This window comes from Streptomyces sp. NPDC001406, from assembly GCF_042895285.1.
Classification (GTDB): domain Bacteria; phylum Actinomycetota; class Actinomycetes; order Streptomycetales; family Streptomycetaceae; genus Streptomyces.
The window spans coordinates 341,671-399,341 of the sequence record NZ_JBIAWG010000004.1 but is presented as its reverse complement, the minus strand read 5'-3'; the positions used below and the strand labels follow the sequence as shown (position 1 = coordinate 399,341).

Below are 57,671 nucleotides of genomic sequence, written 5' to 3'. Positions count from 1 at the left end.
CCGGTGTTCTGGGCCGTATCCGCCGAGCTGAGCGGGAGGGCGGACGTACCGGGATTCTCGCTCGCCATGGCCGTGGTGACCATCGCGCCTCCCAGAAGGAGTCCGCCGACCGCCGCCAGTTGCGTCACCCGCCGGACGACCCGTCGTCGTGCGTGCCTCATGCATGGCTCCCGAACCGTGAACGCGCGGTGTCAACACCGCGGGGCCCTCCGGTCGTTGAGCGCCCTTCCATGCATACGTGGCCCGGCGCGACGGCGTTCACCCCGTGGGTGATCTTCTCAGGCCTTGCGGGCCACCCCGCTGAACATGGCCACTTCCTCCGGCTCGGTGCCGTCCGTGTTCTCAGGCCGCCAGCGCGAGCAGGACACCACGCCGGGCTCCAGCAGTTCGAGGCCGTCGAAGAACCGGGCGACGTCCTCGGGGGTGCGCTGGGTGAGCTTGGGCGTGCCGTGCTCGTTCCAGAACTTGACCGCCTCGTCCACGTCCGGCATCGACGGGCTGGTGATGGTGTGCGACAGCACGAGGTGGCTGCCGGACGGCAGCCGGTCCACCAGCCGGCGCACCAGGCCGTACGGGTCCTCGTCGTCGCCGACGAAGATGACCACGCCGAGCAGCATCAGCGCGACGGGCTTGCTGAAGTCCAGCGTGCCGGCCGCGTGCTCCAGGATCGCGTCGACATTGCGGAGGTCCTCGTCCAGGTAGTCGGTACGGCCCTCGGGCGTGCTGGTGAGCAGGGCACGCGCGTGGGCGAGGACGAGCGGGTCGTTGTCGACGTACACGATCCGGGAGTCCGGGGCGACGCTCTGGGCGACCTCGTGGGTGTTGTCGGCGGTGGGCAGCCCGGTGCCGATGTCGAGGAACTGGCGTATGCCGACGTCGCCGACCAGATGCCGCACGGCACGCCCGAGGAAGAGCCGGTCCGCGCGGGCGTACTCGCCGATGCCGGGGTGCAGCTGACGGATCTGGTCGCCGGCCGCGCGGTCGACCTCGTAGTTGTCCTTGCCGCCGAGCCAGTAGTTCCAGATCCGGGCGGTGTGCGGCTGGTCGGTGTGGATGCGGGCGCGCAGCGAGGCGGCGACTTCGTTCGTGGCTGCCGGGTTGTCGGTCACGGGGTCAGCTCCTGGGGCCTGGTGCGAGTACAGCGTCAACACGCAATCTAGACGCCCGAGTTGATCTCCGTCGCACGTCCGGGGTTTTCCACCCCCGGCGGGGGCCGCGCGGAGCGGCGCCGCGGCCGGCCGCGCCGGGATGTGCGCCCGATTCCGGCTCACCCCGCAGCCCCCTATCTTGAGCCCCATGACCAGCATCCCGCACGAGACGACAGGTGAACCGAATCCCCTGCGCGCACTGACCCTCGACCGCCTCCGACGTCGTACGAGCATGAAATGGCGCACCTACCCCGAGGACGTGCTGCCGCTGTGGGTGGCCGAGATGGACGTGCCGCTCGCCGCGCCCGTCGTCCGTGCGCTCACCGAAGCGCTGGAACTCGGGGACACCGGCTACCCGGCGGGCACCGCCTACGCCGAGGCGCTGGCCGCCTTCGCCGCCAAACGGTGGGGCTGGGACGGTCTGGCCGTGGAGCGCACCGCGATCGTGCCGGACGTGATGCTGGGCGTCGTCGAGATGCTCAGGCTGGTCACCGGGCCCGGCGACCCGGTGGTCGTCAACTCGCCGGTCTATCCGCCGTTCTTCCAGTTCGTCGAGCACATGGACCGGCAAGTGCTTCAGGCCCCGCTCGGCGCCGGCCTGCGCATCGACCTCGACGTGCTGGAGGAGGCGTTCCGGCGGGCCGTCGCCGGGGGCGGGCGGGCCGCGTATCTGCTGTGCAGCCCGCACAACCCGACCGGAACCGTGCACACCGCCGATGAGCTGGCCGCCGTCGCCGCCCTCGCCGAACGCCACGGTGTGCGCGTCGTGGCGGACGAGATCCACGCCCCGCTGACCGCCGTGGGCGCAGCCTTCGTGCCGTATCTGAGCGTGCCGGGCGGCGAGAGCGGTCTGTCACTGATGTCGGCGTCGAAGGCCTGGAACCTGGCCGGCCTGAAGGCCGCGCTCGCGATCGCCGGGCCCCGGGCCGCCGCCGATCTGGCCCGGCTGCCCGAGGAGGTGAGCCACGGCCCCAGTCACCTCGGCATCATCGCCCACACCGCCGCACTGGCCGACGGCGGCGCCTGGCTGGACGCGCTGCTGGCCGGCCTCGACGACAACCGGCGGCTGCTCGCCGAGCTGCTGGCCGAGCACCTGCCCGCCGTCCGCCACCGCCCGGCGGAGGCCACCTACCTCGCCTGGCTCGACTGCCGGGCACTCGGTCTGGGCGACGATCCGGCCGAGGCCTTCCTGGAGCGCGGCCGGGTCGCCCTCACCTCCGGGATCCCGTTCGGCACCGGCGGCGCCGGACACGTACGCCTGAATCTGGCCACATCGCCGGAGCTGATCACGGACGGCGTGCGCAGGATGGCGGCCGCTCTCCGGTGAGACCGACCGGCGTGTCGTGGACACCTGGCCCGCCTGCCATCATGGGCCCATGCGCGTGCTGATGCCGGTCCCCGACCGGGACTTCGACGTGACCGAGGTGGCCGTGCCCTGGCGGCTGCTCACGGAGGCGGGACACGAGGTGGTCCTCGCCACCGAACGCGCGGGGACCCGGCCCGCCGCCGATCCCCGGCTGCTCACCGGAGTCCTCTTCGGACAGCTCGGAGCGGCCGACGAGCCCAAGCGCTGGTACGAACAGCTCACCGCAGCACCGGAGTTCACGGCCACGGCCGCCTGGGCCGAGGTGAGGGTGGACGACTTCGACGGGCTGCTGCTGCCGGGCGGACACGCGCCCGGTATGCGGCAGTACCTCGGTTCGCCCGAACTCCAGCGGCAGGTGGCCCGGTTCTGGGCGCTCGGCAGGCCCGTCGGCGCCATCTGCCACGGGGTGCTGGTCCTGGCCCGGGCCCAGGACCAGGCGACCGGCCGCAGCGTGCTGGCCGGGCGCCGTACGACCTGTCTGCCCAAGTACATGGAACGCAGCGCCTATCTGACCACCGCCTGGCGCCTCGGCCGCTACTACCGCACCTACCCGGCGTACGTCGAGGACGAGGTGCGCTTCGCGCTCGCCGACCCGGGCACCCAGTTCGAGCGGGGGCCGAAAGTGCTCACCCGACGGGGAACCGCCGCCGACGACACGCACGCCTTCGTCGTCCAGGACGGCACCTATCTGTCGGCACGCTGGCCGGGAGACGCCTATCTCTTCGCCCGGCGCTATCTCGAACTCCTCGGCCGGCGGGCCTCCGCCTAGACTGCCGCGCATGGACGACACGTCGCTGGACCGGCTCGCATCGGGCAAGTACCTGCTGGTCACCAGTTACCGCAAGGACGGAACACCGGTCGCCACCCCGGTCTGGGTGGTGCGGGACGGGGACGCGCTCGGCGTGTGGACGGCGGCCGGTTCCTGGAAGGTCAAGCGGATCCGCCGCCGCGCGGACGTCCTCGTCGGGGCCTGCGACGTGCGCGGGAACCCGACCGGGGACCAGGTCCCCGCGACCGCCGAGATCGGCGACGCGGCCACGACCGGCCGCTATCGCGACCTCATCGCCCGCAAGTACGGCATCCTCGGCCGCCTCACCCTGCTGGGCAGCCGGCTGCGCAACGGGCGGGAAGGCACCGTCGGGATCCGGGTGACCCTGACGCCCTGAGGGAGCCTCGGCTCCCCCAGGGCGGTGGCTGCCAGGACTGCTAGGACGCGTTCAGCACCGTGCCGTTCAGCGTCACCCCGTCGGGCAGCGGCGTGCCGTTGTCGTCCATCTGCTTCAGGCTCACGGACTCATCGGGCTCGGTGACCCGGTCCTTGATCGTGGGCAGGTCGACCTCGGTGCCGGTCCGGCCTGCCGGGATGTTCACCCACAGAAAGACGGACGCCTTGGACAGCGGACGTTCCGGGTCGGGCTCCGCGACGGAGGCCTCCGCGAGCCAGTGCGGGTCCACGTCCTTGGTGGACAGCTCCGTTCCGGTGACCGGGACCGCGGTGAACACCGTCGAGAGGTCGATGTCGGCGGCCTCGGACAGCGACAGCCGCCACTTCAGGGTCTTGCCCTCCTTCACCTTGTCGGCGACCGGGGTCACGGCGACCTTGGGGGCGGGGTCGTCGTTGCGCACGGTGATCCCGCCCCGATAGGAGCCGACGACCGCACTGTGGATCGCCTTCACCACGATGTCGTGCTGGACGTCCGCGCCGTAGCGCGTGTCGCCCTTCACCTCGACCGGTACGTCGATGTCGTGGCCACCGGGCCGCACGGTCACGACCCGGTTCTTGGCGGTGCCGGTCGCCGGGTCGAAGACATACACCCGGACCTGGCCGCTGCCCTGCCCGGACACCTGGACCGGCACCCGGTAGGTACGGACGCCCGAGTCACCCTCGTCCACCGTCGCACGGCCCACGTCGACGCGCGGCAGCGCGGCCGCCCGTACCGCGGGAGTGCCGGGGCGCCAGCCCCAGGCGTCCATCAGCCAGGCCTGTCCCTTGCGTGAACGCGCCGTCAGCTCCATCGACTTGATGTGCCGCAGATCGAGCCCGGCCCGGGTGGCCGCCGCCAGCGGCATCCGCACCTCGCGGGCCCAGTACGACGCGGTCCTGTCGCTGCCCGGCAGGCCGTCCACATGGGCGCGGCCGAGGGTCGCCCTGCGGCCGTGGGTGTCGGTGACGGACACGTCCAACTGCGTCCCGGTGGAGTTCGGCGGCACGAACAGCCGCAGCGCCAGTGCCTTGGATCCGGTGAGGGACAGCGGCTCGGCCGTCTTCACCCGCACGGCGGAACCGGCGGACGTCCAGCGCAGCGCGATCGCGTGCCGCCCGGCCTCCTTGTCCGTCTCCCACATCGCGAAGTGCGGTGAGGCACCCTTGGCGCCCCGGCCCAGGCAGGCCACGGCCGGGCTGGGATCCACCGCGGAACACAGCTTGCCGCCGGTCACGGACACCTTGCCGTCCGGGAGGAACCCGGCACCGCGGTCGGCGCCGACCGCGTGGCTGAGGACCCGCGCGGGATCCGCGGACGGGGCCCGCCGTCCCGAGCCGTCGAGCAGCGGACGCACCCGGTCGTCACCGGCGACGAACAGCCGGGCCGCGGCCGCGATGTACGTGGCACCGGCCTTGTGCTGCTGGTCGGGGGTCAGCCGGGTGGCGGCGCGCTTCGAGCACACCGGGTCCCGGTGGTCCGGGTCGTCCCAGAAGTCGTCCTCCGCGGGGGCCTGTGCCTTGCCCGGAGTCCACTCGGTGTTGAAGTAGTTGTGGTTGGCGCCGATGACATAGACCGCGCTGTGCAGGGCGGTGCCGTTGCTGACCGCGCGGGTGCCGTCGACGTACACCTCGCCCTGAAGGTCGGAGACGTCGCCGTCACAGCCCGGCAGGATCGTCGTCGACGGCACGTCGGGCACCGGATTCTGGCCGAAGACGGTGGGGCCGATGAGAACGGTGCCGCTGATGTGCCAGCGCACCTTGCCGTGGTAGCCGTCCTGGTCGGCGGGCGGCGGGTACAGGCTGTCCAGCGCGGCCCGGTTCACGCCCTCGCCGCCGCGGGAGTGCCCGATCAGCAGCACCCGGGACAGGTCGGCGCGCGGCGCGTTCCGTACGACCGCCGGTGCCGATTCGGGATGGTCGGCCCAGTCGGCCCACTGGGCCAGGTGCAGCCGCACCAGCGACGAACGGGCCTGCGCTCCGCCGTCCTCGGCGGCGAAGTCCTGGCCGTTGATGCCGTTGGCCGCGATCGACACCGTCACATAGCCCTGCGAGGCCAGCAGCTTCTGGTCCCTCAGATAGCCGCGGTGGCTGGGCACCGGCTTGCTGCCTCGCGGGCAGGGCCACTCGCCGGTGACCTCGCCGTGCGGGACGTAGCAGGTGGAGTGGCGGCCGTGCAGGAACAGCGCGAGCGGGCGGTGGCCGGTGGCACCGGTCGGCGCCACCACCACGGCACGCATCTCGACCGGGGCCGAAAACCCGGGCAGACGCACGGACTTGAGGCTGTACTCACCGGTTGCCGTACGGTACGGACCCGGCTTGCCGGGGTCCACGGCGCCCGCGGGCAGCGGGGCCGGAGGCCTCGCCGCCGACCGGACATTACTTGCTCCGCCGGCTCCCGCGGCGTCCAGCCGCCGTCCGCCGGACCAGACTTCGAGGCTCTTCAGATCGGCCGGCCGGACGCCGTCGATGCCGAGCCGGAACGTGTGCTCGTCCTTCCCGGGTGCCGGGACTCCCAACAACCGGCCCCCGGACCGGAATTCGACCCGGGCGTCGCCCATCGGCACCGGAGCCGAGGACCGCCACACCAACTGGGGTGCCGTGGGCTTCCCGGCGATACGCCAGCCGGGTGGCAGACTCCCGTCGGTCACGGCCGCCAAGGGCTTGCTCTCAGGCGGCTGTTGAGCCTGCGCCGACCATCCCGAGGATCCTCCCGTCACCGCGAGCACCGCGGCGGCGGTGACCCATATTCGCCGGGCACGGACCACTGTTTCCCCTCCTCGCACGGCGAGTTCGGACGCCCCGGCCGTCCCGGGGGTCCCTCGCGCCCCGGAGGACGGAGAGGAGAGGCTGTGGGTTGCCTGTGCGGAGAGGGTGATCGCGACAATGGCCGAGACTGGTGGGGAGCCGGTGTGCAGGCCGGGGCGAGAGCCGTCGGGAAGCGGCCCTCACGCGCCTCGCATGCCCGGCGTCGCCCGCCCGGCCGTCAGGTCCAGGCGCGGTACGGCTCGTCGAGGAGCTGGAAGACCGGCTCGCCGCGGACGGGATCCTTGGCCGTGGACAGCCGGACGCGGTCCCCGCTGTGGATGCCCACCGGATGACCCATGACCCGGCCCCGAACGACGAACCCCTCGGCCATCTCGATCAGCGACACATTGCGCGCGGCGGGCGTGTTGCGGTGCACCACCGTGGAGTGCCTGACCGTGCCCGTGCCCTCGCTGCGCTCCGTGCGCAGTTCGCTGCCCTGGCACACCGGACACAGCAGCCGTTGGTACATCGCGGTGCCGCACCACGTGCAGCGCTGGTAGACGAGGGCGTCCCTGGTGTCGGCGGACGCGGACACGGGGTCGAGGACGCTCGTCGCGGAGCCGGCCGCCGGATGAACGACGCTTCCTGAGTGGTGGTACACGCTGGTCAACTCCCTGCGCTCGGCCGGAATCCCGCGTGCCGGCGCGGACCGTGCACGCATGTGCGCGGCTCACCGTGCCACCGTGCACGCCCACAGGGTATGGCACTGAGTGCCACTCGTAAAGGCACTCGGTACCCAGAATTTCAGTCGCGGCCCAGGGTCGACTCGATTTCCTGCACCATGCGCCACAGCGGGGCCCCGCGCCGGGAGACGAGCACGACCACGTCCTCGGGACTCCCGGACCGCTCCGCCTGTACGGAAGTGATGGGGCGTTCCGGACGTACCGGGAGCTTCTCGGTGGGTTCCGCCGCCCCCGGCCGACTGAAGGCGGACTGCACATAGCCGAGCGCGTGATCCACCGTGGCGCCGGCGTCGCCCTGGCCGTCCGAACGCAGCCAGGAGCGCAGCGCGTTGTTGTGCGCGGCGACCACCGCGGCCGCGATCACGTCGGCCTGGAGGGTCCCGTCGGGCCGCCCGGCGAAGCGCCCGCGGAGGTACTCCGCGAGCGCCCGCTCGTAGCGCCACACCACCGACAGTTCGTAGGCCCGCAGTCCCGGCACCTTCTTGGTGAGCCGGTAGCGCTGCACGGAGAAGGTGGGGTTCTCGGCGTACATCCGCAGTACCAGCCGGGCCGCGTCGCAGACCCGCCGCACCGGCTCCGTGTCCGCCTCGCTCCCGGCGAGAAACGCGGTCATGTCGGCCAGGCAGCGCTCGTGGTCGGGGAAGACCACGTCCTCCTTGGAGGGGAAGTAGCGGAAGAACGAGCGCCGGCCCACTCCGGCGAGTGCCACGATGTCGTCGACGGTGGTCTGCTCGTACCCGCGTTCCAGGAACAGCTGGAAGGCCGCCGCGACCAGGGCGTCCCGCATGGGCGGCTTCGCGGTCGCTGCCGCGCTGCTGGAGCTCATGGACGCGAACGTAGCACTCGATCGCAGCATATGGCACTCAGTGCAGGCTTGAGGGGGAACTGAGTGTCGGCCGACTCAGGCCAGGGTCACCTCCACCGGCAGCTTCTTGATGCCGTTCACGAAGTTCGAGCGGACCCGCGGCACTTCACCGGTGAGACGGATGCCCGCGAGCCGGGGGATGAGCTCTTCGAACATGATGCGGATCTCGGTGCGGGCGAGCAGATTGCCCAGGCACAGATGGGGGCTGCCCTTGCCGAAGGTGACGTGGTCGTTGTGCTGCCGGGCGACGTCGAAGTCGTACGGATTGCCGAACACCTCCTCGTCCCGGTTGCCGGAGGCGTACCACATGACGACCTTGTCGCCCTCCTTGATCCGCTTGCCGCCGAGCTCGACGTCGCGGGTCGCGGTGCGGCGGAAGTGGTACACGGGGGAGGCCCAGCGCAGGAACTCCTCCACTGCGGTGGGGATCAGGGAGGGGTCCTCCTGGAGGCGGGCGAGCTGCTCGGGGTGCCGGAGGAGGGCGAGCATGGAGTGGGTGATGGTGTGCCGGGTGGTTTCGTTGCCGGCGACCACCAGCAGCAGGAAGTAGTTGTCGAAGTCCCGCGGGGAGAGCGGGACACCGTCACGCGGGGTGGTGTTGACCAGCTTCGACACCAGGTCCGCGCCGTCCTTGCCGCGCCGCTGCCGGGCCAGCTCCCGCCCGTAGGCGAACACCTCCAGCGAGGCGGGGGAGCGGAACGGCAGGTCGCGGTACTGCTCGCTCTCCGCGCTGTGCAGCAGTACGTCCGCGTAGTCCGGGTCGGTGTTGCCGATGATCCGGTTGCCCCAGTCGATGAGCTGCTGGTTGTCCTCCGGCGGCACGTCCAGCAACCGCGCCAGCACATTGATGGGGAAATCGGCCGAGATCTCCTTGACGAAGTCGAAGCCGCCCTTGGCGAGCGCGGCGTCCAGCGTGGTCGCGGTCAGACCGCGCAGGAAGTCCGTGTAGCTGCTGATCACGCTCGCGCCGAACTGGCGCTGGATCACGCTGCGCAGCGCCCGGTGGCGGACGCCGTCGAGCTCCAGGATGGAGGCGCGCTTCTTGATCTGGTCGTCGTCGAGCTCCTCCAGGTTGACGAACCGGGACGAGGTGAACGTCTCGGAGTCCCGGTCGACCCGGGCGATGTCCGCGTGCCGGGTGACCGCCCAGAAGCCGGAGCCGGGCGCCTCCTCCGGCTGCCAGTGCACCGGGTCCTCGTGGCGCAGCGTATGGAACATCCGCCAGGGGGTGACCCCGTCGGTGAAGTTGTCCAGGTCGGCGAGATCGACGTCCGACAGGGGCATCGGGTCGCTCGCGGCGGCGGTCGGGATCTCGATGGTCATGAAATGGCTCCTCGGCGTCGGGGACGGCGTCACGGGCGGCGTCACGGGCGGTGTCACAGGTGGTAGGCGTACTCGGTGAACTCCCAGTCGGTGACGTGCCGTTGGAAGCGTTCGACCTCGTCGCGCTTGTAGGAGAGGAAGGACGTGGTGAAGTCCTTGCCGAGGACGTCGGCCAGGGCGGTGTCCGCCTCCAGCGCGTCCAGGGCGGCGGACAGGGTCGTCGGCAGCATGGCCGACCTGGCGGTGTCGTAGCCGTATCCCTCCAGCGGGGCCGGGGGCTCCTCGCCCGCCAGCACGCCGAGCAGAGTGGCGGCCGCGGTCCCGGCGATGGCGAGGTACGGATTGGCGCTCGCGTCGCCCAGCCGCAGCTCGAACCGGGCCCCGGAACCGCGCTCCGGCGGGATGCGGACCATGGCGCTGCGGTTGTCCAGGCCCCAGTCGATCAGCCAGGGGGCGAGGGTGTCGGGCCCGAAGCGCTTGTACGAGTTCACCGTCGGGTTGAGCAGCGCGGCCAGCGCCGGAGCGTGCGCGAGGACACCGGCGACCGCGTGGCGCGCGGTGCGCGAGAGGCCGTACGCCCCCGTCTGGTCGTCGAACGCGTTGCGGTCGTCGGGGCCGTCGCAGGACAGGTGCAGATGGAAGCCGGAGCCACCGGAGTCGTTGAACGGCTTGGCCATGAAGGTGGCGAGCCTGCCCTCGCGGCGGGCCAGCTCCTTGATCGCGGCCTTGAAACGGAAGGAGCGGTCGGCGGCCGACAGCGCGTCGGAGTGATCGAGGTTGATCTCGAACTGCCCGCCGTCGAACTCGTGGTTGCCGCTGATCACGCCGATGCCGAGGTCGCGTGCCTGGCGCAGGGTGCGCAGCAGGTGGTTGTCGGGGTCGGCGCGCAGTCCGGCGGTGTACACGACCCCGGGATTCCGGGCGTACCGGCGCCAGCCGCCGGCCGGGTCCGGTTCGCACAGGTAGTACTCCAGCTCCGGCCCGACGACCGGGTGCAGCCCGTGCTCGGCACAGCGGCCGAGGACCGTGCGCAGCAGGTCGCGGGGGGATTCGGGCGCCGGTGACCCGGTGGCAGGGTCGACGACCTCGGCGAGACAGGAGGCGACTCCGGGCTCCCAGGGCAGCGCGACCAGCGTGTCGAGGTCGGGTCGTACGGCGATGTCGGGCAGCCCGGCGTCCAGGCCGCCGCTGACCGGGACCACATCGCCCTGGGGGCTGGTGTGGTACACGGCCCGGCAGAAGGCGAGGCCGTGCTCCATGGCCCGGGGGAGCTCCTCGACCAGGAGGTCGCGCGCACGGTCGGTGCCGAGCAGGTCGGGATAGGTCACCCGGACCACGTCGGTGCCGTCGGCGGCGAGCCGTTCCATGTGGCGGCGGACTTCCTGGATGTCGTGAGCGCTCACCGTTGTCTCCTGGGGCGGACGTCGGGCACCTCCGGGACATGCGGTCCGGGAGGTGGGTGGCGTGTGGCGGCAGGGTCGGGGCGCGGTGGGGGAGAGATGGCTCCCAAGCGGCTCCCGGCATGCTGTTTGAAGCCAAACGGTATGGAGGGGTGGTCCGTGCCGCAAGGGGTTCGGGCCAAGAATTTATCCATCCGGATAGGTATTGACCAGGGGGTGACGGCTCCCTACCTTGTTTGAAGCCAAACGAGTTCGGGGCGCGGTCACCGCACCCCGTTGGCCGGGGCCCCTCCTGAGCCGGAGGGGCCCCACCCCCTTACTTCGCTTTTCCTTCGCCCCGCTCCGACGCCCTCACCCTCAGGAGGACCGGCCATGAAGGTCGTCGTCGACATGAACAAGTGCCAGGACCACGGCCAGTGCGTCTTCGCGGCGCCCGACGTCTTCCGGCTCGAAGCCGACGGACGCCTCGCCTACGTCGCCGACCCCCACGACGCCCTGCGCGACGAGGTCGAAGAGGCCGCCGACGTCTGCCCGCTGCAGGCCATCCGGATCGAGGACTGACCCATGAACGGTCGCATCGTCGTCGCCGGCGCCTCCATGGCCGGCCTGCGTGCCGCCGAACAGCTGCGTGCGGCGGGCTGGACCGGGGCCGTCACCGTCATCGGGGACGAGCCCCACATGCCGTACAACCGCCCTCCGCTCTCCAAGGAGGTCCTCGCCGGAAAGGCGCCCTTCGCGTCACTGGCCCTCCGCCCCCGCGCGAGCGTCGCCGACGTGGAGTGGCGCCTCGGCCGCAGGGTCGTCGCGGCCCGGTTCGCCGAACACACCGTCGAACTCGACGGCGGCGAGGTGCTCCCGTACGACGGTCTCGTCGTCGCCACCGGCATGCGGCCCCGGCGGCTGCGCTGCCCCGGTCCGCTCGCGGGCCGGCACACGGTCCGCACCCTCGCCGACGCCCAGGGCCTGCGCGAGGCGCTGACCCGGCCCGGCGCACGGGTGGTCGTGGTCGGCGCCGGCTTCATCGGCTGCGAGGTCGCCGCCACCGCCGTGGGACTCGGCGCCGCCGAGGTGACCGTCGTGGATCCGCTGCCCCTGCCGATGGTGGGCCCGCTCGGCGACCTCCTCGCCCGCGCGCTGCTCGCGCGCCACGAGGAGCGCGGGGTGCGCTTCGCGCTCGGCACGGGCGTCGCGGGCTTCGAGGGCGACGACCGGGTCACCGGTGTCGTGCTGAGCGACGGCTCGGTCCGGCCGGCCGACGTGGTGGTCGAATCGGTCGGTTCGGTCGCCAACACCGAGTGGCTGGACGGCAACGGCCTCGACCTGACCGACGGCGTCCTCACCGACGAGCTGCTGCGGGTCGGCGGCCGCCCGGAGGTCGTCGCGGTCGGCGACGTCGCCCGCTTCCCCAACGCCCGCTACGACGGCGTGCCCCGCCGGGTGGAGCACTGGTCCATCCCCACCGACACCGCGAAGCAGGCCGCGAAGGCCCTCGTCGCCCATCTCGTCGACGGTGAGCCGGAGCCGGCGCCGTTCGCGCCGCTGCCCACCTTCTGGAGCGACCAGCACGACTTCCGGCTGCAGTCCTTCGGCGCCCCCGCGCTCGGCCTCGCCGACGTCCGGGTCCTCGACGGCGACACCGACGGCGACCTTCTCGCCGGCTACCACCGCGACGGCCGCCTGGTCGGCGTCGTCGCGCTCGGCGGCCCCGGCGTCGCGTCCGCCGCCGCCCGCTACCGCGCCGAACTGCTGAAGCAGCCCGCCCTCACCGCGTAAGGAGCCTCAAGTGACCAGTGTCCGCGGTTACTTCCACCCCAAGACGGCGACGGGTGCCTCCTCGCTGATCCCCTCGCCGCCCTGGCACTACTCCGGCGACCTACTCACCGTCGAATACCGCACGGATCCCTCGCGGGTGCGTGAACTGCTCCCCGAACCACTGGAGTTGACCGACGAGGACCCCGGTGCGGTGGCCCTGATCTGGGCCGACTGGCAGTCCTGCTCCCAGTCGGGCCCGGAGCTGCTCGATCCGGTGCTGTCGCAGTACAAGGAGGCCTTCGCGGTCGTCCGGTGCAAGTACCGGGGGCAGACGTACTCGCGGTGCGTGTACATCTGGGTGGACAAGGACTTCGCGATCGCGCGGGGGCTGCACCAGGGGTATCCGAAGAAGCTCGGGTCCATTCACCAGACACGGCCGCATCCGTACGGGCCCGCTCCGCGGATCGAGGCGGGGGCGCGGTTCGGGGCGACGCTCGCGGCTGCCGACCGGCGGTTGGCCCAGGTGGTTGTGACCCTGAGGGAGCCTGCCGACACCAACGGGTTCGTCAACGGGCACTCCATGGCCCACCATCGCTGGCTGCCCTCGATCGCGAAGGGCAAGGGACTTGCGCTGGATGAGCTGATCGAGTCGGGGGCCGCTTCCTTCGAAGGTGGGCAACCGTGGGTCGGGGATGCGGAGTTGGAGTTGTTCGAGGCGCCCACGGAGGAGTTGGCGCAGCTGGAGATTCGTGAACCGATCGCTGCGTACTACCGGCAGGTCGGGGTGGTTTGGGACGGCGGTCGGCTGCTCGAAGCCGGTACGTCGGGGGCGTCTGCCGAGTGAGGTCGTGGGCGGCTGCGGGCCCGATGCGGCTGGTCGCGCCCGCGCGGCGGAGCCGCACATCGACACAGCCCCGCGCCCTGGGTTGGCTGCACATCCCCTCTCTTGAATGGAGCCCTTCTCTCATGACTGACAAGACCGTCGTTGCCGGAGTCACCGTCGACACCCGGCACTGGATCGGCGGCCGGCGCGTCGCATCCGATGACACCTTTACGGATCATTCGCCCATCGACGGGAGCGCCCTCGGCCAGATCGCCCGGGGCGGTCCCGCCGAGGCCGAAGCCGCCGTCGCCGCCGCCAAGGCCGCCTTCCCCGCCTGGGCCGCCACCCCCCGTGCCGAGCGGGCCCGCGTCCTGCACGCCATCGCCGACGGTGTCGAGAAGCGGATCGAGGACCTCGCGATCGTCGAGACCACGGACAACGGAGCCCTGCTCCGCTCGCACCGGCGCGGTGTGATGCCCCGCGTCGCCCACAACTTCCGCTTCTTCGCAAACTGGCTGCTCCAGCTCGACCACGAGGACTTCGAGACGCGCGGCCACACCAACCACGTCAGCTGGGACCCGGCCGGGCCGTGCGTGCTGATCACCCCGTGGAACGCCCCGCTGATGCTGGCCACCTGGAAGGTCGCCCCGGCCCTCGCCGCGGGGAACACCGTGGTCCTCAAGCCCGCCGAATGGTCCCCGCTGACCGCCTCGCTGCTGGCAGACATCGCCGCCGAGGCCGGACTGCCCGCCGGTGTCCTGAACGTCGTGCAGGGGTACGGTGCCGAGATCGGCAACGCCCTCACCGCGCACCCGGACGTCCGCCGCATCAGCTTCACCGGCTCGGTGCCGACCGCCCGGCGCATCGCCGCCTCGGCCGCCGCCCGCCTCACCCCGTTGAGCCTCGAACTGGGCGGCAAGTCACCGCTGCTGGTCTTCGCCGACGCCGACCTGGACCTGGCCGTCGACCTCGCGGTGGAGCAGTACGACAACGCCGGGCAGGTGTGTCTGGCGGCCACCCGCATCCTGGTCGAGGAGTCGGTCGCCGGCGAGTTCACCCGGCGCTTCACCGAGAAGGCCGCGCGGCTGAGGCAGGGCGACCCGCGCGACGAGGCCACCGACATCGGCCCGAACATCCACCCCCGCCAGCTGGAGAAGATCGACGGGTTCGTGCGGCGCGCGATCGAGGCGGGCGCCCGTGCCGTCATCGGCGGCCACCCCAAGGACGGCCAGTACTACGCGCCGACGCTCCTCACCGATGTCGCCCAGGACTCGGAGATCGTCCAGGAGGAGGTCTTCGGCCCGGTCCTCACCCTGCAGACCTTCGCCACCGAGGAGGAGGCCGTCCGCCTCGCCGACGACACCCGCTTCGGACTGGCCGCCACCGTCGCCACCGGCGACCGCGCACGCGCCGAACGCGTCACCGCGAGGCTGGTCGCGGGCACCGTCTGGGTCAACTGCTTCTTCGTACGCGACCTCCGGGCACCCTTCGGCGGCTCCCGCCTCTCCGGCGTCGGCCGCGAGGGCGGCACCTGGAGCTTCGACTTCTACTGCGACCTGAAGAACACCGTCACCGCCCCGAAGGGATGGAAGGACCATGGGTGAGATCGTCGGGGCGGGACTGCTCGCCCACGTCCCCACCATCGTGCTGCCCGAGGCCGACCGGCTGGAGCTCAACGGGGGCAAGGAGATCACCCTCGTCACCGGCCTCGAGCAGCTGCGCCGGGACGTCTTCGAGCGGGATGCCGCCCATGAGTACGACACCGTCGTCGTCCTCGACTCCCACTGGGCGACCACCGTCGAGTTCGTCGTCACCGCCCAGCACCGCCGCGCGGGCCTGTTCACCTCCGAGGAACTGCCGCGCGGCATGTGCCGGATGCCGTACGACTTCCCCGGCGACCCCGAACTCGCGCACAACGTGGCGCAGTTCGCCGACAGGCACGGCACCTGGATCACCCCGATCGACGACGACTACCTGCCGATCTACTACGCCACCATCAACCTCTGGAAGTTCCTCGGCGAGGGCCTTGCGGACAAGCGGTGGGTGACCGTCGGCGTCTGCCAGACCGGCGACATGGAGGACCATCTGCGTCTCGGCCGGGCGCTTGCGGACGGCATCGCCGCCACCCCGGGGCGCCGGGTGCTGCTGATCGCCTCGGGTGCGCTCTCGCACACCTTCTGGCCCCTGCGGGAGTTGCGCGACCACGAGGCCAGCGACCCCGTCCACATCTTCACGCCCGAGGCGCGCGCGGCGGACGAGGAGCGGATCGCCTGGTTCAAGGAGGGCCGCCACGACAAGGTCCTCGACAGCATGGACGAGTTCTGGAGGTTCAGGCCGGAGGCGAAGTTCTTCCACTACCTGATGATGGCGGGCGCACTCGGCGAGCAGGCCTGCGTGGCCAGGGCCCGTCAGTACGGCGCGTACGAGAACTCCGTCGGCACCGGCCAGGTGCACCTCTGGTTCGACCGCCCCGCCGAGGGCTGGACCGGCACCGGTCCGTCCGTGCCGTCCTCCCCCCGCACCCCGCACAGCCGCGTCTGAGGAGCCCCGACCATGCCCGAATACCGCCGCATCCTCCTCGACGGCGCCGCCGTCCAGGTCACCGTCGACGGCGAGGAACTCGTCGCCGGGGACGGCCGCCGCGTCAAGACCGGGGACGCCCGGCACCTTCCCCCGGTCGTTCCGTCCAAGGTGATCGCCGTCCACCTCAACCACCGCAGCCGGGTTGAGGAGTTCCGGATCGACCTCCCGGACACCCCGACCTACTTCCACAAGCCGACCTCGTCCCTCAACTCCCACCGGGGCGCGATCGTCCGGCCCGAGGGCTGCAAGTGGCTGAACTACGAGGGAGAGGTCGCCATCGTCATCGGGCGGACCGCGCGCAACGTCTCCCCGGCCGAGGCGGGCGAGTACATCGCCGGCTACACCGTCGCCAACGACTACGGACTGCACGACTTCCGCGACACCGACGCCGGCTCGATGCTCCGGGTCAAGGGCTCCGACACCCTGTGCCCGCTCGGGCCCGGCCTGGTCACCGACTGGGACTTCCACGGCAAGCGGCTGCGCACCTACGTCAACGGCGAGGTGGTGCAGGACGGTTCCACCGACGAGATGAAGTGGGACATGCACTATCTCGTCGCCGACATCGCCCGGACGATCACCCTGTACCCCGGTGACGTCCTGCTGTCCGGCACCCCGGCCAACTCCCGCCCCGTCCGGCCGGGCGACGTGGTGGAGGTGGAGGTCGAGGGCCTGGGCAGGCTCACCAACCATGTCGTCACCGGGCCCACCTCGGTCCGCTCCGACGTCGGCGCCCAGCCCACCGAGTCCGAGGAAGTGCTGTCCACGGCGCTCGGCGGGGACTGGGAGTTCCGCGGCATCCGGCCGCCGCGGCGATGAGGTGAACGGCGCGGGTAGGGTCACGTCCATGAGCGAGCCCGCCGGTGAGCAGCGCCCCCGCAAGCGCGTGAAGAACTACGGAGCCGGCCGGGAGGCCCTGCTCGACGCCGCCGTGCGCGTGGTGGCCCGCGGCGGGCTGCGCAGGCTGACGTACCGGGCCGTCGCGGAGGAGGCCGGGGTCACCCACGGGCTCGTCGTGCACCACTTCGGCTCCCGGGACGCGCTGATCGAGGAGGCGCTCGCACACGCCGTGCGCTCCTCCCTGAGCAGCAGCGCCCTCGAACCCGGCACGGGTGAGATCGCCGATTTCTCCGTCGGCCTGGCGGACATGGTGGAGTCCGGTCCCGACCTCCAGGCGTTCCAGTACGAGCTGCTGCTGGAGGCGCGCCGCCGCCCGGAGCTGCTGCCGCATCTGCGGGGCCTGTACGAGGAGTACTTCGAAGCCACCCGGCGCGAGCTGTCCCAGATGCTGTCCCGGCCGGTCGACCGGGGTCTGTCCCGGCTGGTCTTCGCCGCGCTGGAGGGCCTGGTGCTGCACCAGCTCGTCTTCGGCGAGCGGGACGTCACCGAGGAGGCCCTGGCCGAGCTGCGCGCCCTGCTGCGTGACCTGGGCGAACGGTCGTCCGGGGCCGACGTCTGAGGGTGGTCCGGCACGGCACCCCCGTCGCGCCCGCGGCGGGGGTTTCCGCTGCGTAAATTCCTCCCTCGACCCCTTGCCATATGGATAGTTCCAGCCCAACATGAGGCAACTCGTTTGGCTCAAAACGAAACCTCCCTCCCCTCCTCAGCAGGTGATCCGAGTGGACAGTCAGACGGTCGACGCAGCACCCCGGGCCAAAGAGGCCCCCCAGGCAACGGGCACCCTCAAGCGCAACGCCCTGGGAGTCCTGGGCATCCTCTTCTTCGTCCTCTCCGCACAGGCGCCGCTCACCGGCATCGCGGGCGCCGTCCCGATCGCCGTCGCGGTCGGCAACGGCCCCGGGGCCCCGGCCGCCTACGCCGTCGCCGGCGCGGTGATCCTGCTGTTCTCCGTGGGCTTCGTGGCCATGGGCCGGCACGTGGTGAACGCGGGTGCCTTCTACACCTACATCGGCAAGGGCCTCGGCCGGACCACGGGCAGCGGCAGCGCCGCCGTGGCCCTGTTCGCCTACTGCACGGTCCAGGCCGCGATGTACGGCCTGTACGGCTTCACGGTCGGCGGCCTGGTCCAGCACTACGGCGGGGTGCAGATCTCCTGGTGGGTGTGGGCCCTCGTGACCATGGTCGTCGTGCAGGCGCTGGGCGCCGCGGGCATCGAGATCGGCGCCAAGGTGCTCGCCGTGTTCGTCCTGGCCGAGTTCAGCATCCTGCTCGCCTTCGCCGTGGTCACCCTCGTCAAGGGCGGCGGCCCCGAGGGCCTCGGCGTCGCCCACACCTTCTCGCCGGGTGCCGTACTGCAGGGCGCCCCGGGCGTGGCGCTGATGTTCGCCGTCGCGTCGATGTTCGGCTTCGAGGCCACCGCCATCTACGGCGAGGAGGCACGCGAACCGCACCGGACCGTGCCCCGGGCCACCTATCTCTCGGTCGCCGTGGTCACCGGCTTCTTCGCCTTCACCTCCTGGATGCTCGTCTCCTCCTACGGCCCCTCCAAGGTCACCGAGGCCGCGGGCAAGGCGCTGGCGGGCGGCGACTCCACGGTGTTCGTCTTCGCACCCATCGCGAACCAGTTCGGCGGCTGGGTCAACGACGTGCTGCCCGTCCTGCTGGGCACCTCGCTGTTCGCCGGCATCCTCGCCTTCCACAACTCCGCCAACCGCTATCTGTTCTCCCTCAGCCGCGAGGGCCTGCTGCCCGGCCGGCTGCGCTCCCTCAACCGGCGCCACTCGCCAGGGGCCGCGGGCGCGGTACAGACCGCGATCGCCGTGCTGCTGGTCATGCCGTTCGCCGTCGCGGGCAAGGACCCGGTCCTCACCCTCTTCTCCTGGTTCAGCGGAGTCGGGGTCCTCGCCTGCATGCTCCTGTACTTCCTGACCTCGGTCTCCGTGATCGTCTTCTTCCGCCGTGAGCGGCTCGACACCCGGCGCTGGAACACCCTGATCGCCCCCGCCCTCGGCGCTCTCGGCATCGCCGCCGTGATCTGGGTGGTCCTGGCGAACTTCACCACCCTCATCGGCGGCGACGCCACCACGGCCACCTGGCTCGTCCTCGCCGTCCCCGCGGTGCTGCTCCTGGGCGCCGCCGCCGCGCGCGTCGTCCACGCCCGGACCGCCGGCCACTGACGCACCCCCGCCGGACCCGGCTCCCCCGGGAGCCGGGCCCCATATCCTCGAACGGAACACCATGCTGGACGTCACCCATGACGAACTGCTGCGCCGGGCCAAGGCACTCGACCTGCCCGCGCGGCACCACATCGACGGGAGGGACGAAGCCGGGGGAGGGGCGACGTTCGCGGTCGTCTCGCCCCGCGACGGGCAGATCCTCACCCACGTCCCCGACGCGGGGACGGCCGAGGTCGACCACGCCGTCGCCGCCGCCCGCCGGGCCTTCGACTCCGGCCCCTGGCCGCACCTCGCCCCCGCCGAGCGCGGCCGGGTGCTCCTCCGGATCGCCGAACTCCTCGAAGAGCAGCGGGAGAGGCTCGCCCTCACCGTCAGCCTGGAGATGGGCAAGCCGATCACCGACGCCTACGACATCGAACTGCGCGCCGCCATCACCACCTTCCGCTGGTACGGCCAGCTCGCCGACAAGCTCACCGACGAGTCCCCGCACACCTCCCCCGACGCCCTCGCCCTCGTCACCCGCGAGCCCGCCGGAGTCGTCGGCGCCGTCGTCCCCTGGAACTTCCCCCTCACCCTGGCGAGCTGGAAGGTCGCCCCGGCCCTCGCCGCCGGCTGCACCGTCGTACTGAAGCCGTCCGAGTCCTCCCCGCTGTCCGCCCTGCTGCTCGGCCGGATCGGCACGAAGGCCGGTCTGCCGCCGGGTGTGCTCAACGTCGTCACCGGCGACGGCCCCACCGCGGGCCGGGCGATCGGCCTGCACCCCGACGTGGACGTCCTCGCCTTCACCGGCTCCACCGCCGTCGGCCGCCACTTCCTGCGCTACTCCGCCGACTCCAACCTCAAGCGCGTCTGGCTCGAACTCGGCGGCAAGTCACCGAACATCGTCCTGCCCGACGCCCCCGACCTGGACCGGGCCGCCGCCACCGCCGCCTGGGGCATCTTCTTCAACCAGGGCGAGATGTGCACGGCACCCTCCCGGCTCCTCGTCCACTCCTCGATCGCCGAACGCGTCACCGAGACCGTCGTACGAAGGGCCCGGGAACTGCGCGTCGGCGACCCGCTCGACCCGGCCACCGAGATGGGAGCCCTGGTCGGCGAGGCCCACCTGGGCCGCGTCCTCGACCACATCGCCACCGCCGGGGCCGAGGGCGCCCGGCTGCGCACCGGCGGCGAGCGCACCCTGACCGCGACCGGCGGCAGCTACCTCGGCCCCACCGTCTTCGACGCGGTCACCCCCGGGATGCGCCTGGCCCGCGAGGAGGTCTTCGGCCCGGTGCTGTCGGTCCTCGCCTTCGACGAACTCGACGAGGCGGTACGGCTCGCCAACGCGACCGAGTACGGACTCGCGGCCGGGCTGTGGACCTCCGACCTGTCCACCGCGCACCGGGTCTCGCGGCAGCTGAAGGCGGGCACGGTCTGGGTCAACTGCTACGAGGAGGGCGACCTGACCGTCCCCTTCGGCGGCATGAAGCAGTCCGGCAACGGCCGGGACAAGTCCGTCCACGCCCTGGAGAAGTACACCGAGCTCAAGACGACCTGGATCCAGCTGTGACCCGCCCCCTGATCGCCATCCCCGCCCGCTTCAGCGCGACCACCTCCGCCCTGCGGTACGCGGCCGAGGTCAACGCCCGCGCCCTGATCGAGGCCGTGTGGCGGGCCGGCGGCGAACCCGTAAGCCTCCACCCCGCGGACACCGGCGTGGCCGACCGGCTCGCCCGCTTCGACGGCGTCCTGCTCCCCGGCGGCGGCGACCTCGCCCCGCACCGCTACGGCGCGACCGACACCCACGACACCGTCTACGACGTCGACGACCTCCAGGACGCCTTCGACCTCCGGCTCGCCCGCCACGCGCTGGAGTCGGGCCTGCCCCTGCTCGCCGTCTGCCGCGGCCTGCAGGCGGTCAATGTGGCCCTCGGCGGCAGCCTGGAGCAGGACATGGGCGGCCCGGAGCGGGAGCACCGCCACCTCGCCCACCCGGTACGGATAGGGCGCGGCACCCTGCTGGAGCAGGCCACCGGCGCGGAGAAGGCGGACGCCTCCTGCTACCACCACCAGCGCGTCGACCGGCTCGGCAGCGGACTGACGGTCACGGCGACCGCCGAGGACGGGACCGTCGAGGGCCTCGAACTCGCGGCTGCCCCGGGCTGGTTCACGGCCGTGCAGTGGCACCCGGAGGACACGGCGCACCGGGACCCGGCCCAGCAGGCACTCTTCGACGCCCTGGTACGAGCCGCCCGGAGCCGGGCCTGAGCACGGCCCCCGAGTTCACGCCTTGGGCCGCCGCCCGCTGCGCCGGGGGGCGGGCTCGGCGCCGTCCAGCAGCTGCCGGCGCCGCTCCTCGCCGTGCTCCTCCACCTGGAGGACGACCTGCCGCAGCCCCTCCGCGAGGCTGCGGCACCCGTCGTCGTCCAGCCGCGCGGTGACGAACGCCTCCTCCTCGTTGAACTCCGGGAACACCCGCCGCATCAGGTCCTCGCCCTTGTCGGTCAGGCTCAGCAGGACCAGCCGGCCGTCCTGCGGATGCCCGGCCCGGCGCAGCAGCCCGCGCGACTCCAGGGTGCGCGCCACGCCCGTGAGCGTGCCCTTGGAGATCCCGGCCTCCTCCGCCACGTGCCGGGTCTCCGACTCGCCCCACACCCACACCACCCACAGGACCACGAACGCCGTCCAGGTCAGGTCCGAGCCGCGCAGCACGGAGTTCTCCAGGTGCTGGCGCACCGCCGAGGCGGCCCGGTAGATGTTGGCCACGGCCGCCATCTGTTCCCGGCGGATCGGGATGCCGCCGAGCTTCTCCGAGACGAGCCTCTCGGCTTCGGTGATGGATCGCTGGCCGGGCACGGGCGCTCCTTCGGGTCGCTGAGCGGACACCGCACGGCCGGGGCCGGCCGTGGATGATCGTTCGGACTCAAAGTGTACGGACGTCTCCCGCGTGGCCGATGCCCCTGGGGCTGGGGCTGGGGCTGGGGCCGGGGTGCGGGGGCCGGGGGTCGGAGCCGCCCGCGCGGCAACATAACCTTTCCGCACCTGCCCGCCCGATGCCCGAGGAGCCCCCATGCCCGCCGCCGGCCCCCGTGTCCTCTACGTCACCGACCTGGCGTACCCGGCCCGCGGGCGGCGCTACTGCGACGAGGACATCTTCCTGACCTCCCGGCTGCGCGAGCACTTCGACCTGGCGCTCTGCCATCCGCCGGCCGCGACGGCGCTGATGGACGGCTTCGACGCCGTGGTGATCCGCAACAGCGGTCCGGTCCTCGGGTACCAGGAGGCGTACGACGCCTTCCGCGCGCGGGCGCTGAGCGACGGGACACGGGTCTACAACCCGCTCACCGGCCGGGCGGACATGGCCGGAAAGCAGTATCTGCTCGATCTCACCGCGGCCGGCTTCCCTGTCATCCCCACCGTGGACCGGGCCGAGGACCTGCACCTGCTGCCGGCCGCCGAACGCTATGTGGTCAAGCCCAGGCTCGGCGCGGACTCGATAGGCCTGGAGATCGTCCCCGCCGACCGGCTGCGCGACCTGGCCGACGGGACCGTGCTCGTCCAGCCGTGCGTGGACTTCGCCTACGAGGTGTCGTTCTACTTCGTCGACCACGACTTCCAGTACGCCCTGTACGCGCCGGACGCCGCGCAGCGCTGGCGGCTGGAACCCTACGAACCCACGCCCGAGGACCTGGAGTTCGCCCGGCGCTTCATCGACTGGAACGGCCTCGAACACGGCATCCAGCGCGTCGACGCCTGCCGAGCCCCGGACGGCGGTCTCCTGCTGGTCGAGCTGGAGGACCTCAACCCGTATCTGTCCCTGGACGCCCTCACGGACGACACCAGGGAGGCCTTCGTCGCCGCGATGACGAAGTCCCTGCGCCGCTTCGTCGGGAGCGGGCCCGGCCCTGTCCGACGCTGAACCGGCGCGACGCCCCTTCCGTATCTCCTCACGGGGATCGCGGAAGGAGAGCAGTGTGTCGACACCGCCCGACCCTGAACAGCCGTCCCACGGCCCGGCCCTGGAACCCGTCCGCGTCCTGCGCCTGCGGCGCTTCGACGCCCTCGCGGAGCTGATGCGGGAGATGCGGCAGGACGCCGAGGACGCCGAGGGCGCGGAGGGCGCGGAGGATGCCGAGAGCTACGAAGCCGTCGCGAACCCGCGGTGGCGCAACGTCGCCGAGGACGAGACCCAGGAACTGCCGCCCCTCGGCCACGCCCGGCACACGACACCGGTCGGCGGCCGTTTCGGCTTCGGCACCGGTCTGCGCCGGGCCGGCGTCGTGGTCGCGGTGTCCGCGGCCGCACTGGTCGGCTTCGGCTGCGCGCTGCTGCTGCCCGGCCGAGGAGACGCCGCCACCGCCGCCCCGCCCGCCGCTCCGCCCACGACCGCCCCCGCCACCCCCAGCACCACCGCCACGGCCACCTCGGCCACCGACCCGGACGGTCCGGGCACACTGCGCCAGGGCGACAGCGGCCCCGAGGTCACCGAACTCCAGCAGCGCCTGCTGGCCGTCCCGGACGTCTACCGCGGCGGCTCCACCGACGGCCACTACGACACCGTCCTCACCGAGGCCGTCGCCCGCTTCCAGCTCTGGTACGGCATCTCCGGGGACGAGACCGGGGTCTACGGCAACGACACCCGCCGGGCACTGGAGTCCCGCACGAGCCTCGACGGCGGCTGACGGGCGCACGGAGGCGTCGTACCTGGTCACCCGCTGGAATGACATCACCGCCGGATACTCGAACGCCCGGCAACGACTGCGGAAAAGCGCGGTGACCGAAATCCCCCTGTACGTCACCATGGTGCACCTGACGTACGGCTTTCTGCCGCCCTGATCCGAAGGCGTCCCCGATGAGCGGCTCCCGCATCCCGGGCCTCGTGCTGCCCGCCGTTTTCCTGATCGCCCTCGTCGTGGGCCTGTGCTGGTACTGGTGGCACCGCGACGAGGACTGACGGCCGCGCCCTACGTCTCCGCCGGAGGCACCCGGATGTCCAGGACGCACACGTCGTCCCGGCGCTCGCCCTCCAGCATCGAGCCGAGCAGCGTGTCCAGGGAGCCGGCCCCCTTGTCGTCATGGGCGAGGGCGGCCTCGGCGAGACGGGCCAGGCCCGTGTCGAGATGCTCGCCCGGCCGCTCTACCAGACCGTCGGTGAACAGCAGCAGCCGGTCCCCGGGTTCCAGCCGGCACTCCGCGGCATCGAACTTCGGGGACGTGCTCGCCCCGAGCAGGATGCCGTCGGGACGGTCCAGATAGCGCGCCTCGCCGCGGCGCACGAGCAGCGGTGGCAGGTGACCCGCCTGGGCCCACTTGAGCCGGTGCTCCTTCGGCGCGTACCGGGCGAGGACCATGGTGGCGGTCGTGTTGCTGTCCCTGGAGTGCAGCAGCAGGGTGTTCAGCCGGGCGAGCGCCCCGGTCAGCGAGGAGCCCGTGCTGACCATGCCTTTCGCGGTGAAGCGGAGCTGGGCCATGGTGGCCACGGCGTCGATGCCGTGGCCCGCCACGTCGCCGATCACGAACAGCGCGTCCTCGTCGGGCAGTTCGATGGCGCTGAACCAGTCGCCGCCGACATGGATCTCCGACCAAGCGGGCAGATAGGCGACTTCGACGCGCAGTCCGGCCAGTCGCACGGGTGCCTTCGGCAGCGGCAGCAGCGCGTGCTGGAGCCGGGTGGCCAGCGCCCGTTCGGCCTGTAGGATCCCGCGCTGCAGCAGGATGGCCCGCTCGCTCTCCACCAGCGCGAGTTCGGCGCTGCGCTGCGCGGTGAGGTCCTGTATGAAGCCGTGCACCTCGACGGGCGTGCCGTCCGGGTCCGCCACCGCTTCGGCGACGGCGCGCAGATGCCGTATGCCGGAGCCGGACCTGATCCGGAAGGGCACGTCGAACGGCTCCCCGGCGCGGACGAGTTCGGTGACGGCGTGGGACAGCGCGGGAGCGTCCTCGGGCAGCGCGAGGTCCGGCAACTGCCGGAGGCGGACCGGGCCGCGCGCGGGGTCCCGGCCCAGCAGGGCGTAGACCTGGGGCGACCAGGTCGCCTCACGGGTGGCCAGGTTCCAGCTCGCCCAGCCGAGGTTGCCCAGCCGCTGCACGTCCGCCAGCCGCTGCTCCTGCCGGGCCGTGGGGTCGTGCCGGACCCAGCTGACCAGCAGTCCGTCGCCCAGCCGCGTCGCCTGCACCGAGTACGTGGCGGTCTCCCGCACCCCGTCGACGACCTCGTGATAGGCGAACGGCTCGCCCTGGTACGGCTCCTTGCCGGCGAGCGCCGTCAAGTACCCCTGCCACAGCGGCTCGCCCGCGACCGACGGGTAGCACTCGAGGATGCGCAGGCCGAGCAGCTCACGCCCGGTCCGGCCGAGGACGTCGACGGCCCGCGGGGTCGCGGCGTCGATCCGGTAGTCCTCCACCTCGCCCGATGCGCCGCGCAGCGGGGTCAGCAGGACCGCCGCGCCCGGGAGCGCGTCGAACACCGCCTGCACCGTGTCGGCGACACCCTCGTCGGTGCGCCCCTGCGCCTGGTCGAACGCGCGCAGCCGGCCGGCGCAGAGCCGCGCGGCGGCCCGTAGGAGTTCCCGGTCGCGCGCGGTGAAGGGGCCGGCCGGCCGGCGCAGGACGCCCAGCGCCACCTCGGCCGTGCCGCCCGTCGGCACGGGCAGCCAGGCACGCGACAGCCACCGCTCGGGAGGATTCCCGATCAGCAGGTAGCGGTCCCGGTCCGTGGCGAAGTCCTCCAGCCAGCGCGGCTCCCGGGCTCGCAGCGCGTCCAGCGCGGCGACTCCGCTCAGCGGCGGCACATGGCGCCACTGGCCCGCGAAGGTCTCGTCGAGGCCTGCGTGTCCGACGAGTTCGAGTCCGCCGTCGGGCCGCAGCGCATAGAGCACGACGGCGTCGGCGCCCACGTCCGGACCGAGGTGTGCCAGCAGTGACCCGGCGAGTTCCTGCGGCGAGTCGACGCGTACCAGGGCCTTGCCGAGACGGGCGAGGACCTCGGAGCGCTCGTCGGTCCCGGCGGCCGGGGTGTCCCATGGGGCGCTCCCCTCGGGCCGGACGGGACCGGACCCGGTGCCGGCCGCGACCCCGGTGGAGTCCGTGGCGTCGCAGGCGTGGGCCAGGGGCGGCATCAGCGCGCCGAGCGTGAGCAGGCACTCCTCGACGAGGGTGCGGTGTCCGGTCCTGGCGCGTTCGACGAGTTCCTCGTGCGCGGTGTCCGGGGAGCAGCCCGTCATGGCCATCAGCGCACCCTTGGCGCGCTCCAGTACCGCCGAGGTCGCCGTCTGCTCCCGCAGCAGGTCAATCTCCGCCCGCTGTCTGGCCACCACCCTGGCCAGCGCCGCCAGGTCGGGGACGGTGCCACTCTGCGCCGGTGGTGCGGGCTCACTCGTCACGAAGCGAGCATCGCACACCTGGGTCCGTCCGCTCATACCTCTGGGAATCGAGGCCTGTGGGCATCCGGCTTCGCTCCGCCGGCCGGTGACCGGCAGGTCAGCGACCGGTGCTGTGTCCGACGAGGGCCTCGGTGACCGCTCGGACGCTGCGCGCGATGTGCTGCAGCTGCATGACCTCGGCTGCGTACAGCTTGATCGTGTGCTCGATGACCGACTCGGGTATCCCCAGCACGGGCAGCTCGGCCCGCGCGGTCTGCAGCGCCGTCCGTGCCACCCGGATCTCGTGCTGGACCTGGATCTGCGCGTGCCGGGCGAGCAGCACGGGGTGACGGATGAGCGCCGGATAGCTGGCGTAGCGGGCCGGTACCAGCTCGCGCAGCCACTTGGCAGCCGAGCGCTCCCAGTCATAGCTGCCGGGCGTCTTGACCTGGCAGGGCCAGTCCTGGCTGATGCGCGTGGTGGTCGTCAGGGTCATGATCATCGCTTCCGGGTGTGCGGTGTGCGGCGTCGTGAGGGGTGGTCCGACGGATTCTGGGGCGGCCCCGGTCTAGGGGATGACCGGGGCCGCCACCACGGGCGAGCCGCGCAGGCGTCGCCCGACCGAACACCCCTGGCACCGACGTGGGTAGGGACGGCGGCTGGGGGTGTCCGTTCTGGGGCCCCGGGCGTCGGGCGCCGGCGCGGCGGGTGGTGCTGCGTGCGCATGGGCGGTCCGTCGGCTTTCTCGGGGCGGGTGCGATCCGTGAGCAGTATTTATATATGCCGTCGCCTTTGCAAGACGTATGAAAACATTCATGCGCGATATGAGGTGAATGATCCCCGTACAAGGCTTTGTGGACGAAAGGGGAGGGAACCGCCGGGTCGGTGGCGGTCGGACCGGTGTCAGTCCTTGAGGAAGAACTGGTGCTGCTCGGCGACCTGCTCGTAGTCCTCGAGGCGGGCCTGGGTGCGCTCCGGGTCGGCGTCGGTCATGGCCTGGAGCAGCGCGGCGGACATCACGTTGGGCGCGGCATAGGAGTCGAAGACCAGGCGGGAGCCGGTGCCGGTGGTGAAGGTGACGTCGGCCTCGTCGGCCAGCGGCCCGAGCGCCAGGTCGGTGATCAGGGCGACCCGCAGGCCCGCGCCGCGCGCGACCCGGATCGCGGTCAGCGTCTCCTGCGCGTGCCGCGGCATCCCGAACGCCAGCACCCAGGTGCCGCCCGCCTCGCGCGACTGCAACAGCGCGTCGTAGGCGACGGTGCCGCCCCGGGTCACCAGCCGTACGTCGGGGTGGATGCGGCGGGCGGCGTAGGCGAAGTACTCGGCCAGCGACACGGAGATGCGCAGCCCGAGCACGGTCAGCGGGGTCGACCGGGACAGCTCGCGGCCGAGCCAGATGACCCGGTCGGGGTCGGCGAAGTCGCGCCGGAGGTTCTCCAGGTTCTGGATCTCGGCGTCGACGGCGGCCTGGAGTTCGTTGCTGCGGTCCTCGTCGGCCGCGCCGGGACCGCCGGCGAGGGTGCGCAGGGCGATCGACTGGAGCTTCTCCCGTAGCGCGGGGTAACCGCTGAAGCCGACCGCGGCGGCGAACCGGGTCACCGACGGCTGGCTGACGCCCACCCGCTCGGCGAGATCGGTGATCGACAGGAACGCGGCCTCGGTGATGTGCTCGATCAGGTACTGGGCGATGCGGCGCTGCCCCGGGGACAGCCGCGGGCCGTCGAAGAGCTCCCTGAGCTGGGAGGTCGGTGCAGCTACCGCCTCCGGAACGGTCTTGCCCGAGGTGATCGCGGACGCCTGCGCGCGTGCATGCTGCGGCGATGACACCGGTGCGCCTCCTTTGTCTCCCACGAAACCTCAACATAGCTCACGGACCGTGGTGACCAGGGGTTGTGCGAGAGCTCCGGATCGGCTCCGAGACGGACGCACGGTTTGCGGTGCGGACCTGCCCCCCGGGTCAGCGTCGGTAGATCGTGATCGAGTGACCGACTTCGTCGATCCGATGAGCAGTCTTGATCAATTCGGCCAGTTTTCCGCGTGCCTTGGCGACCCATGAGTCCGACACCACCAGCAGCCCGTGCACGTCGTCCTCCGGCACCTTGCGCGGATCGGACGCGTGGACACCGTAGTACGACGGCACGGCACTGCCCTTGTACACGAGCCAGACCCGTTCGCCCCGGTACCGCCGCTCCAGCCGGTCGGCGAGCCGGCCCAGGTCCTGGCCCCAGTCCACGTTGGAGTCGTGCAGCCGCAGATGGGTCTTCGCCGGTCCGCCGAACGCCTCGTTGGAGTACGGCAGGTAATACGGGTACGTCCGCAGCGAACTGACGGCGACGAAGGCCACCAGCGCCCCGGCCGCCACCGGCACCCACCGCCACCGCACGGCGAGCACGCAGCCGCCCGCGACCGCGAGGAACATCGGCATGAACAGGGCGTACCGCGTGCCGAAGTCCCGCGACCCGGTCATCGCCGCGGCCAGCAGCACGGCGGGCGGGACGAGCAGATACGGCGCGGCGGGCCGCAGCCGCCGTACCGCGACGACCACCACGGCGCCCGCCGCCCACAGCGCGAGCATGCCCAGCGGGGTCTTCACCAACAGGGCGGCCGGGAGGTAGTACCAGAGCGAGCCGGTGTAGAGGCGGCCGAACAGATAGCCCTGCCAAGGAAGGTTCTCCAGGCCGAACTGGGCACGCATCCCGGCCCGGAACGCCCCCGGGAACGGCATGAGTTCGACCAGGCGCTCGTGCAGCCCGCGGATGACCGGCACCGGCTCGGCGGGGGAGAACCGCAGCCGCGGGTCGATGGCGAGATACGTCGCCCATACGACGGCGACCGCGACGAGCGCCACCACGGCCGCGCCCGCCAGACCGAGCGCGAGAGCCCTGCGGCGCTCGGCGCGACCCTCCGGACGGCGGGCGTGCCACACGGACACCAGGGCCAGCGCCATCAGCACCGGAATCGCGGGCAGCGCGCTCATCTTGGTGGCCACCCCCGCCCCGAGCGCCGCACCGGCGAGCGGCAGATACGGTCCGGGCCCGCGGCGGGCCCGCCACACCAGCCACGCCGACGTCAGCACGAACCCGGCCGTGGGCACGTCCAGCGTGGCCAGCGAACCGTGCGCGACGACATCGGGGGAGAAGGCGTACAGGGCCAGGGCCGTCAGCCCGGCCGCCGTACCGGCGACCTCGCGCGCGAACGCCAGGACGACCAGCCCGAACAGCATCGTCAGCGCGATCACCGGCAGCCGGGCCCACAGCATCAGCCGCCACGGGTCGTTCCCCGACTCGTACAGCAGATGCCGCCCCACCTGCCCCTGACTGCCGGGGAACGAGGCGTCGTAGTGCGGGTCGGCGACCGCCACCCCCGCCATGATCACGAGTTTGCCGAGCGGCGGGTGCTCGGGGTTGTAGCGCAGCCGATGCTCGTGCAGATAGTCGGTGGCCGTGGCGACGTACACCGGTTCGTCGATCGTCGGCGTCTGCTGCGCCGCCGCGGTCACCATCGCCACGGCCATCTGGGTGAGCATCAGCACCACGAGGAGCGGCACCAGCCACCGCCGGCGCCGCCGCAGGCCGTCGTACAGGCGGGCGGGCGCAGCCGCCCACTGTGCCTGCTGTCCACCGCCGTCACGGACCTCGGGATCGAGGACCGGTTGCTGTTCCCGCGCCATCATCCGCCCTGCGCCGACAGCCACCGCAAGGTGGCGGGAGCGATCAGTCGCCGTGTCATGGCCTTACTGTCGCAGCGCTCCCGCCGCCAGGCGCGTCACCGCTTCACGAGTCGTACCGACAGACCCTCTGCCGTATAGACCGGTACGGCCCGGAGCCGGTCGGAGTTCACCTCGACGCGGTCGAACTGACCGCGCAGCAGCGGAACGTCCACGACCGGCAGCGTGCTGCCCGCGGCCGGCGGGTGCTCGGCGTCGAGGCGCAGCGACAGCACGGTGCCCCGGCCCAGCACCGCCCGGTGCTTGACCACGAGGGGCGCCTTGCGGCCGGCGCGCAGGCTGAGCTCCAGCGTGCCGGAGTCCTGTGTGTAGACACCCCGCACCCGCACGCGCTCGCACACCCGCAGCGTTCCGCCCGAGACCCGCACGTCACCGTGGCCCAGCGCGTCCTCCGCCCCGGCCACCAGCGTGCCCGCGGCCAGCACGGTCCCGCCCGTGTACCGGTTGCGGCCGGTCAGCGTCAGCGTGCCGGTGCCCCTCTTGGTCAGAGCGCCGCACCCGTCGATGTCGTTGCGCCAGCTGTCGGCGGCGGCGAAGCCCCCGGCGGCCGCGTCCAGCGTGACCGTGACGTCGGAGTCGAAGGCGCCGTAACCGTCCGCCGCCGCGAAGAGGTTGAGCCGGCCCCACTGCTCGGCGCCGTCGAGCAGCACGTACCCGGAGGGCAGCCCGGTGGTGCGCAGCACCTCGCGCCGCTGCGCCGCGTCGAGGTACGGCAGCCGCGTCTCCAGCAGCACCTCGGCACCCTTGGGCACGGTCAGGGGCAGGTCGCGGCCGTGCCGGGTCAGTACATAGGTCAGCCGGGGCGTGGCGGCCTCGGCGTTGGCCTCGCGGTCGGCGTACGGGTCGCTGTCCGGGCCGGCCGAGTGCGCATAGGCGTACAGGGTGTCGTCCGTCGTCCCCGTCCGCTGCTCGAAGTAGGCGAGGGCCTGGGCCCGCGCCGCCGCCTTGAGGCCGGCGTTGGCCGGGTCGGCGAGCGTCGCGGCGGCCAGCGCCGTGGCCATCACCCGGCCGCCGATCACGTCCACGGTGTTGTGCATACCGGCCACGATCCGGGTGTGGCTGAGCTCCAGGGCCCGGGTCACCAGCTCCTGGAACCGCTCGGGGACCGCGTACGCGTACGCCAGTCCCGCCAGGTGGAAGGCGTTGGTGTGCCCGCTCGGGAAACCGCCGTCGTCGGTGGGGGACGTGCTGCGCTGGCGCAGCAGCTGCGGGGCGACCACCACGTCCGACTCGTAGACCGGGTACCCGAGCGCGTCGGTCTTCCCGGTGTCGACGACCTCGCTGTCCTCGTTCATCCGCCACGGACGCGGGTACTGGTAGGCGTACTTGGCGGGGTTGCCGGAGGCGTACGGGCCGCGCACCGTGTCGACCAGTTCGGCCACCTTGCCCAGCGCGGAGTCGTACGCGCCCGCGCCGAGCGCCGAACCCGCCGGGGCACCGGCCGGTACCGCGTCGCTGATCGTGGTCGCGGGAGTGCCGTCGGGCGCGCTCGTGATGGACGTGACCGCCTTGGCGCCCGCCTTGTACAGATCGGCCAGCGGGCCCAGGCCGGCGATCATGGCGTAGCTCTGGTGCTGCCGGTCGTAGACGAAGGCCTCCTTCGCCTGGGCGTCCGTGCGCCGGCGCGTGACCCGGGCGCAGTAGCGCATGTTGGCGCTCAGCACCTCGGGCCGCAGCGCAGTGCCGGTGTTCCAGGCGGAACCGGTCTTCCACACCTGGGCGAAGCCGCCGAGGACGCGCACCACCGCGTTGGTCTCGGGCGTCAGGTTGGCGATGACGTTGGTCTTGTAGTCGTCGACGAACGCGGCGGCGGTGGTCGCGGCCTTGGCGTCGGCGGCGGACAGCCAGCCGACGAAGGTCGGGGCCGTGAGCACCCCGGCGGACGCGCCCAGCGAGGTCCTGAGGAAACCACGTCGGCTCACGGCGAGTCCACGGGACGACGCGTCGCAGCGGTGCCCGGCTGATGACGGCATGCGTGTGCCTCTCTGGAGTTCTTCGGCCATGCGGCCGGGGGAGACCCACGTGAACGACGGGGGTGGGAGATGCTGTTCGGGTTTTGTCGGTCCCGTGGGAAAGAAGTTGAACGAGCGAATATCTAGGGCCGGTTCGTGTCCCGTCGGCCAGGGACCGGTGACCGGTACGTGGCCCGCGTGTGAACGGCGGCCCCGCGATTCACAGAAACGCACGCGCCAGTGCCAACGCGCCCTCCACCGGCGGCACTTGCAGGGGCCGCGGCCGGGCGCCCGGCAGGGCTTCGGCGAGCGCGGTGGCGAAGGCGTCGTACAGGCGCGGCTGGGTGAGGATCGTGCTGCCCGCAACCACCACGTGGTCGACGGCGAGACCGCGTTCGGCCAGCCGCACGACGAGTGCCGCGAGCGAGCGGCCCCCGGCGGCGATCACATCGCGGGCGAGGAGCGAGCCCGCCTCGGCGGCCGCGAAGACGACCGGGGCGTGCCGGCCCCACTGCGCGGACACGTCGGCGGCGCTCTCCAACGCCGCACCGAGCGCGGGGACTTCGGCCACGCCGAACGCGGCGACAAGACCCGCGGCCAGTGCGTCGGGTGCCTCCCCGCGGTCGTGGGCGGCCCAGACGGCCCGCGCGGCCTCACGGACGAGTCCGGCCGCGCCGCCCTCGTCACCGAGGACCGCGCCCCAGCCGCCCACCTGCACGGCGAGGCCGTCGGCGCGCCGGCCCACGGCCACCGAGCCGGTGCCGGCGACCAGGCCCACGCCCTTGATCAGGCCGGCCGCGGGGACGAGGAGTTCGGCGTCGCCCACGACCGTGACGGGAACGTCCAGGAGATCCCGCAGCGGGGTACGGATCGCCGCACACTGGCGGGGGGTCTCGCAGGCGTGCCCGCCGATGGCGAGGGCGGCGGGGCGGGCGCCCGCGGGCAGCGCCTCCCGGAGCAGCGCGGCCAGCCAGCCGGCGGCGGCCCCGGGGTGGTGCGGCCGCCAGCCGCTGCTCGTACGGACGTGGTCGGCGACCGTGCGGTCCCCGGCCACGGCACGGAGATGGGTCTTGGTGCCGCCCACGTCGATACCGACCACGAGAGGGCACGAAGGGAGTGCGTCCTGCACGGATCCTCTTTCGTCGTTGCAGTAGCCGCGACGGCGGGCGAGCCAAGTCCGGACAGGGGAAGGCGAACAACTAGGGAAGCCCCGGGACGGGCCTCTGACGGAACACGGCAGGCGAGTACCGTGAAGTTCGTTAGGAAACTAACTAACGAAGTATGGTGCGTCAAGAGGCAGTCCATCGCCGCATCCCCGGGGCGGATCGAACCGATCGGCCGACCGGGGAGCGCGGCCCTCGACCCGTGTGGGGGAACTGTGGAACAAGACGTGGCGGACGCCCCCCGCCTGACCGAGAGCGCGAGCTCGGTCTTCTCCGTGCTGGCCCAGGCGGGCAGCGCGACCCGGCCACAGCTCGCGAGCCTGGCGGGCCTGTCCAAACCGACGGTGTCCACCGCCGTCTCGGAGCTGGAGAGCGCCCGGCTCGCCGCCCATTCCGGCACCGCGTCCAGCGGCACCGGCCGTACCGCCGCCGTCTACCGGCTCGGACCGGCCGCCGGCGCCGTCCTCGCCGTCGACCTCGGCCCGGCCCTCACCCGGGTACGCGGCTGCGCCCTGGACGGCACCCTGCTGGCCGAGGCCACCGGTCCCCGGCGGGACGCGGCCGATGTCGTACGCGAGACCCTCGTCGCGCTGCCCGCCGGCACCCCGCTGCGCACCATCGTCGTCGCCGTCGGCGATGTCACCACGCAGGGGGAGGGCACGCGGGTGCGCCCCGCGACCGCCAAGGCCGGCCCCGTCTTCGACGCCATGGCCGTGGCGCTGCCGCCGGGCGTCCCCGTCCACCTGGAGAACAACGTCAACTGCGCCGCGCTCGCGGAGTTGCACGAGGGCGCCGCCCGCGGCCGTCACAGCTTCGGCTATCTGCGGATCGGCGTCGGCATCGGCCTCGGCATCGTCGTCGGGAGCCGGGTGCTGCGCGGGGCCAACGGCGCCGCCGGCGAGCTGGCCCGGCTGCCCTATCCCTGGGCCGAGGGCCGCGAGCCGCGCCAGGAGGCCCTGGAGGAGTACATCGGCGCACGCTCCCTCCTGCGCCGGGCCGCCGAGGCCTGGCAGGACACCGACGGGCCCTGCCCGGACACCGCCGAGCGGCTGTTCGCGCTGGCCGGGCAGGGCCGGGCCACGGCCCGCGCCGTCGTGGCCCGCCATGCCGCGGACATCGGCCGGCTCGCCGCCGCCGTGGTCGCCGTGCTGGACCCGGGACTGATCGTGCTCGGTGGCAGCACCGGCGCGGACCCGCAGCTCCTGCCGGGTGTACGGGCCGAGTTGGCGCGGCTGAGCTGGCCCACCGAGGTGGTCAGCAGCACGGTCGGGGACCTCGGCACCGTCGTGGGCGCCGCCCGGCTCGCGGTCGCCCGGGGAGTCCAAACCGTGACCGAGGCCGCGCACACGAAGGATTGACGGCCTCCGACTCGGTCTGCCAATGTCCGGACAAGCGCTTTCTAAGTCGGCCGGGACGCCGACTCGGGGTGAGCGTTCCCGCCCGTACGACGTACGGCAGCCGCGCGAGGGCGTGCTCGCACGGCGACGGCCACGGTGGCCGGGGATCCCACCCGCCAGGACGGTGCGGCCGGGCGAGGCCGTGCCCCCGGAAGGCGCATCCCATGAAACTCGCACCCGTGCCGCAGCGACCGGCCGGGAAATCCGTCACGCACCTCCAGGGAGGACCCGGTGGGTCACCAGATCTCACGCAGAACCCTCTTCCGCACCGCGGCGGACTCGCTGCCGCCGGCGCGCTCGGCGGCACCCTCGGCGCCTGCTCCGGCGGCACCGGAGCCGGCAGCACCAACAGCAAGCTGACCATGATCTGGTGGGGCAGCGACGACCGGCACGCGGCGTACAAGAAGGCGCTGACCTACTTCCAGCAGAAGAACCCGAAGATCAAGATCCAGGAGACCTACTCCGGCTACGACGGGTACTTCGACAAGTTCAACACCAACATCGCCGGCGGCTCCGCCCCCGACCTGCTCCAGATGGACACCGCGCTGGTCGCCCAGTACGCCCGCAAGGGCGTCCTCGCCCCGATCGACGAGTACGTCGGCAAGACCCTCGACCTCACCGGCTTCTCCAAGACGCTGCTCGCGGCCGGCACGGTCGACGGCAAGCTGTACGGCGTTCCGTCCGGCATCGGCGTCAACCAGCTCACCGTCAACCGGACCGGCCTGGAGAAGCTGGGCCTGAAGCTGCCGGACCGCGAATGGACCTGGGCCGACCTGAAGAAGATCGCCCAGGACGTCTACAAGAAGAGCGGCGGCAAGACCTACGGCGTCGACGACGGCGGCGGCTCCACCCTCCAGTGCTTCGAGATCTTCGCCCGGGAGAAGGGCCAGCAGTTCTTCTCCGACGACGGCAAGAAGCTCGGCTTCACCTCCGACACCCTCCAGGAGTGGTGGGAGTACTGGGCCGAGATGCGCAAGACCCATGCTTCCCCGCCGCCGGCCGTCACCTCCGCCGCGCACAACGACCTCACCAAGAACGCGGTCGTCATCGGCAAGGCCCTGTTCACCTTCGACTCCGGCGTCTACGGCGCGGGCGGCTCCATCACCAACGCCCAGCTGGACTTCCTGCCCACCCCGCAGGGCGACTTCTCCGGCGCCCGCGAGGGCAACTTCGTCAACGGCGGTGTGCTGCTGAGCGCCACCAAGGCCGGCAAGAAGGTCGCCGACGCCGTGAAGATCATGTCGTTCTTCGCGCAGGACGCCACGGCGATCAAGGACATGCAGCTGCTGCGCGGCATCCCGCCGACCGCGAAGGCCCGCGACCTGATCGCCTCCGGCCTGACCGAGACGGACAAGCTGAACATGGCGAACGCCGACTACATCTCCCAGCGCGTCTCGAAGGCGTCCAACGCCCTGCCCGCTCCGGTGCCGCCGCCGCAGGGCGCCGACCAGATCTGGGACCTGCTGTTCCAGTCCAACCTCGCTGTCGCCTTCGGCAAGAAGACGATCAAGGCACAACTGGGCGAGTTCTTCGACCAGGCGGCGGGAATCCTGGGCGGCTAGCGGCTCCGCCGGAATTGCCGCGAAAGGCTGGCGCCGCGATGTGCCGTCGATCCGCTGACGGCACCGTCGTGGCTGGTCGCGCAGTTCCCCGCGCCCCTTCGGGGGCGCGGCAGTGCACCAAATGAATGAAGTACCCGACAGGGCCAGGGAGAATGAGAATGACCACCGCGCAGACCGACGCGGTCGTGAAGGAGCCGTCGGGTTCCGCGACCCCGTCCGACCAGCGGGAGCGCGACCGTATGCGCCGTCGCCTCGCCAGACGGCGGGGCGGAGGGTGGTGGCCGTATCTCTTCCTGGCCCCCTGGTTCATCGGGCTGTTCGGCCTGACGATCTACCCGATGCTCGACTCGCTGTACCTCTCCTTCACCGACTTCGACCTGCTGACACCCGCGCAGTGGGTCGGCCTGGACAACTACCAGCACATGTTCGGCGACGACCCGGTCTTCTGGGACTCGGTGCACGCCACCCTCCTGTACGTCGTCGTCTCCGTGCCGCTCAAACTCGCGCTCGCCCTCGGCGTGGCGATGCTGCTCAACCGCGACCTGAAGGGGATCGGCCTGTACCGGGCCGCCTTCTACCTCCCCTCGCTGCTCGGCGGTGCGGTGGCCATCGCCATCGTGTGGCGTCAGGTCTTCGGCGGTGACGGTCTGTTCAACGACTTCCTCGGCTGGTTCGGCATCAAGGGCCAGGACTGGATCTCCAGCCCCGACAGCGCGCTCTACACGCTCGTCCTGCTGGCCGTCTGGCAGTTCGGCACGCCGATGGTCATCTTCCTCGCCGGCCTCAAGCAGCTGCCGAAGGACGTCTACGAGGCCGCCGCGATCGACGGCGCCAGGCCCGTCACCCGGTTCTTCCGCATCACCCTGCCGCTGCTGACGCCGATCGTCTTCTTCAACGTGGTCCTGCAGATCATCGACGCGTTCAAGACGTTCACCCCCGCCTTCGTGATCAGCAACGGCTCGGGCGGACCGCTCAACTCGACGATGCTCTACTCCCTCTACCTGTACAAGAAGGGCTTCACCGACCTCCAGATGGGCTACGCCTCGGCGCTCGCCTGGGTGCTGTTCCTGGTCATCGCGGGCTTCACGGCGGTCAACTTCATCGCCGGCCGCTACTGGGTCCACTACGACGACTGAGCGAGGAGTTCTTCGATGTCCGCCCTGACCCCGAACGCATCGCCGCTGCACAAGCTCCGCTCGGCGACCGGCGCCCGCCGCATCTTCATCCACACGGTCCTCATCGGCGTGGCGATCGTCATGCTGTACCCGTTGCTGTGGATGCTCAGCAGCTCCCTCAAGCCCGACACCGAGATCTTCACCCACCCCGGCCTCATCCCGAACGCGCTGCGCCCGGCCAACTACTCCGAGGGCTGGAGCGGCTCCGGCAACTCCTTCTCCCTCTACATCACCAACTCACTGATCGTCACGATCGGCGCGGTGATCGGCAATGTGATCTCCTGCTCGCTGGCCGCCTACGCCTTCGCGCGCTTCGAGTTCCGCGGCAAGAAGCTCTGGTTCGGCCTGATGCTCGGCACGCTCATGCTGCCCACGCAGGCCGTCCTGATCCCGCAGTACACGATCTTCTACAACCTGACCTGGATCAACACCTATCTGCCGCTGATCGTCCCGAAGTTCCTCGCGGTGGACGCCTTCTTCATCTTCCTGATGGTCCAGTTCATCCGCTCCATCCCGCGCGAGCTGGACCAGGCGGCCATGATGGACGGTGCCAACCCCCTGCAGATCTACTGGAAGATCATCCTGCCGCTGATGAAGCCGGCCCTGGTCACCACCACGATCTTCACCTTCATCTGGACCTACGACGACTTCCTGCACCAGCTCGTCTACCTCCAGCAGAACGACCGCTTCACCGTCCCCCTCGGCCTGACCCTGTTCCTGGACAAGACCAGCGGCTCCTCCTACGGCGCGATGTTCGCCATGTCGACCCTCGCGCTGCTGCCGACCCTGATCTGCTTCCTGATCTTCCAGAAACGGCTGGTGGAAGGCCTCGCGACCAGCGGAATGAAGGGCTGAGACCACGTGAGCACCCCCGTGCGCCTCCCGCGCCAGCGCGGCCCGCTGCACGACCTGCCGGACACCCCCGAGGCGTACGACGCCGTCCTCGCCGACGTCGCCGAGCAGGCCCTGTCCCGCCTCACCCCGGACGGCAGCCTCGAACACCCCGGCGCCCTCGACGACATCGGCGACACCTCGCTCGGGATCACCTCGCTGCTGGCCCTGGCCTGGCAGCGGGGCCGGGACCCGCGTCTGCCGGAGGCCGTACGGCGCAGCCTCGCCTTCCATCTGCGCGAGCGGGTGTACACCGAGGACAACCCCGGCTATCCGAACCTGAGGATCCGCGACTCCCGCCTCCCGTACGCCCGTTACGTCCTGGAGACGGGCGCGCACCCCATCGGGGACTGGCCCAGCACGGTGTGGGCCCTGCTCCAGCTCGTCAACCTCCTGGATACCGGCGAGGGCCTCATCGAGGACGAACAGCGCCGTGAACTGGTCGAGTTGGGCCGGGGATACTGGCGATGGCTGACCGAGGCCACCTTCTTCAACCCGCAGGAGGCCGGCAACCAGGCGATCGGCTGTGTGGTCGGCGGACTGATGCTGGCCCGGCACCTCCCGCCGGAGGAAGGGGAGTTGCTGCGGGCACGGGCACTCGCCCTGTACACCGCAGAGATCCGCGCCCACCGGGTCCGCGACCGGGGCGCCCTGCTGCCCCCCGAGCACGGCGGGGCGTACGACAACAACTACGGCCCGATCTCCCTCTCCTTCCTCGCCCAGGCCCACCGCGTCACCGGCGAGGAGGTCTTCGCCGACGACGGCGACGCCCTGGCCCGCTACATCGACGCCCGGCTGCCCGGCGGCGGCTTCGACAACGGCGGCCCCCGCTACAGCGAGCAGCACTCCGGTTTCGAGTCGGTCCTCGGCCTGCGCTACTTCAGCGGCCGCATCGGCTCCGACCTGGGCCGCTACCGGGGCGACACCCGCTGGGGCCGGCACGCGGTCCAGCCGGACGGGGGAGTCGACGGCCACTTCGCGTGGATGCTGGTCTGGCAGATCCAGGACACCTCGCGCTGGCACCGCACGCCGTCCTCCTCGACCACTCGGCACCAACTGCGCGCGGGCACGGTCTCGGTGGCCTTCGACGGCCGGATGACCCCGTCGCTGATCGAGGCGGCCGGGACGTACTACCTGCCCGCGGCGGTCGGCAGGCAGCACGGCTTCGGCCCCGTCACCGACGGTTTCCTGCTGTGCCGCCCCCTGGGCGAGGTCCGCGTCCGGGACGTACGCGCCGACGGACTGACGGCCAAGCTGGTCACCAAGCCGGTCGTCGGCCGCGACCATGTGCTGCGCCATGTGCGGTCCCTGTACGTCACGGACGGCACGAGCCTGTGGGTGACCGTGGCGGTCGAGCGGCTCGACGGGGCGCCGTATCTGCTGGCAGGGCTGCCGTACGCGGCGGACGACGGCGACCGGGTGCGCCGGGTCGCCGAGGGCGAGGTGACCTCGGCGGGCGCGCTGCGTCTGACGCACCCCGAGGCGCGGGGCGTGGACCACTTCGACGCCCGTGCCGAACTCACGCAGGAGCAGGCTGCGTTCGCGCTCGCCGCCGACCCGCGCGGCTACGGCAACCCCGACGAGGGCTGGCGGCATCTGGTGAGCTCGACGGCCCTGGAGGCGGGCCCGGCGGCGGGCGGACCGGAGGACCTGCACGTCTTCGCCGTACGGTACGGACCCGGTGACACCTTCGTTCCCGCCTTCGAAGCCGGGGACCAGGGCCTGACCGTCCGTACCGAGGCCTTCACCGCGTTGATCGGCGAGGCGGCGGGCGACGCCCACGGCGAGCCCGAACTGACCCTGTACACCTGAGCAGGCCGACCCGTGGCGCGGTGACCTCGGTCAGGGTTCTTCCGCCCCGTGCGGCGCGGGCAGCGCGGACCGCGGCACGACCAGGTCGGCCCGGTTCCGTGTCGTCGCGATCAGGTCCGCGTTGCGCTGGTCCGTGCCCCGTACCCAGGCCACGGCGGCCTCGTGCTCCTTGCCGAACTCCTCGTGCCGGGCGACCAGTCGGCGGATCCGCTCGTCCTCGTCGATCTCGCAGAACCACACCTCGTCCAGGCACGGCCGCACCCGAGCCCAGGAACCCGCCTCCAGCAGCAGGTAGTTGCCCTCCGTCACCACCAGCCGGGCCGTCGGCGGCACCGGGATCGCGCCCGCGATCGGCTGTTCCAGCACCCGCTCGAATCCCGGCGCGTACACCACCTCGTCGCTCTCCTCGCGCAGCCGCCGCAGCAGCGCCGCGTATCCCGCCGCGTCGAAGGTGTCCGGCGCGCCCTTGCGGTCGCGGCGGCCCAGCCGGTCCAGTTCGACGTCGGCGAGGTGGAACCCGTCCATGGGGACCTGCGTCACCCAGGGTTCGCCGGTGCCGTTCAGTTCGCGGACCAGGTGTTCGGCGAGGTTCGTCTTGCCCGAACCGGGGCTGCCCGCGATGCCGAGGAGCGCGCGTGGTCCGCACTCGGCGAGGCGGCGGGCGCGGGTGAGCAGATCGTCGAAAGTCAAGGACACGCAGGAGAGTGTCGCACCGCGGTCCGTCCCCGGTTCCCGCCGTGTGGCCTTCGCCACCCACTGGAAGCCGCCCGTCGGGGGAAGGGTGCTGGGTATGACTGAGCTCGGTCTGCCCGACACCATCCTGGCCTGTCTCTTCGACCTCGACGGGGTCGTCACCAAGACGGCCGTCGTCCACGCGGCCGCCTGGAAGGAGGCGTTCGACGAGTTCCTGCGCGACTACGAGGGCGAGCAGGGCCGGCCGTTCGACGCCGACGCGGAGTACGACGAGTACGTCGACGGACGTCCACGCGCCGACGGGGTGCGGACCTTTCTCGACTCCCGCGGCATCGCACTGCCCGAGGGCGCCCCCGACGACCCGCCGGACGCCCATACCGTCCACGGCCTCGGCAACCGCAAGAACGACCTGCTCCTCGCGAAGATCCGCACCTTCGGTGTCGAGGCCTACGAGGGCACCCTGCGCTACGTCGAGGCCGTCCGCGCCCACGGGCTGCGCACCGCGATCGTCTCCTCCAGCGCCAACTGCCGTGACGTACTGCGCTCCGTCGGCGCGGAGCACCTCTTCGACGTACGGATCGACGGGATCGTCGCGAGCGAACGGAAGCTGCCCGGCAAACCGCACCCGGACACCTTCCTGGCCGCCGCCCGCGACCTCGGCGTCGAGCCCTCCGCGTCAGCCGTCTTCGAGGACGCGCTGGCCGGCATGGACGCGGGCCGCGCCGGCGGCTTCGGATACGTGGTCGGTGTCGACCGCGTCGGACAGGCCGCCGCGCTGTACGCGCACGGCGCGGACGTCGTCGTCGAGGACCTCGCCGAGCTGGGAGGCAAGCGGTGATCACCCACCGGGCGTACACGGTCGAACCGTGGGCCGTGCGCGAGACCGACCTCAACCTGGACGTCCTCGCGCAGAGCGAGTCCGTGTTCGCCCTGTCCAACGGCCATGTCGGCTGGCGCGGAAACCTCGACGAGGGCGAGCCGCACGGCCTGCCCGGCAGCTACCTCAACGGTGTGCACGAGGTGCATCCGCTGCCGTACGCCGAGGCCGGCTACGGCTATCCGGAGTCGGGCCAGACGGTCATCAACGTCACCAACGGCAAGATCCTGCGGCTGCTCGTCGACGACGAACCGTTCGACCTGCGCTACGGCCGGCTCGTCGCCCACGAGCGCACGCTGGACCTGCGCCGGGGCGTACTGGAGCGGACCTGCGAGTGGACCTCCCCGGCGGGCTCGACGGTCCGGGTGCGCTCCACGCGGCTGGTGTCGCTCACCCAGCGGGCGGTGGCGGCCGTGGCGTACCAGGTGGAGGCCGTCGGCGCGCGCTCCCGGGTGGTGATCCAGTCGGAGCTGGTCGCCAACGAGCAACTGCCCGGGCCCAACGGCGATCCGCGCGCGGCGGTCGCGCTCCACTCGCCGCTGGAGCAGGAGGACCACTTCGCCTCCGGCCGGCGGCTGCGGCTGGTGCACCGCACCCGGCGCAGCGGTCTGCGCGTGGCGGCGGCCGCCGACCATGTCGTCACCGGCCCCGAGCGGACCACGACCCGGAGCGAGAGCGACACGGACGTGGCCCGGCTGACCGTCACCGCCGTACTGGAGCCCGGACAGCGGCTGCGCGTGGAGAAGTTCGTCGCCCACGGCTGGTCCGGCAACCGCTCCCTGCCCGCCATGGCCGACCAGGTGGACGCCGCCCTCGCCGCCGCCGCGCACGACGGCTGGCAGGGGCTGCTGGACGAACAGCGCGCCTTTCTGGACGACTTCTGGGCCCGCGCGGACATCGAGGTGGACGGTGACGAGGAGATCCAGCAGGCCGTCCGCTTCGCCCTGTTCCACGTCCTGCAGGCAGGGGCTCGCGCCGAGCAGCGAGCGATCCCCGCCAAGGGGCTGACCGGTTCCGGATACGACGGGCACGCTTTCTGGGACACCGAGATGTTCGTGCTGCCCGTCCTCACCTACACCGCCCCGTCGACCGTCGCCGAGGCGCTGCGCTGGCGGCACAGCACGCTGCCCGCGGCCCGGGAGCGGGCGACCCAGCTCGGCCTGGACGGCGCCGCGTTCCCCTGGCGGACCATCGAGGGCTCCGAGGGCTCGGCGTACTGGCCGGCCGGCACTGCGGCCTTCCATGTGAACGCCGACATAGCCGACGCCGTCATCCGTTATGTCGAGGCCACGGGGGACACGGCCTTCGAGCGGGAGGCCGGTGTCGAGCTGCTGGTGGAGACGGCCCGGCTGTGGCGGTCGCTGGGCCACCACGACCCGCACGGTGTCTTCCACATCGACGGCGTCACCGGCCCCGACGAGTACAGCGCGGTCGCCGACGACAACACGTACACGAATCTGATGGCGCGCGCGAACCTGCTCGCAGCGGCCGACGCCGCCGCCCGGTATCCGCAGGAGGCGGAGCGGCTCGGCGTCGACGAGGAGGAGAGCGCCGCGTGGCGGGACGCCGCCGAGGCCGTGCACCTGCCCTACAACCGCGAACTGGGCGTCCACGAACAGCACGCCGGGTTCACCCGCTACCAGCGCTGGGACTTCGCCGGCACCCGCCCCGACCAGTACCCGCTGCTGCTGAACTTCCCGTACTTCGACCTCTACCGCAAGCAGGTCGTCAAACAGGCCGACCTGGTGCTCGCCATGTACACCTGCGGCGCGTTCTTCGACGACGACCACATAGCCCGCAACTTCGCCTACTACGAGCCGCTGACCGTACGGGACTCCTCGCTGTCCGCGTGCTGCCAGGGGGTCATCGCCGCGCAGGCGGGCCATCTGCGGCTCGCCTACGACTACGCGGCCGAGGCCGCCCTGATGGACCTGGAGGACCTGGAGCACAACACCCGGGACGGACTGCACATCGCGTCCCTGGCCGGTACCTGGATGGTGCTGGTGGCGGGGTTCGGCGGGCTGCGCCGGTCCGACGACGGGCTGCGGTTCGCCCCGCGACTGCCGGAGAGGTTCCGTCGGCTGGCCTTCGGCCTGCAGTTCCTGGGCCGCCGGCTGCGGGTGGAGATCGAGGCCGACAAAGCCGTCTACACGCTCCTGGACGGTGACCCGCTGACGATCCACCACCACGGCGAGCCACTCACCCTCGACACCGACGGCCCCACCGTGCGCCCAGTACCCGCGACACCACTCCGCCCGGCCCCCGAACAGCCCCCACACCGCGGCCCGAACAGCGGCTGAGCGGGATCGGCGCGACGCCACGAACACCACGACGTCCGTCTCGCGGCGCGGCAGCGGGGCCGGCTCGGACCATCCGGCATGGCGATGGAACGCGCGGCTGCCGTGCGCCTCGTTCCAGGTCAGGAGCCAGGCGCGGCCGCCGGGCGCGGTGGCGGCGAGCGTGGACAGCAGACGGCGGCCCAGACCGGTGCCACGGGCCTTGGGGTGCGCACCCCGAGTTCATCGATCACCAGCGCGCCGACCGGCAGTTCCGCCACCCGGCCGGCGCCGAGCCGCTCCGCTCCGGTGCGCGAGGTCAGGTCAGTACGCTTGCCAGCAGGCCGTACAGGTCGCCCGTTGCGTCGGCGGCCAGGAGGGCCGGGAGGGCGCCCAGGACGAGGACGGCCGCGGCGGCCGACCGGACGCGGGGCGGCGGGGCCGTCTGGAGGGCCGCGATACGGCGGGTGACGGCTCGGTCGGTGAAGTTCAGTGTGCATGTGGGCCGGACCCGGCCCGCGCTGAGGGCGGCGCGGGCCAGGGCGCGGGCGGTGGCCGCGCGGTCCCCGACGGCATCCGCCGCCCGCTCGTCCGCCCCGCGTTCCACGAGGAAGGCCACGGTGTCACGGACCGGTGAGAGCAGGGGGTTCGCCGCGGCGGCGAGCGTGGCCGCGGTCACCAACAGGCCGTGCCGGTCCGTCAGATGGGCACGTTCGTGGGCGAGCAGGACCCGGCGCTCCGCGGGTTCGAGCGCGCACAGCATGGCGGAGGTGACCAGGATCCGGCCCGGACGGCCGGGGATCGCGAAGGCCTGCGGCACGGCAGACGCGGCGACGATCAACTCGGTGTCAGCCGGCTGCCCTTCGCACAGCCGCCGCAGCGCCCGGCGCGTGGAGCGCTCCGCCCGCAGGGCCCGGTGCACACGCCAGGCGACGACAGCCAGGGCCAGACACGCGGCGACCCCGATCACCTCGGGCACCGGATCGGCGATACGGTGCCCGTCCTCGCGGGCCTCCCGGACGACCGGCGGCGCGTCCCCGAGCAGCGCGGTGGCGAGCAGGACCAGGGACCAGGTGGTGGCCGCCGCGGTCAGGACGGCCGCGGAGACCAGGACGCGCGCGGCGAGCGCGGGGGCGACCCGTCTGCCGATCACCGGACTGACGGCGGGGAGCAGCAGGGCCAGCAGCAGCGGGGTGTAGACGTCGAACCTCATGCGCCGCCTCCGCCGAGCAGTTCGCGCAGTGCCCGTTCCTCCTCGGCGCTCAGTCCGGACACGAACTGCTGCAGTGCGGCGATCGGGTCGGGGCCGCGGTCCAGTGCCTCGTGCATCGCCTCGGCGGTCAGCTCGGCCGCGTTCTTCGCGGGCCGGTACGCGCCGCGCCGCCCGTCCGCGTCACGCAGGACGAGACCCTTGTCGTACAGGCGCTTGAGGATGGTGTGCACCGTGTTGTAGGCGAGCCCGCCGTCGAGGTCCGCCTGGATCTCGGCCGGCGTCAGCGGCCGCTCGGTGGCCCACAGCGTGGCCAGGACCTCGCTCTCCAACTCCCCGGCGCTGCGCCTCTCCACCCTGCCGCGGGACCCTGTGCCAGCCATGCCGCAACCTTACAGCGCGTAGGGCCGTCATTCGTATGGCCGTACCCCTGCTGCACACTCCTCCGATGCGGGCTAGTTTGACCATGATTCTCGCGAATCCCGTATTTCTCCTTATCTCTGCGATTTCCGCCCTCGGCACTACAGACTGTAGGGTGATGGGGCTCCTACACGCTGTAGGGGCAGAGGGGTGGACGATGGCCGGCAGTACGAACGCCATGCTCGTCGGGGCGCGACGCGGCCGGGCCGGGGACATGTCCGACGGCACCCGAGGCGCCCGCGCCACAGGCCCCCTCGCCGCCGTGGCGGCCGCCTTCACGCTCGCCCAGCTCCTCATCGTGCACCCCGGGATGGGCCTCGGCTGGGACGAGACGGTGTACGTCAGCCAGTACAGCTCACAGGCCCCGGCGGCCTACTTCAGCGCCCCCCGCGCCCGTGGCATCTCGCTGCTCGTGGCGCCGATCTCCGCCTGGTCGTCGTCCACCGCACTGCTGCGGATCTACCTCGCCCTGCTGTCCGGCCTCGCCCTGTTCCTGGCGCTGCGCGCATGGCGAGGGCTTTTCCCGGTCCGTGTACTGGCCCTGGCGGGCGGCCTGTTCGCCTCGCTCTGGGTGACGCTCTTCTACGGCCCACAGGCCATGCCCAACTACTGGGTCGCCGTCGGCGCACTCGCCGCTGCCGCCTGCTTCCTGCGCGCCCGCGCCGACTTCCGCGACCGCGCCGCCCTGTGGGGCCTGGCCGCGAGCGGGGCGCTGATGGCGTGGATGCGGCCCACCGACGCGGTGTGGGCGACCTTGCCCCTGCTCGCCCTCGCGCTGTACCGCCGGCTCTGGCGGCCGCTCGCCTTCTTGCTGACCGGGCTCGTGTCCGGGGCCGCGGAGTGGGTGATCGAGGCGTACGTCGGTTACGGCGGCCTCGCGCAGCGGCTCTCGGACGGCTCCGCGATCCAGGGCGGCCTCGGCTGGCACGTCGCCGTCGCAGACCAACTGCGCAGCCTGGGCGGGCGGGCCCTGTGCCGCCCGTGCACGGGAGCCATGCCTGCCCCCGTGGTCACCGTCTGGTGGCTCGTCCTGCCCCTGTTCGCCGTGTTCGGCCTGGTCGTCGCCGTCCGGGCCCGCCGCACCGCCGTCACCCTCGTGCCGCTGGCCTGCGGCGCCACCGCCGCGTTCCCGTACCTGTTCATGATCGGATACGCGGCACCCCGCTTCCTGCTGCCCGCCTACGCCCTGCTCGCCCTCCCCGTCGCCGCCGCCCTCGTCCACCTGGTGACCGCGCCCGGCCGAGCCTGGCGACCGGTGGCCTTGACCCTGGTCGCGCTCGGTCTCGCCGGTCATCTGGCGGTGCAGTACGCCGTCCTGGAGCACACCGTCGACCGGACCACGCAGACCCGTCGCGGCTGGGCCCGCACCGCCGCCGAACTGCACCACCTGGGCGTCGGCCCGCCCTGCCTCGTCACCGGGCACGATGCGATCCCCATCGCGTTCTACGCCGGCTGCTCCTCCGCCGCGACCGCGGGCCACAACGCCAACAGCACGGCGGCGGTCATCGCCGGGACCGCACGCCGTATGCCCGTGGCCACACTCGTCACCACGGGCAAGCGCCCGCCCGCCTACGCCCGCGACTGGCAGTTCGTGCCCCTGGGCGCGCTCCGCATCTACTACGCCGGTCCGGCAGCCGGCTCATGACCTCCTCGACGAGCATCGCGCCCGCACTCGTCCGCCGACGGGCCTACTGGCAGGCCGCCGCCTGTCTCGCCGTCCTGATGTGCGCGGCCTACCTGGCACTGCGGCACTGGCCCGCGCTCCACACCGGGGCCCTGCGGCTGGCCGTCGCCGACCAGGGGTGGCTGCTGGTGGGCGCCACGGCCGCGGCCGCGACCTGGGTGTCCTCGGCGCTCGCCCAGCAGGGCGCGGTCACCCGGCCACTGCCCGGCGGACGTCTGGTTGCCGCCCAGTTCGCCGCCTCGGCCGCCAACCACGTCCTGCCCGCCGGTCTCGGAGCGGGCGCGGTCAACGTGCGGTTCCTGATGCGCTGCGGACTTCCGGCGGGCCGCTCGGCCAGCGCCCTCGCGGTCAAGGCGACGGCCGGTGCGGTGGCCCGCGGCGCCCTGATCGCGGCGCTCGCACCGGCGTGCCCCGGCCTGCTGCGCATCCCGCACATCCCCCCGGCCGCGCTCGTCGCCGTACCCGCCGCGGCCGCCCTCGTGGTCCTCCTGCTCAACAGCCCGCTGTGGCCCCGGTGCCGGTGCGCCCTGGCGGCCGTACTCGCCGACATCCGCGCCGTGCACGCCGATCCGCGGCGCGCGGCCGCGCTGTGGGGCGGCTCGCTGGCCTTCGTCGCCCTGCACTCCCTGGTGCTGATCGCGGTCACCCGGGCCGTCGCCCTCCCGCTGCCCCCGGTCCGGGTGGCGCTGCTGTACCTCGCCGCCAGCAGTGCCGCCGCCCTGCTGCCCACCCCGGGCGGCCTCGGCTCCCTCGACGCGGCGCTCGCCCTCGCGCTCACCTCCTCAGGAGCCCCCGGCGCGACGGCAGCGTCCGTGGTGCTCGGCTACCGCCTCCTGACCGTCTGGCTGCCCCTGCTCCCGGGCCTGCTGGTGCTCGCCCTGCTGATCCGACGCAAGTCGCTGTAGCCCTCAGTCGCCGGAGTTTCCGCCCTTTCCGTGCTTGCCCCTGCCGTGCCCGCCGTTGCCCTGGTCGCCCTTCTGATCCCCTCCTTGCGGCTCCGTGGGGGACGGGGCGGCTGATGTCGCCGCGGCGCTCGGGGTCTCGTCGACAGGTGCGGACTTGACGGTCACCGGGGTGGGCGAAGTCGGCGACGACGGGCCGTCGTCGCCCGAACCGAGCGATGCGCCGAAGGCGACGGCCACGCCGAACACCGCGATGGCCGCACCGCCCAGAACGGCCCGCGAGGACAGTACCCGTGAGCCGCGCTGCCGGGAGTGCGGGGTGTCGGCGACAGCGGTCTGCGGGGGCACGGAGGACGGGACGATCGGAACGGGCATGGCAGCGGTGTCGGCCGGTTCCATGGCGGACGGCTTCCAGTCCTGCGTGGCAAGCCAGTTGGCCGCCTGCCCCGCGGTCGGCCGGTGGGCCGGATCCTTGGCGAGCAGGTGCAGCAGATACTCGGAGAGCAGCGGGGGTATCTCCGGGCGCAGTTGGGCCGGAGCCGGGGGCTGGACGTCGACGTGCTGCTGCACCACGGCCAGCGAGGTCGAGCCGCGGAACGGGGGCCGGCCGGTGAGCAGTTCATACAGCACGCAGCCGAGCGAGTAGACGTCGGAGGCGGGCTGCGCCGGGCGTCCCAGGGCGCGCTCGGGGGCCAGATAGTCGGCGGTGCCGAGGACCTTGCCGGTGGCGGTGAGCGTGCTGCCGGCGTCGCCGGTGAAGCGGGCGATCCCGAAGTCGGTGATCTTCGCGGCGCGACCGGAGGTCAGCATGACGTTGGCGGGCTTGATGTCCCGGTGGATCACTCCCTCGCGGTGCGCCGCGGACAGGCCCGCGGCCACCTGCGCCGCGACGGCGGCCGCCTCCTTCGGGTCCAGGGTGCCGCGCAGCGACCGCTCCTGGGCCAGGCTCCAGCCGTCGACGAGCTCCATGACCAGGTACAGCTGACCGTCGTGGGCGCCGAAGTCGTACACGCCCACCACGTTGGGGTGGTTGAGGCGGCCCGCGATCTGCGCCTCCATCCGGAACCGCTCGGTGTCCGTCGCCTCTTCCGCCCGCAGGAGCTTGACCGCGACGAGGCGTCCGAGGACCTGGTCGGCAGACCGCCACACCTCGCCCATCGCGCCGCGTCCCAGTAGCTCTTCCAGCTCGTAGCGGTCCGCCAGCAGCACGTGTGCACCCACCCCGACTTACGACAACACCTGAACACCGCAGACCCGAATTATCACCGTTAAAGATCATTTGGGCGCGGCGTGCCCAGGTTACCCGGGCCGTCAAGCCGCCCGTATCCGGGCCCGAAGTTCGCGCCGGGCAGGCAGACGACGGGGGGACGCCTGCCTGCCCGGCGCGTGGTCACTCGTCCATTCGGGGGGAGCGAGCACCACGGCCCCCTCAGGCCATTTCGTACAGCGCAGCGGCCCGCCCCGGTGTCACACCCCGGGCCGCGCCGCGCAACGTCACACAGGGCGTGATCGTCCTCGACGCCCCGGATCCCGGGGCGTGTGCTCCTCCGGCGGCGCATCGGCCGTGTCCCGGTGGGTGGTCAGGTCCTCGATGAGCCCCGCGGGGAGCCACCAGGCCGCCGCGCACACACAGACCCCGAGCCAGCCCACGGCGAACAGCCAGCCGCCCAGTACGTCGGTGAACCAGTGCACGCCGAGAAAGACCCGGGTCAGCCCGACCAGTGCGCCCCAGCAGCCCACGGCGAGGCAGATCGGTGTCCGGCCGCGCGGGGCGCGCATCCATATCGCGAGGATCATCAACCCGGCCGTGACGGCCGCCGTGGTGGCATGCCCGGACGGGAACGCCCAGTCCGAGGCGTGCGTCTGCCAGTCGGCCATCGGCGGGCGGGCCCTGGCGACCAGTTCCATCACGCCGTACCGAACGGCCTGGGCGGCACCGAGGCAGGCGGCACCCAGCAGCGCCGCGACCAGCCGCCGGCGCGGCGTGCGGCCCACGAACAGGCCGGCCGACACCACCAGCGCGTACGGGATGATCCCCGTCCCCGCGGCCGTCACCCCACGGGCCAACGCCACCGCGACGTCCGGCCGATGGGCGAGCGACCAGGAGAGCAGATCCCCGTCCGGGAACAGCGGAGCCCCGTGGCCGCCGACCACGACCATGGTCAGCACCACGAACGCCGTCCAGGCACCGAGCCCGACGCTGCCCGCGAGTTCCGCGACGCCCTTGCGGTTCATGACACCGCCGGCGTCAACCCGGCGTCCGCCGAGCCCTGGAACGCAAGAATCATCCGCGGGCCTCCTTGGCGGCCTTGCGGGAGCGCAGCACCTCGGCGACGAGCGGGAGCAGCGAGACCACCACGATCAGCGCGATCACCGGCAGCAGGTACTTGTCGATGCCGGTGATCGAGGAGCCGAGCGCATACCCGGCGAGGGTCAGCCCGATGCTCCACACGAGCCCGCCGGTCACCTGCCACACGGTGAAGGTCCGGGCGGGCACGCCGAGCGCCCCGGCCATCGGGTTCAGCACCGTCCGCACCACCGGCACGAAGCGGGCCAGCACGATCGCCTTCGCGTGGCCGTACCGCTCCAGCAGTTCCTCGGCGCGTTGCGCGCCCTCGTGCAGCCGGGCCGAGCGGCTGCGTGTGAGCAGGGCTCCGCCCGCCTTGCGGCCCAGCAGATACCCGCACTGCGAGCCGGCCAGCGCGCCCACCGCCGCCGCGACCAGCAGCGGCGCCAGCGACAGCTTCAGGCCCCGGTCGGCCGTGCCGGCACACAGCAGACCCGCCGTGAACAGCAGCGAGTCGCCGGGCAGGAAGAAACCGATCAGCAGCCCCGTCTCGGCGAACATCACCACGCCGACGCCCAGCACGCCGAAGGCGGCCAGCAGCGAGTGGGCGTCCAGCACATTGACGGCGAGCTGCGACGACAGGTGTGGGGGAGTGGTCATCGTCGCCGGCCCTCCGCTTTCGTCTCGTTCGGCAACAGGTCAGTCCTGACTACATTTTTGTAGACGGTCTACGTAACTGTAGACGACCGTCCGAGGTGGATCGTTCCCCTATGGGTTCCCCATGGATTCCCCGTCGGCTCCCGGGCTTTGCCCGCACATTGCCGCTTCATGACCGAGTGGCTACATGGGTGTAGTCATGATGGTCGGCGGAGGTAAGGCATGCCTTCACTAAGTCGGGGGGGTGCAGGGCATGTGGGACGACGCGTTTCCGAGTTTCCTCATCGGGCTGAGGGAGGGACTCGAAGCCGGACTCATCGTTTCCATCCTGGTGGCCACCCTGGTGCGGGCCGATGCCGGAAAACGGCTGCCGCAGGTGTGGACGGGTGTTCTGGCCGCCGTCGCCCTGGCGATGAGCTTCGGCGCTGTCCTCACGTTCACCGCGGCCTCCCTGTCCGCCACCGCCCAGGAGGCGTTCGGCGGGACCCTCAGCGTGATCGCCGTCGCGTTCGTCACCGCCATGGTGTTCTGGATGCGCCGTTCGGCCCGCAGCCTCTCGGGGGACATCAGGGAGAAGGTGACGGGCGCGCTGGCCATGGGCTCGGGCGTGCTGATCCTCACGTCGTTCCTCGCGGTCGGCCGCGAAGGCCTGGAGACCGCCCTGTTCCTGTGGACCACGGCCCGTGCGGCCGGTGAGTCCGCGGGCCCGCTGACCGGCGCCGGAATCGGGCTCGTTCTCGCGGCGGTCCTGTGCTGGGGCCTGTACCGGCGGGTCCTGAAGATCAACCTCTCGAAGTTCTTCACCGCGACCGGCGCCGTCCTCATCGTCATCGCGGCCGGCGTCCTCGGCTACGGTCTGCGCGACCTCCAGGAGGGCGGGGTGCTGCCCGGGAAGGCCTCGTACGCCGTCGACCTCGGCGGCAGCGTGGACGCCGGCTCCTGGTACAGCACCCTGGTGCAGGGCGTGTTCAACCTGACTCCGACCATGACCTGGCTCCAGGTGGTCGGGTACGTCGGCTATCTCGCCGTGGTGATGACCCTGTTCGTGCGCGGGGTGACCGCGCCGACGCCCAGGCCGGCCGCCGCGCCCGACGCCGCAGGGGCCATCACGGCCGCGCCCGTCGCCGACGCCGCCGAACGTGCGGCCGCCGCGGCCGAGCGCGCCGCCCACGCGGCGGAACGCGCCGCCGCCGCGGCCGAACGGGCCGCCGCCCGGGCCGAGGGCGCCACACCAGCGACCGAGCCCGCCGGCACCGTGTCCGAGTCGACTCCCGTGCCCGAGTCGACTCCCGCGTCCTCCGCTGTCGAGTTCCGCTCCGACGCCGTAGAGCCCGTGTCCTTCGCTGTCGAGTCCCGCTCCGACGCCGAAGAGCCCGCCCCGGAGCCGAGGGCCACCCCCACGGCCCGCCGCCGTCCCGCCTGGGTCGTTCCCGTTGCCGTCGTCGCCGTCCCCGCAGTGGTGGCCGGCATGGTCGTCGCCCTCGCCCGGCCCAAGCCGGCCGGCGCCCAGACCGTCGCCGTGTCCGAGAGCGAGTGCGGCAAGGGATTCACCGCGCCCGAGCCCGGACGGCAGACCTTCCAGATGCACAACACCGGCGGCAAGACCGCCGAGGTGTACCTGATCGACCCGGCCACCGACGCGGTGTACGGCGAGATCGAGGGCCTGGCCCCCGGCACCACCCGGGACCTGGTCGCCACCGTCGCGGGCGGCACATACGCCTGGCGCTGCGTTCCCACGAGCGGCAGGGCCGTCACCTCCAAGGCCGTCACCGTCAGCGGCACAGGAGCCGCCGGGGCGGTCGTACCGGTGTCGGAGAACGACCTGGCGGCGCCCCTGAAGGCGTACAAGGAGTACGTCGAACAGGGCCTGGCCACGCTCGTCACCCAGACCGGCACGCTGAACGACGACATCAAGGGCGACCACCTCGACCAGGCCCGCACCGACTGGCTGACCGCGCACCGCACCTACGCCTCCCTAGGCGCCGCCTACGGCACCTTCGAGGACTTCGACCAGCAGATCAACGGCAGGCCCGACGGCCTGGCGGGCGGCGTGCGGGACCAGGACTTCACCGGCTTCCACCGCATCGAGTACGGGCTGTGGCACGGACAGTCCGCGGACGAGCTCAAGGCGCCCGCGCAGCAGCTCCTCGACGCGGTGAACGGACTCCAGAAGGCCTTCCCCACCCAGGAGTTCGCCCCGGGCGACCTGCCCCTGCGCGCCCACGAGATCCTGGAGAACACGCTCCAGTTCGAACTCACCGGGGACACCGACCAGGGCAGCGGAACCGGACTCGCCACCGCCGACGCCAACCTCGCCGGTACCCGCGAACTGCTCACCGTGCTCCGGCCGCTGCTGACCCCCTGCGCCCCGAAGCTGCTCCCCACGGTCGACGCGGACATCGCCCGGCTCCAGAAGCTCCTGGACGCGGCACACCACGGTGATCGGTGGACCCCCGTCGGTCAACTCGACGCCGCCGCCCGGGAGCGCGTCAACGGCGTCACCGGCCGGCTCCTCGAAGACCTCGCCCCGGTGCCGGACCTCCTGGAGATCAGGAAGTCGGCCTGATGGGCACCGAGCACGGCAACACCCCCAGCACGTACGAAGAAGGGAACCCCCCGATGTCCTCTGCCGAGACCCCGGCCCACCCGGTCGGCACCGGCCGCCGCTCCTTCGTGCGGAGCGCGCTCGGCGCCGGGGCCGCGGGCGCGGTCCTGGCCGGCGGAGGATTCGCACTCGGCCAGACGGGCGGCACGGCCGAGGCGCAGGCCGCCGACGCCACCCGCACCACGAAGGTGCCCTTCCACGGCGCGCACCAGGCCGGAATCGTCACCCCGGCGCCCGCCGCGGCCACGTTCGTCTCGCTCGACGTCATCGCCGACAGCCGCGCCGAACTCACCGACCTGCTGCGGACGATCACCGAGCGGGCCCGGTTCCTCACCGCCGGCGGCACCCCTTCGGACCTGGGCGTCGGCGCCCCTCCCTCCGACAGCGGCATCCTCGGCCCCGAGGTCCCCTCCGACGCGCTGACGGTCACCGTCGGCGTCGGCGCCTCCCTCTTCGACGACCGCTACGGCCTGGCCAAGGCACGGCCCGCCCGGCTGACGCCGATGCGCACCTTCCCGAACGACAGGCTGAACGCGGCCGAGTGCCACGGCGACCTGTCGTTGCAGCTGTGCGCCAACAGCCAGGACACCGTGTTGCACGCGCTGCGCGACATCGCCCGGCACACCCGGGGCGGCATGCAGATCAAGTGGCGTATCGACGGCTTCCAGAACGCCCCGCGCCCGACCGGGGCCCAGCGCAATCTGCTCGGCTTCAAGGACGGCATCGCCAACCCGGACGTCACTTCGGCGCGCGAGACCGACCGTCTGATCTGGGTGGGCGACGGGCAGGGCGAGCCGGCCTGGGCGGCCGGCGGCAGCTACCAGGTGATCCGGATCATCCGGATGCTGGTCGAGTTCTGGGACCGGGTCTCCCTGACCGAGCAGGAGAAGATGTTCGGCCGCCGCAAGGACACCGGCGCCCCGCTGGACGGCGCGAAGGAGACCGACGTCCCCCAGTACGCCAAGGACCCGCACGGCACGGCGATCCCCCTCGACGCGCACATCCGCCGGGCCAACCCGCGCACCGCGAAGACGGACGGTTCACGCATCCTGCGCCGCGGCTACAACTACGACCGGGGTGTCGACAGCGTCGGCAACCTCGACATGGGCTTGGCCTTCTGCTGCTACCAGCAGGACGTCAGGCGGCAGTTCGAAGCCACCCAGACCAGGCTGATCGACGAACCCCTCGTCGACTACATCTCCCCGACGGGCGGCGGCTACTTCTTCGCGCTGCCCGGCGTCAGGGATGCCAAGGACTGGCTGGGCAGGGCCCTGATGGAGGCCTGACTTCTCCGGTCCTGGGCGCTTTTCCGGTCCGTGGCGAAGCCCTGTCCGCACATTTACCGGCCATTACTGCATATTGGTTGCAGGTGCTGAAGGATAGCGCAAGGCTGTGGACGGCAGCCGCCCCTGATTCCGCTCCGCCCTCCCCGCACGGCCCGAGGCGAAGCGCTCGGTCCGGCACCGCGTCCGCAACTCGATGACGCGGCAGGAGTGGATCAGGGTCGGCATCACCCGCGCAGCCGCAAGTCACCCCGCCACTTCACCAGTTGCTTCTCCGGATCCCCGGTGAACGACCACGGAGTACGCGTCACCCGGCGGCCCTGCATACGCAGCAGCGCGGCCGCGATGTCGTTCGTTCCCGCCAGACAGGCCGCATGGGTCAGGTAGTTCAGGTCGCGCAGCTCGCCCGGGGCGACGGGGGTGTCCCCGCGGCCCGTGATCCAGCGCTGCCAGGTGCGGCGTACGTCGCTGACGGCGCCGTCGTGGCTCCAGTGCTGGCCCATCGCCACCGCGGAGCGCTGCCCCTGCGCGCCGTCGAGGACGTACCGGAACTCCTCGACCCGGGCGTACTGCACCAGCACCGGCAGCGCGCAGCCGGCCGGCGCGACCCCGGCCGCGTCGCGGGCGAAGTCGTACATGAGGCCATGGGTGCCGTGCCAGCGTGCGGAGTAGTAGTGCAGCACCTGGAGGTGGCCCTCCACGCTGTACTGGTCGCGTCGGTGCAACTCGTCCCACCAGCGCGCCAGTTCCTGCCGGCGCACCCCTGCCGGATACAGGCGGGCCACCGAGATCAGCGAGATCCAGGGCGTGGGGTCCTCCGGCCATGCCTCGGTGGCCTGCAGACAGGTCAGCACGGCGGTGTCGATACGGTCCCGGTCGATCGGCACCCCCCGGCCCGCGGAGATGGCCAGTGTGAAGGCCCTGGCCGTCTCCGTGGCCGCCCGCAGCACCAGCGCGTCGGCGCTGCGGGGCTCGGCGGCCAGCCAGGACTCCACCGTCGAACTCCCCGCGCAGGCCTGGGCGAGCTGCCGGATCCGGTGTCCCCGGGAGAGCCAGTCGGTGCCGGTGGCCCGCAGCAGTTCCCGCAGGCCCTGCCAGCGGCCGATCACGATGTCGTGGCGTGCCGAGCTGAGGGGCGAGTCCCCGCAGTCGGGATCGAAGTCGGGCGTGAAGCGGTCTCGCGCCATCGGGTTCTCCCTCAGAAGTCGGTGGGGAGACCCTCGTAGGCGCCGGCCCGCGCGGCCGTGCGGTCGTCCGGGACGTAGTCGGCCTCGACCGTGCGCGTCGCGTCGAGCCTGGCGGGCCGGTAGTAGTCGCTGCCCTGCTTCCAGTACCAGAGCATCGGGATCAGTCCGACGGCCAGACCGCCGAGGCCGATCGCGATCGCCGCGCCGCTCAGCTCGCCCAGGGATTCGACGAAGATCCAGAACATGAACAGGGCGCCGAACAGCGGCCACAGCCCGCCGAGGACGAAGTTGCCCACGGACTTCAGCAGCATCTTGCGGTAGGCGACGACCACCGCGAGACCCGCGAGACCGTAGTAGACGGCGATCTGCAGACCGATCGCCGAGATGGCGTCGGAGAGGATGTCGCCCACCGTGCCCAGGGCGTTGGAGGCGATGAACATCACCAGCGCCACGCCGCCGACCACGGTGATGGCGACCCAGGGCGTGTTCCAGGTGCGGTGCACCCGGCCCAGCGCGGACGGCATCGTACGGTCGCGGCCCATCGCGAACAGCGAGCGCGTGACCTGGATGAGCGTGGTCTCCAGCGTGGCGATGGTGGACAGCATCACGGCGACGATCAGCAGCTTGCCGCCCCAGCCGGGCCACACCTCCTCGCCGAGCACGGCCAGCACGTTGGCGTCGTTCTCCTCGATCTGCTTCGAGGACAGGATCACGTTCACCGCGATCGTGAACACCTCGAACAGCAGGAAGACCACGCCCACGCCGATCAGGCCCGCGAGCCCGGTCGTACGACGGCTGTCGCGGGTCTCCTCGCTGAGGTTGCTGGTGACGTCCCAGCCCCAGTAGTAGAACGCGGCGATCAGCGCGCCCGAGGCGAACCCGGCCATCCCGTCGAAGTGGGAGAAGCCGAGCCAGGACCAGTCGAAGGCGCGGGCGTCGCCGGTGTGGAAGAGCGCCAGCACCGCGAACAGGCCCAGAACGACCAGTTCGACGCCGGACATCAGCAGCTGCGCGCGGACGGTGAGCCGGGCGCCGCCGAGCACCACGCCCAGCATGATCAGGAACCAGGCCGCACCGATCACCGTCGACAGGGCCGTGTTGTCGGCGAGGTTCGAGTCGAACAGCGCGAGTGTCATCGAACCGGCGGGCAGCGAACCGGCCACCATGAAGATGGTCGCGGAGACCACCAGCGCCCAGCCGCTGACGAAGCCCAGGAACGGGTGCAGGGTGCGGCCCACCCAGGAGTAACTGGCGCCCGCGTTCACATCGATCCGGCCGAGGTAGCTGAACGCCAGCGCGATGCCCAGCATGGGTATCGCGCAGTACAGCAGGGCCGCCGGACTGGCCAGGCCCACCGTGCCGACCAGTACCGCCGTGGTCGCGGCCAGCGAGTACGCCGGTGCGCTGCCCGCGACGGCCATGACCACGGTGTCGAACGTACCGAGGGCATTGGCCTGCAGCCCTCTGCCCCTGTTGTTGCTCATGGATGTGCTGCTTTCCGGTTGTGCACGCGCACGGACGGGCCGGCCCGCGGCGCACGGG

The 57,671-nt window shown here is 72.1% G+C and carries 48 protein-coding genes (1 of these 48 running past the window's edge); 26 read left to right on the top strand and 22 right to left on the bottom strand.

Annotated features, from left to right (window positions below; all coding sequences use genetic code 11):
* Positions 1-161: the beginning of a S1 family peptidase gene (locus ACFY1J_RS12085; RefSeq protein WP_390705922.1), read on the bottom strand. The gene continues 1,222 nt to the left of window position 1, outside the view; the window shows 161 of its 1,383 coding nt (coding positions 1-161); it begins with the start codon at positions 159-161; the stop codon falls past the left edge of the window.
* A gap of 117 nt (positions 162-278) precedes the next feature.
* Entirely contained in the window at positions 279-1,109 is an 831-nt protein-coding gene (locus ACFY1J_RS12080) for an SAM-dependent methyltransferase (protein WP_390705923.1), read from the bottom strand.
* A gap of 187 nt (positions 1,110-1,296) precedes the next feature.
* Between ACFY1J_RS12080 and ACFY1J_RS12075 the strand changes: the two genes are divergently transcribed.
* Genes ACFY1J_RS12075 through ACFY1J_RS12065 form a run of 3 tightly spaced genes read left to right on the top strand, consistent with a single transcriptional unit; the run spans position 1,297 to position 3,680 of the window.
* A complete protein-coding gene (locus tag ACFY1J_RS12075) occupies positions 1,297-2,475 on the top strand; it encodes a MalY/PatB family protein (protein ID WP_390731169.1) in 1,179 nt (392 codons plus the stop codon).
* A gap of 49 nt (positions 2,476-2,524) precedes the next feature.
* Positions 2,525-3,283: a type 1 glutamine amidotransferase domain-containing protein gene (locus ACFY1J_RS12070; protein ID WP_390731168.1), complete on the top strand. Its 759-nt coding sequence runs from the start codon at positions 2,525-2,527 to the stop codon at positions 3,281-3,283.
* 10 nt (positions 3,284-3,293) lie between these two features.
* A complete protein-coding gene (locus ACFY1J_RS12065; protein WP_390705926.1) occupies positions 3,294-3,680 on the top strand; it encodes a PPOX class F420-dependent oxidoreductase in 387 nt (128 codons plus the stop codon).
* A 40-nt stretch (positions 3,681-3,720) separates the two neighbouring features.
* Here the strand turns inward: ACFY1J_RS12065 and ACFY1J_RS12060 are convergent, their stop codons facing one another.
* The 5 genes from ACFY1J_RS12060 to ACFY1J_RS12040 all read right to left on the bottom strand — a co-directional run bounded on the left by ACFY1J_RS12060 (position 3,721) and on the right by ACFY1J_RS12040 (position 10,797).
* Complete coding sequence (locus ACFY1J_RS12060) at positions 3,721-6,483, bottom strand: hypothetical protein (protein ID WP_390731167.1); 2,763 nt, start codon at positions 6,481-6,483, stop codon at positions 3,721-3,723.
* Positions 6,484-6,701: 218 nt separating this feature from the next.
* Positions 6,702-7,124 (bottom strand): Zn-ribbon domain-containing OB-fold protein, encoded by a 423-nt coding sequence (locus tag ACFY1J_RS12055; RefSeq protein WP_390706245.1) that lies wholly within the window; start codon positions 7,122-7,124, stop codon positions 6,702-6,704.
* A gap of 143 nt (positions 7,125-7,267) precedes the next feature.
* Positions 7,268-8,032, bottom strand: a complete 765-nt coding sequence (locus ACFY1J_RS12050; protein ID WP_390731166.1) for a TetR family transcriptional regulator — start codon at positions 8,030-8,032, stop codon at positions 7,268-7,270.
* A gap of 75 nt (positions 8,033-8,107) precedes the next feature.
* Positions 8,108-9,394 carry a cytochrome P450 gene (locus ACFY1J_RS12045; protein WP_390731165.1) on the bottom strand — a complete coding sequence of 429 codons (1,287 nt, stop codon included), beginning with the start codon at positions 9,392-9,394 and terminating at the stop codon, positions 8,108-8,110.
* A gap of 53 nt (positions 9,395-9,447) precedes the next feature.
* Entirely contained in the window at positions 9,448-10,797 is a 1,350-nt protein-coding gene (locus tag ACFY1J_RS12040) for a glutamine synthetase family protein (RefSeq protein WP_390731164.1), read from the bottom strand.
* Positions 10,798-11,166: 369 nt separating this feature from the next.
* On the opposite strand from ACFY1J_RS12040, the gene ACFY1J_RS12035 reads away from it, so the two are divergent.
* The 10 genes from ACFY1J_RS12035 (at position 11,167) to ACFY1J_RS11990 (ending at position 21,276) form a co-directional block, all read left to right on the top strand.
* The gene (locus ACFY1J_RS12035; RefSeq protein ID WP_390731163.1) at positions 11,167-11,355 is read left to right on the top strand and encodes a ferredoxin; all 189 of its coding nucleotides are present in this window, start codon (positions 11,167-11,169) and stop codon (positions 11,353-11,355) included.
* A 3-nt stretch (positions 11,356-11,358) separates the two neighbouring features.
* A complete protein-coding gene (locus ACFY1J_RS12030; protein WP_390731162.1) occupies positions 11,359-12,567 on the top strand; it encodes an NAD(P)/FAD-dependent oxidoreductase in 1,209 nt (402 codons plus the stop codon).
* Between the two features lie 10 nt (positions 12,568-12,577).
* Positions 12,578-13,390 (top strand): acetoacetate decarboxylase family protein, encoded by an 813-nt coding sequence (locus ACFY1J_RS12025; RefSeq protein WP_390731161.1) that lies wholly within the window; start codon positions 12,578-12,580, stop codon positions 13,388-13,390.
* A gap of 122 nt (positions 13,391-13,512) precedes the next feature.
* Positions 13,513-14,973: an aldehyde dehydrogenase gene (locus ACFY1J_RS12020; RefSeq protein WP_390731160.1), complete on the top strand. Its 1,461-nt coding sequence runs from the start codon at positions 13,513-13,515 to the stop codon at positions 14,971-14,973.
* On the top strand, positions 14,966-15,910 hold the full coding sequence (locus ACFY1J_RS12015) for a 3,4-dihydroxyphenylacetate 2,3-dioxygenase (protein WP_390705935.1): 945 nt from the start codon (positions 14,966-14,968) through the stop codon (positions 15,908-15,910). The genes ACFY1J_RS12020 and ACFY1J_RS12015 overlap by 8 nt, the downstream gene beginning before the upstream one ends.
* 12 nt (positions 15,911-15,922) lie before the next feature.
* Positions 15,923-16,768 carry a fumarylacetoacetate hydrolase family protein gene (locus tag ACFY1J_RS12010; RefSeq protein WP_390705936.1) on the top strand — a complete coding sequence of 282 codons (846 nt, stop codon included), beginning with the start codon at positions 15,923-15,925 and terminating at the stop codon, positions 16,766-16,768.
* Between the two features lie 28 nt (positions 16,769-16,796).
* Positions 16,797-17,408 carry a TetR/AcrR family transcriptional regulator gene (locus ACFY1J_RS12005; RefSeq protein ID WP_390705937.1) on the top strand — a complete coding sequence of 204 codons (612 nt, stop codon included), beginning with the start codon at positions 16,797-16,799 and terminating at the stop codon, positions 17,406-17,408.
* A gap of 160 nt (positions 17,409-17,568) precedes the next feature.
* Positions 17,569-19,026 carry an APC family permease gene (locus ACFY1J_RS12000; protein ID WP_390705938.1) on the top strand — a complete coding sequence of 486 codons (1,458 nt, stop codon included), beginning with the start codon at positions 17,569-17,571 and terminating at the stop codon, positions 19,024-19,026.
* A gap of 61 nt (positions 19,027-19,087) precedes the next feature.
* Entirely contained in the window at positions 19,088-20,578 is a 1,491-nt protein-coding gene (locus tag ACFY1J_RS11995; RefSeq protein ID WP_390731159.1) for an aldehyde dehydrogenase, read from the top strand.
* A complete protein-coding gene (locus ACFY1J_RS11990; protein WP_390731158.1) occupies positions 20,575-21,276 on the top strand; it encodes a gamma-glutamyl-gamma-aminobutyrate hydrolase family protein in 702 nt (233 codons plus the stop codon). The genes ACFY1J_RS11995 and ACFY1J_RS11990 overlap by 4 nt, the downstream gene beginning before the upstream one ends.
* A gap of 15 nt (positions 21,277-21,291) precedes the next feature.
* Here ACFY1J_RS11990 and ACFY1J_RS11985 read toward each other — a convergent pair whose 3' ends face one another.
* On the bottom strand, positions 21,292-21,864 hold the full coding sequence (locus ACFY1J_RS11985) for a MarR family winged helix-turn-helix transcriptional regulator (protein ID WP_390731157.1): 573 nt from the start codon (positions 21,862-21,864) through the stop codon (positions 21,292-21,294).
* 214 nt (positions 21,865-22,078) lie between these two features.
* Between ACFY1J_RS11985 and ACFY1J_RS11980 the strand changes: the two genes are divergently transcribed.
* Together ACFY1J_RS11980 and ACFY1J_RS11975 are read left to right on the top strand one after the other, a co-directional pair.
* Positions 22,079-22,927 (top strand): hypothetical protein, encoded by an 849-nt coding sequence (locus ACFY1J_RS11980; protein ID WP_390705942.1) that lies wholly within the window; start codon positions 22,079-22,081, stop codon positions 22,925-22,927.
* 55 nt (positions 22,928-22,982) lie between these two features.
* Entirely contained in the window at positions 22,983-23,690 is a 708-nt protein-coding gene (locus tag ACFY1J_RS11975; protein WP_390731156.1) for a peptidoglycan-binding protein, read from the top strand.
* Positions 23,691-23,972: 282 nt separating this feature from the next.
* Here the strand turns inward: ACFY1J_RS11975 and ACFY1J_RS11970 are convergent, their stop codons facing one another.
* From ACFY1J_RS11970 to ACFY1J_RS11945, 6 genes are all read right to left on the bottom strand, one after another.
* Positions 23,973-26,390 (bottom strand): SpoIIE family protein phosphatase, encoded by a 2,418-nt coding sequence (locus ACFY1J_RS11970; RefSeq protein ID WP_390731155.1) that lies wholly within the window; start codon positions 26,388-26,390, stop codon positions 23,973-23,975.
* Between the two features lie 97 nt (positions 26,391-26,487).
* On the bottom strand, positions 26,488-26,871 hold the full coding sequence (locus tag ACFY1J_RS11965; RefSeq protein ID WP_363297995.1) for a hypothetical protein: 384 nt from the start codon (positions 26,869-26,871) through the stop codon (positions 26,488-26,490).
* A gap of 401 nt (positions 26,872-27,272) precedes the next feature.
* Positions 27,273-28,196, bottom strand: coding sequence for a MurR/RpiR family transcriptional regulator (locus tag ACFY1J_RS11960; protein ID WP_390705945.1), 924 nt, complete (start codon positions 28,194-28,196; stop codon positions 27,273-27,275).
* Positions 28,197-28,326: 130 nt separating this feature from the next.
* Positions 28,327-30,042, bottom strand: coding sequence for an ArnT family glycosyltransferase (locus ACFY1J_RS11955; RefSeq protein WP_390731228.1), 1,716 nt, complete (start codon positions 30,040-30,042; stop codon positions 28,327-28,329).
* Between the two features lie 92 nt (positions 30,043-30,134).
* A complete protein-coding gene (locus tag ACFY1J_RS11950; RefSeq protein WP_390731154.1) occupies positions 30,135-32,069 on the bottom strand; it encodes a phosphatase PAP2 family protein in 1,935 nt (644 codons plus the stop codon).
* A 199-nt stretch (positions 32,070-32,268) separates the two neighbouring features.
* Positions 32,269-33,177, bottom strand: a complete 909-nt coding sequence (locus tag ACFY1J_RS11945; RefSeq protein WP_390705947.1) for an N-acetylglucosamine kinase — start codon at positions 33,175-33,177, stop codon at positions 32,269-32,271.
* Positions 33,178-33,438: 261 nt separating this feature from the next.
* Here ACFY1J_RS11945 and ACFY1J_RS11940 point away from each other — a divergent pair, with 261 nt between their 5' ends.
* From ACFY1J_RS11940 to ACFY1J_RS11920, 5 genes are all read left to right on the top strand, one after another.
* Entirely contained in the window at positions 33,439-34,569 is a 1,131-nt protein-coding gene (locus ACFY1J_RS11940; protein WP_390705948.1) for an ROK family transcriptional regulator, read from the top strand.
* Between the two features lie 203 nt (positions 34,570-34,772).
* Positions 34,773-36,170, top strand: a complete 1,398-nt coding sequence (locus ACFY1J_RS11935; RefSeq protein WP_390731153.1) for an ABC transporter substrate-binding protein — start codon at positions 34,773-34,775, stop codon at positions 36,168-36,170.
* A 158-nt stretch (positions 36,171-36,328) separates the two neighbouring features.
* Positions 36,329-37,306: a carbohydrate ABC transporter permease gene (locus tag ACFY1J_RS11930; RefSeq protein ID WP_390705950.1), complete on the top strand. Its 978-nt coding sequence runs from the start codon at positions 36,329-36,331 to the stop codon at positions 37,304-37,306.
* A 15-nt stretch (positions 37,307-37,321) separates the two neighbouring features.
* Complete coding sequence (locus tag ACFY1J_RS11925) at positions 37,322-38,200, top strand: carbohydrate ABC transporter permease (protein WP_390705951.1); 879 nt, start codon at positions 37,322-37,324, stop codon at positions 38,198-38,200.
* 18 nt (positions 38,201-38,218) lie between these two features.
* On the top strand, positions 38,219-40,048 hold the full coding sequence (locus tag ACFY1J_RS11920) for a hypothetical protein (RefSeq protein ID WP_390731227.1): 1,830 nt from the start codon (positions 38,219-38,221) through the stop codon (positions 40,046-40,048).
* Positions 40,049-40,078: 30 nt separating this feature from the next.
* Here the strand turns inward: ACFY1J_RS11920 and ACFY1J_RS11915 are convergent, their stop codons facing one another.
* Entirely contained in the window at positions 40,079-40,744 is a 666-nt protein-coding gene (locus tag ACFY1J_RS11915) for a nucleoside/nucleotide kinase family protein (RefSeq protein ID WP_390731152.1), read from the bottom strand.
* Between the two features lie 94 nt (positions 40,745-40,838).
* On the opposite strand from ACFY1J_RS11915, the gene ACFY1J_RS11910 reads away from it, so the two are divergent.
* Complete coding sequence (locus tag ACFY1J_RS11910) at positions 40,839-41,579, top strand: HAD family hydrolase (RefSeq protein WP_390731151.1); 741 nt, start codon at positions 40,839-40,841, stop codon at positions 41,577-41,579.
* Positions 41,576-43,918 (top strand): glycoside hydrolase family 65 protein, encoded by a 2,343-nt coding sequence (locus ACFY1J_RS11905; RefSeq protein ID WP_390705954.1) that lies wholly within the window; start codon positions 41,576-41,578, stop codon positions 43,916-43,918. Before ACFY1J_RS11910 ends, ACFY1J_RS11905 begins: the two co-directional genes overlap by 4 nt.
* A gap of 295 nt (positions 43,919-44,213) precedes the next feature.
* On the opposite strand, the gene ACFY1J_RS11900 is transcribed toward ACFY1J_RS11905, so the two are convergent.
* On the bottom strand, positions 44,214-45,107 hold the full coding sequence (locus ACFY1J_RS11900) for a M48 family metalloprotease (protein WP_390705955.1): 894 nt from the start codon (positions 45,105-45,107) through the stop codon (positions 44,214-44,216).
* A complete protein-coding gene (locus tag ACFY1J_RS11895) occupies positions 45,104-45,487 on the bottom strand; it encodes a BlaI/MecI/CopY family transcriptional regulator (RefSeq protein WP_390705956.1) in 384 nt (127 codons plus the stop codon). Before ACFY1J_RS11895 ends, ACFY1J_RS11900 begins: the two co-directional genes overlap by 4 nt.
* Before the next feature lie 194 nt (positions 45,488-45,681).
* Between ACFY1J_RS11895 and ACFY1J_RS11890 the strand changes: the two genes are divergently transcribed.
* Together ACFY1J_RS11890 and ACFY1J_RS11885 are read left to right on the top strand one after the other, a co-directional pair.
* Positions 45,682-47,169, top strand: coding sequence for a hypothetical protein (locus ACFY1J_RS11890; RefSeq protein WP_390731150.1), 1,488 nt, complete (start codon positions 45,682-45,684; stop codon positions 47,167-47,169).
* Complete coding sequence (locus tag ACFY1J_RS11885) at positions 47,166-48,113, top strand: lysylphosphatidylglycerol synthase domain-containing protein (protein WP_390705958.1); 948 nt, start codon at positions 47,166-47,168, stop codon at positions 48,111-48,113. The genes ACFY1J_RS11890 and ACFY1J_RS11885 overlap by 4 nt, the downstream gene beginning before the upstream one ends.
* 3 nt (positions 48,114-48,116) lie before the next feature.
* Here the strand turns inward: ACFY1J_RS11885 and ACFY1J_RS11880 are convergent, their stop codons facing one another.
* The 3 genes from ACFY1J_RS11880 to ACFY1J_RS11870 form a co-directional block, all read right to left on the bottom strand.
* The gene (locus ACFY1J_RS11880; RefSeq protein ID WP_390731149.1) at positions 48,117-49,331 is read right to left on the bottom strand and encodes a serine/threonine-protein kinase; all 1,215 of its coding nucleotides are present in this window, start codon (positions 49,329-49,331) and stop codon (positions 48,117-48,119) included.
* A 273-nt stretch (positions 49,332-49,604) separates the two neighbouring features.
* Positions 49,605-50,345 carry a phosphatase PAP2 family protein gene (locus ACFY1J_RS11875; RefSeq protein ID WP_390705960.1) on the bottom strand — a complete coding sequence of 247 codons (741 nt, stop codon included), beginning with the start codon at positions 50,343-50,345 and terminating at the stop codon, positions 49,605-49,607.
* Between the two features lie 49 nt (positions 50,346-50,394).
* The gene (locus ACFY1J_RS11870) at positions 50,395-51,057 is read right to left on the bottom strand and encodes a DedA family protein (protein WP_390705961.1); all 663 of its coding nucleotides are present in this window, start codon (positions 51,055-51,057) and stop codon (positions 50,395-50,397) included.
* 250 nt (positions 51,058-51,307) lie between these two features.
* Between ACFY1J_RS11870 and efeU the strand changes: the two genes are divergently transcribed.
* Both efeU and efeB read left to right on the top strand, forming a co-directional pair.
* Entirely contained in the window at positions 51,308-53,620 is a 2,313-nt protein-coding gene (efeU, locus tag ACFY1J_RS11865) for an iron uptake transporter permease EfeU (protein ID WP_390731148.1), read from the top strand.
* A gap of 53 nt (positions 53,621-53,673) precedes the next feature.
* Positions 53,674-54,945: an iron uptake transporter deferrochelatase/peroxidase subunit gene (efeB, locus tag ACFY1J_RS11860; RefSeq protein ID WP_390705962.1), complete on the top strand. Its 1,272-nt coding sequence runs from the start codon at positions 53,674-53,676 to the stop codon at positions 54,943-54,945.
* 224 nt (positions 54,946-55,169) lie between these two features.
* Here efeB and ACFY1J_RS11855 read toward each other — a convergent pair whose 3' ends face one another.
* Together ACFY1J_RS11855 and ACFY1J_RS11850 are read right to left on the bottom strand one after the other, a co-directional pair.
* Entirely contained in the window at positions 55,170-56,129 is a 960-nt protein-coding gene (locus ACFY1J_RS11855) for a hypothetical protein (protein ID WP_390705963.1), read from the bottom strand.
* An 11-nt stretch (positions 56,130-56,140) separates the two neighbouring features.
* Positions 56,141-57,613, bottom strand: coding sequence for an APC family permease (locus tag ACFY1J_RS11850; protein WP_390705964.1), 1,473 nt, complete (start codon positions 57,611-57,613; stop codon positions 56,141-56,143).
* Positions 57,614-57,671 lie beyond the last annotated feature (58 nt).

Bases quoted from the DNA above. Each gene is read 5' to 3' on its own strand.
- ACFY1J_RS12075 (WP_390731169.1), top strand. From the start codon at position 1,297: ATGACCAGCATCCCGCACGAGACGACAGGTGAACCGAATCCCCTGCGC.
- ACFY1J_RS12070 (WP_390731168.1), top strand. From the start codon at position 2,525: ATGCGCGTGCTGATGCCGGTCCCCGACCGGGACTTCGACGTGACCGAG.
- ACFY1J_RS12065 (WP_390705926.1), top strand. From the start codon at position 3,294: ATGGACGACACGTCGCTGGACCGGCTCGCATCGGGCAAGTACCTGCTG.
- ACFY1J_RS12050 (WP_390731166.1), bottom strand. From the start codon at position 8,032: ATGAGCTCCAGCAGCGCGGCAGCGACCGCGAAGCCGCCCATGCGGGAC.
- ACFY1J_RS12045 (WP_390731165.1), bottom strand. From the start codon at position 9,394: ATGACCATCGAGATCCCGACCGCCGCCGCGAGCGACCCGATGCCCCTG.
- ACFY1J_RS12035 (WP_390731163.1), top strand. From the start codon at position 11,167: ATGAAGGTCGTCGTCGACATGAACAAGTGCCAGGACCACGGCCAGTGC.
- ACFY1J_RS12030 (WP_390731162.1), top strand. From the start codon at position 11,359: ATGAACGGTCGCATCGTCGTCGCCGGCGCCTCCATGGCCGGCCTGCGT.
- ACFY1J_RS12020 (WP_390731160.1), top strand. From the start codon at position 13,513: ATGACTGACAAGACCGTCGTTGCCGGAGTCACCGTCGACACCCGGCAC.
- ACFY1J_RS12015 (WP_390705935.1), top strand. From the start codon at position 14,966: ATGGGTGAGATCGTCGGGGCGGGACTGCTCGCCCACGTCCCCACCATC.
- ACFY1J_RS12010 (WP_390705936.1), top strand. From the start codon at position 15,923: ATGCCCGAATACCGCCGCATCCTCCTCGACGGCGCCGCCGTCCAGGTC.
- ACFY1J_RS12005 (WP_390705937.1), top strand. From the start codon at position 16,797: ATGAGCGAGCCCGCCGGTGAGCAGCGCCCCCGCAAGCGCGTGAAGAAC.
- ACFY1J_RS11995 (WP_390731159.1), top strand. From the start codon at position 19,088: ATGCTGGACGTCACCCATGACGAACTGCTGCGCCGGGCCAAGGCACTC.
- ACFY1J_RS11980 (WP_390705942.1), top strand. From the start codon at position 22,079: ATGCCCGCCGCCGGCCCCCGTGTCCTCTACGTCACCGACCTGGCGTAC.
- ACFY1J_RS11965 (WP_363297995.1), bottom strand. From the start codon at position 26,871: ATGATCATGACCCTGACGACCACCACGCGCATCAGCCAGGACTGGCCC.
- ACFY1J_RS11955 (WP_390731228.1), bottom strand. From the start codon at position 30,042: ATGATGGCGCGGGAACAGCAACCGGTCCTCGATCCCGAGGTCCGTGAC.
- ACFY1J_RS11950 (WP_390731154.1), bottom strand. From the start codon at position 32,069: ATGCCGTCATCAGCCGGGCACCGCTGCGACGCGTCGTCCCGTGGACTC.
- ACFY1J_RS11935 (WP_390731153.1), top strand. From the start codon at position 34,773: ATGAAACTCGCACCCGTGCCGCAGCGACCGGCCGGGAAATCCGTCACG.
- ACFY1J_RS11930 (WP_390705950.1), top strand. From the start codon at position 36,329: ATGACCACCGCGCAGACCGACGCGGTCGTGAAGGAGCCGTCGGGTTCC.
- ACFY1J_RS11925 (WP_390705951.1), top strand. From the start codon at position 37,322: ATGTCCGCCCTGACCCCGAACGCATCGCCGCTGCACAAGCTCCGCTCG.
- ACFY1J_RS11910 (WP_390731151.1), top strand. From the start codon at position 40,839: ATGACTGAGCTCGGTCTGCCCGACACCATCCTGGCCTGTCTCTTCGAC.
- ACFY1J_RS11900 (WP_390705955.1), bottom strand. From the start codon at position 45,107: ATGAGGTTCGACGTCTACACCCCGCTGCTGCTGGCCCTGCTGCTCCCC.
- ACFY1J_RS11895 (WP_390705956.1), bottom strand. From the start codon at position 45,487: ATGGCTGGCACAGGGTCCCGCGGCAGGGTGGAGAGGCGCAGCGCCGGG.
- ACFY1J_RS11890 (WP_390731150.1), top strand. From the start codon at position 45,682: ATGGCCGGCAGTACGAACGCCATGCTCGTCGGGGCGCGACGCGGCCGG.
- ACFY1J_RS11885 (WP_390705958.1), top strand. From the start codon at position 47,166: ATGACCTCCTCGACGAGCATCGCGCCCGCACTCGTCCGCCGACGGGCC.
- ACFY1J_RS11875 (WP_390705960.1), bottom strand. From the start codon at position 50,345: ATGAACCGCAAGGGCGTCGCGGAACTCGCGGGCAGCGTCGGGCTCGGT.
- ACFY1J_RS11870 (WP_390705961.1), bottom strand. From the start codon at position 51,057: ATGACCACTCCCCCACACCTGTCGTCGCAGCTCGCCGTCAATGTGCTG.
- efeU (WP_390731148.1), top strand. From the start codon at position 51,308: ATGTGGGACGACGCGTTTCCGAGTTTCCTCATCGGGCTGAGGGAGGGA.
- efeB (WP_390705962.1), top strand. From the start codon at position 53,674: ATGTCCTCTGCCGAGACCCCGGCCCACCCGGTCGGCACCGGCCGCCGC.
- ACFY1J_RS11855 (WP_390705963.1), bottom strand. From the start codon at position 56,129: ATGGCGCGAGACCGCTTCACGCCCGACTTCGATCCCGACTGCGGGGAC.
- ACFY1J_RS11850 (WP_390705964.1), bottom strand. From the start codon at position 57,613: ATGAGCAACAACAGGGGCAGAGGGCTGCAGGCCAATGCCCTCGGTACG.